At 57.5% G+C, this 53,311-nt stretch carries 43 protein-coding genes and 1 other annotated feature (1 of these 44 only partly in view); of the genes, 19 read left to right on the top strand and 24 right to left on the bottom strand.

Annotation, left to right across the window (positions count from 1 at the left end):
- Positions 1 to 13 precede the first annotated feature (13 nt).
- Together FFB58_RS09450 and FFB58_RS09445 are read left to right on the top strand one after the other, a co-directional pair.
- Positions 14 to 3,100, top strand: coding sequence for a beta-galactosidase (locus FFB58_RS09450; RefSeq protein WP_138369714.1), 3,087 nt, complete (start codon positions 14 to 16; stop codon positions 3,098 to 3,100).
- Between the two features lie 59 nt (positions 3,101 to 3,159).
- The gene (locus FFB58_RS09445; RefSeq protein ID WP_039032401.1) at positions 3,160 to 3,513 is read left to right on the top strand and encodes a DUF1428 family protein; all 354 of its coding nucleotides are present in this window, start codon (positions 3,160 to 3,162) and stop codon (positions 3,511 to 3,513) included.
- A gap of 32 nt (positions 3,514 to 3,545) precedes the next feature.
- On the opposite strand, the gene FFB58_RS09440 is transcribed toward FFB58_RS09445, so the two are convergent.
- Positions 3,546 to 5,114, bottom strand: coding sequence for an EAL domain-containing protein (locus FFB58_RS09440; protein WP_138369713.1), 1,569 nt, complete (start codon positions 5,112 to 5,114; stop codon positions 3,546 to 3,548).
- Positions 5,115 to 5,344: 230 nt separating this feature from the next.
- On the opposite strand from FFB58_RS09440, the gene ykgO reads away from it, so the two are divergent.
- Entirely contained in the window at positions 5,345 to 5,485 is a 141-nt protein-coding gene (gene ykgO, locus FFB58_RS09435; RefSeq protein WP_003859006.1) for a type B 50S ribosomal protein L36, read from the top strand.
- 56 nt (positions 5,486 to 5,541) lie between these two features.
- On the opposite strand, the gene FFB58_RS09430 is transcribed toward ykgO, so the two are convergent.
- The 5 genes from FFB58_RS09430 to acrA all read right to left on the bottom strand — a co-directional run bounded on the left by FFB58_RS09430 (position 5,542) and on the right by acrA (position 11,712).
- A complete protein-coding gene (locus FFB58_RS09430) occupies positions 5,542 to 6,006 on the bottom strand; it encodes a YlaC family protein (RefSeq protein ID WP_039032403.1) in 465 nt (154 codons plus the stop codon).
- 262 nt (positions 6,007 to 6,268) lie between these two features.
- The gene (locus FFB58_RS09425) at positions 6,269 to 6,487 is read right to left on the bottom strand and encodes an HHA domain-containing protein (protein ID WP_032616864.1); all 219 of its coding nucleotides are present in this window, start codon (positions 6,485 to 6,487) and stop codon (positions 6,269 to 6,271) included.
- 8 nt (positions 6,488 to 6,495) lie between these two features.
- The gene (gene tomB / locus FFB58_RS09420) at positions 6,496 to 6,888 is read right to left on the bottom strand and encodes an Hha toxicity modulator TomB (protein ID WP_039032404.1); all 393 of its coding nucleotides are present in this window, start codon (positions 6,886 to 6,888) and stop codon (positions 6,496 to 6,498) included.
- A 467-nt stretch (positions 6,889 to 7,355) separates the two neighbouring features.
- On the bottom strand, positions 7,356 to 10,496 hold the full coding sequence (gene acrB / locus FFB58_RS09415) for a multidrug efflux RND transporter permease subunit AcrB (protein WP_138369712.1): 3,141 nt from the start codon (positions 10,494 to 10,496) through the stop codon (positions 7,356 to 7,358).
- 22 nt (positions 10,497 to 10,518) lie between these two features.
- Entirely contained in the window at positions 10,519 to 11,712 is a 1,194-nt protein-coding gene (acrA, locus tag FFB58_RS09410; RefSeq protein WP_039032406.1) for a multidrug efflux RND transporter periplasmic adaptor subunit AcrA, read from the bottom strand.
- Positions 11,713 to 11,854: 142 nt separating this feature from the next.
- On the opposite strand from acrA, the gene acrR reads away from it, so the two are divergent.
- The gene (gene acrR, locus FFB58_RS09405; RefSeq protein ID WP_039032407.1) at positions 11,855 to 12,508 is read left to right on the top strand and encodes a multidrug efflux transporter transcriptional repressor AcrR; all 654 of its coding nucleotides are present in this window, start codon (positions 11,855 to 11,857) and stop codon (positions 12,506 to 12,508) included.
- A 110-nt stretch (positions 12,509 to 12,618) separates the two neighbouring features.
- Positions 12,619 to 15,966, top strand: a complete 3,348-nt coding sequence (mscK, locus tag FFB58_RS09400; RefSeq protein ID WP_138369711.1) for a mechanosensitive channel MscK — start codon at positions 12,619 to 12,621, stop codon at positions 15,964 to 15,966.
- Between the two features lie 63 nt (positions 15,967 to 16,029).
- Here mscK and rsmS read toward each other — a convergent pair whose 3' ends face one another.
- Positions 16,030 to 16,188 carry a pleiotropic regulatory protein RsmS gene (gene rsmS, locus FFB58_RS09395; protein ID WP_138369710.1) on the bottom strand — a complete coding sequence of 53 codons (159 nt, stop codon included), beginning with the start codon at positions 16,186 to 16,188 and terminating at the stop codon, positions 16,030 to 16,032.
- A gap of 12 nt (positions 16,189 to 16,200) precedes the next feature.
- On the bottom strand, positions 16,201 to 16,728 hold the full coding sequence (gene priC, locus FFB58_RS09390) for a primosomal replication protein N'' (RefSeq protein WP_138369709.1): 528 nt from the start codon (positions 16,726 to 16,728) through the stop codon (positions 16,201 to 16,203).
- Between the two features lie 50 nt (positions 16,729 to 16,778).
- On the opposite strand from priC, the gene FFB58_RS09385 reads away from it, so the two are divergent.
- From FFB58_RS09385 to FFB58_RS09345, 9 genes are all read left to right on the top strand, one after another.
- A complete protein-coding gene (locus FFB58_RS09385; protein ID WP_039032410.1) occupies positions 16,779 to 17,156 on the top strand; it encodes a DUF454 family protein in 378 nt (125 codons plus the stop codon).
- A 152-nt stretch (positions 17,157 to 17,308) separates the two neighbouring features.
- Positions 17,309 to 17,860 (top strand): adenine phosphoribosyltransferase, encoded by a 552-nt coding sequence (gene apt / locus FFB58_RS09380; protein ID WP_010428187.1) that lies wholly within the window; start codon positions 17,309 to 17,311, stop codon positions 17,858 to 17,860.
- An 89-nt stretch (positions 17,861 to 17,949) separates the two neighbouring features.
- Complete coding sequence (dnaX, locus tag FFB58_RS09375; RefSeq protein ID WP_138369708.1) at positions 17,950 to 19,881, top strand: DNA polymerase III subunit gamma/tau; 1,932 nt, start codon at positions 17,950 to 17,952, stop codon at positions 19,879 to 19,881.
- Positions 19,211 to 19,275 (top strand) — a sequence feature (DnaX frameshifting element). It overlaps the preceding gene by 65 nt.
- Positions 19,882 to 19,934: 53 nt before the next feature.
- Complete coding sequence (locus FFB58_RS09370) at positions 19,935 to 20,267, top strand: YbaB/EbfC family nucleoid-associated protein (protein WP_032616874.1); 333 nt, start codon at positions 19,935 to 19,937, stop codon at positions 20,265 to 20,267.
- On the top strand, positions 20,267 to 20,872 hold the full coding sequence (gene recR, locus FFB58_RS09365; protein ID WP_039032412.1) for a recombination mediator RecR: 606 nt from the start codon (positions 20,267 to 20,269) through the stop codon (positions 20,870 to 20,872). Before FFB58_RS09370 ends, recR begins: the two co-directional genes overlap by 1 nt.
- Positions 20,873 to 20,983: 111 nt before the next feature.
- Entirely contained in the window at positions 20,984 to 22,858 is a 1,875-nt protein-coding gene (htpG, locus tag FFB58_RS09360; protein ID WP_138369707.1) for a molecular chaperone HtpG, read from the top strand.
- 227 nt (positions 22,859 to 23,085) lie between these two features.
- Positions 23,086 to 23,730 carry an adenylate kinase gene (gene adk / locus FFB58_RS09355; RefSeq protein WP_039032414.1) on the top strand — a complete coding sequence of 215 codons (645 nt, stop codon included), beginning with the start codon at positions 23,086 to 23,088 and terminating at the stop codon, positions 23,728 to 23,730.
- Positions 23,731 to 23,855: 125 nt separating this feature from the next.
- Complete coding sequence (gene hemH, locus FFB58_RS09350) at positions 23,856 to 24,818, top strand: ferrochelatase (RefSeq protein ID WP_039032415.1); 963 nt, start codon at positions 23,856 to 23,858, stop codon at positions 24,816 to 24,818.
- 62 nt (positions 24,819 to 24,880) lie between these two features.
- Entirely contained in the window at positions 24,881 to 26,185 is a 1,305-nt protein-coding gene (locus FFB58_RS09345) for an inosine/guanosine kinase (RefSeq protein WP_039032416.1), read from the top strand.
- Between the two features lie 106 nt (positions 26,186 to 26,291).
- Here the strand turns inward: FFB58_RS09345 and ybaL are convergent, their stop codons facing one another.
- Together ybaL and FFB58_RS09335 are read right to left on the bottom strand one after the other, a co-directional pair.
- A complete protein-coding gene (gene ybaL / locus FFB58_RS09340) occupies positions 26,292 to 27,968 on the bottom strand; it encodes a YbaL family putative K(+) efflux transporter (protein WP_039032417.1) in 1,677 nt (558 codons plus the stop codon).
- 234 nt (positions 27,969 to 28,202) lie between these two features.
- Positions 28,203 to 29,408: an MFS transporter gene (locus FFB58_RS09335; RefSeq protein ID WP_039032418.1), complete on the bottom strand. Its 1,206-nt coding sequence runs from the start codon at positions 29,406 to 29,408 to the stop codon at positions 28,203 to 28,205.
- Positions 29,409 to 29,570: 162 nt separating this feature from the next.
- Between FFB58_RS09335 and ushA the strand changes: the two genes are divergently transcribed.
- Entirely contained in the window at positions 29,571 to 31,223 is a 1,653-nt protein-coding gene (gene ushA, locus FFB58_RS09330; protein WP_138369706.1) for a bifunctional UDP-sugar hydrolase/5'-nucleotidase UshA, read from the top strand.
- 148 nt (positions 31,224 to 31,371) lie between these two features.
- Here ushA and ybaK read toward each other — a convergent pair whose 3' ends face one another.
- The 3 genes from ybaK to copA all read right to left on the bottom strand — a co-directional run bounded on the left by ybaK (position 31,372) and on the right by copA (position 35,421).
- Positions 31,372 to 31,851 carry a Cys-tRNA(Pro)/Cys-tRNA(Cys) deacylase YbaK gene (gene ybaK / locus FFB58_RS09325; RefSeq protein WP_138369705.1) on the bottom strand — a complete coding sequence of 160 codons (480 nt, stop codon included), beginning with the start codon at positions 31,849 to 31,851 and terminating at the stop codon, positions 31,372 to 31,374.
- A gap of 200 nt (positions 31,852 to 32,051) precedes the next feature.
- On the bottom strand, positions 32,052 to 32,846 hold the full coding sequence (locus tag FFB58_RS09320) for a TraB/GumN family protein (protein ID WP_138369704.1): 795 nt from the start codon (positions 32,844 to 32,846) through the stop codon (positions 32,052 to 32,054).
- A 76-nt stretch (positions 32,847 to 32,922) separates the two neighbouring features.
- Positions 32,923 to 35,421: a copper-exporting P-type ATPase CopA gene (gene copA, locus FFB58_RS09315; RefSeq protein ID WP_138369703.1), complete on the bottom strand. Its 2,499-nt coding sequence runs from the start codon at positions 35,419 to 35,421 to the stop codon at positions 32,923 to 32,925.
- 107 nt (positions 35,422 to 35,528) lie between these two features.
- Between copA and cueR the strand changes: the two genes are divergently transcribed.
- Positions 35,529 to 35,939, top strand: coding sequence for a Cu(I)-responsive transcriptional regulator (cueR, locus tag FFB58_RS09310; protein WP_039032423.1), 411 nt, complete (start codon positions 35,529 to 35,531; stop codon positions 35,937 to 35,939).
- Here cueR and FFB58_RS09305 read toward each other — a convergent pair.
- The 9 genes from FFB58_RS09305 to tesA all read right to left on the bottom strand — a co-directional run bounded on the left by FFB58_RS09305 (position 35,936) and on the right by tesA (position 46,819).
- On the bottom strand, positions 35,936 to 36,652 hold the full coding sequence (locus FFB58_RS09305) for a DUF3142 domain-containing protein (protein ID WP_138369702.1): 717 nt from the start codon (positions 36,650 to 36,652) through the stop codon (positions 35,936 to 35,938). The genes cueR and FFB58_RS09305 overlap by 4 nt on opposite strands.
- Entirely contained in the window at positions 36,622 to 38,766 is a 2,145-nt protein-coding gene (locus tag FFB58_RS09300) for a hypothetical protein (protein WP_138369701.1), read from the bottom strand. Before FFB58_RS09300 ends, FFB58_RS09305 begins: the two co-directional genes overlap by 31 nt.
- Positions 38,767 to 38,782: 16 nt before the next feature.
- Complete coding sequence (locus FFB58_RS09295; protein ID WP_138369700.1) at positions 38,783 to 39,241, bottom strand: NfeD family protein; 459 nt, start codon at positions 39,239 to 39,241, stop codon at positions 38,783 to 38,785.
- A complete protein-coding gene (locus FFB58_RS09290) occupies positions 39,238 to 40,152 on the bottom strand; it encodes an SPFH domain-containing protein (protein WP_138369699.1) in 915 nt (304 codons plus the stop codon). Before FFB58_RS09290 ends, FFB58_RS09295 begins: the two co-directional genes overlap by 4 nt.
- Positions 40,153 to 40,329: 177 nt before the next feature.
- On the bottom strand, positions 40,330 to 41,184 hold the full coding sequence (locus FFB58_RS09285; RefSeq protein WP_138369698.1) for a hypothetical protein: 855 nt from the start codon (positions 41,182 to 41,184) through the stop codon (positions 40,330 to 40,332).
- A gap of 311 nt (positions 41,185 to 41,495) precedes the next feature.
- On the bottom strand, positions 41,496 to 43,886 hold the full coding sequence (locus tag FFB58_RS09280; RefSeq protein WP_138369697.1) for a hypothetical protein: 2,391 nt from the start codon (positions 43,884 to 43,886) through the stop codon (positions 41,496 to 41,498).
- A 598-nt stretch (positions 43,887 to 44,484) separates the two neighbouring features.
- Positions 44,485 to 45,339, bottom strand: a complete 855-nt coding sequence (locus tag FFB58_RS09275; RefSeq protein ID WP_138369696.1) for a co-chaperone YbbN — start codon at positions 45,337 to 45,339, stop codon at positions 44,485 to 44,487.
- A 57-nt stretch (positions 45,340 to 45,396) separates the two neighbouring features.
- A complete protein-coding gene (locus FFB58_RS09270) occupies positions 45,397 to 46,206 on the bottom strand; it encodes an SDR family oxidoreductase (protein WP_138369695.1) in 810 nt (269 codons plus the stop codon).
- A complete protein-coding gene (tesA, locus tag FFB58_RS09265; protein WP_171029951.1) occupies positions 46,196 to 46,819 on the bottom strand; it encodes a multifunctional acyl-CoA thioesterase I/protease I/lysophospholipase L1 in 624 nt (207 codons plus the stop codon). The genes FFB58_RS09270 and tesA overlap by 11 nt, the downstream gene beginning before the upstream one ends.
- On the opposite strand from tesA, the gene ybbA reads away from it, so the two are divergent.
- From ybbA to FFB58_RS09250, 3 genes are all read left to right on the top strand, one after another.
- Positions 46,790 to 47,476, top strand: coding sequence for a putative ABC transporter ATP-binding protein YbbA (gene ybbA / locus FFB58_RS09260; protein WP_039032596.1), 687 nt, complete (start codon positions 46,790 to 46,792; stop codon positions 47,474 to 47,476). The genes tesA and ybbA overlap by 30 nt on opposite strands.
- Positions 47,473 to 49,887, top strand: coding sequence for a putative ABC transporter permease subunit YbbP (gene ybbP / locus FFB58_RS09255; protein ID WP_138369693.1), 2,415 nt, complete (start codon positions 47,473 to 47,475; stop codon positions 49,885 to 49,887). Before ybbA ends, ybbP begins: the two co-directional genes overlap by 4 nt.
- Positions 49,888 to 50,069: 182 nt before the next feature.
- Positions 50,070 to 51,215 carry a porin gene (locus FFB58_RS09250; protein WP_039032589.1) on the top strand — a complete coding sequence of 382 codons (1,146 nt, stop codon included), beginning with the start codon at positions 50,070 to 50,072 and terminating at the stop codon, positions 51,213 to 51,215.
- Between the two features lie 95 nt (positions 51,216 to 51,310).
- Here FFB58_RS09250 and mnmH read toward each other — a convergent pair whose 3' ends face one another.
- Positions 51,311 to 52,381: a tRNA 2-selenouridine(34) synthase MnmH gene (gene mnmH / locus FFB58_RS09245; RefSeq protein ID WP_138369692.1), complete on the bottom strand. Its 1,071-nt coding sequence runs from the start codon at positions 52,379 to 52,381 to the stop codon at positions 51,311 to 51,313.
- 74 nt (positions 52,382 to 52,455) lie between these two features.
- Positions 52,456 to 53,311, bottom strand: the 3' portion of a protein-coding gene (purK, locus tag FFB58_RS09240) for a 5-(carboxyamino)imidazole ribonucleotide synthase (protein ID WP_039032587.1). It continues 212 nt past the right edge of the window; only the last 856 of its 1,068 coding nucleotides appear in the window; its start codon lies off the right edge, out of view; its stop codon occupies positions 52,456 to 52,458.

Raw genomic sequence — 53,311 nt, 5'->3', positions numbered from 1 at the left:
CAAAGAGGTAACCATGTCCCATCCTGCTCCGCTGACCCTCAGCACCCTGATCACTCGCCGCGACTGGGAAAACCCCGGCGTCACCCAATGGAATCGACTCCCTGCCCACGTGCCGTTGAGCAGCTGGCGCGACGAACACGCCGCGCGGGATGAGGGTAAGACGCCCAGCGTCCGCTCGCTTAACGGCGACTGGCAGTTCAGCTTTTTTACGGCTCCGGAGCAGGTTCCCGACAGCTGGACGCAACAGGATTGCGCGGATGCGGTGGTGATGCCCGTCCCCTCCAACTGGCAGATGCAGGGCTTTGATACCCCGATCTACACCAACGTCACCTATCCGATTGCGGTGAACCCGCCGTTTGTCCCGGCAGAGAACCCGACCGGTTGTTACTCGCTCACATTCGAGATGGAAGAGAGCTGGCTGGCGAGCGGCCAGACCCGGCTGGTCTTCGAGGGCGTCAACTCGGCCTTTTACCTGTGGTGCAACGGCCAGTGGGTGGGCTACTCCCAGGACAGCCGTCTGCCTGCGGAGTTTGATGTTTCTGCGTTCCTGCGCGCAGGCAGCAATCGCCTGGCGGTGATGGTGCTGCGCTGGTGCGACGGCAGCTATCTCGAAGATCAGGATATGTGGCGGATGAGCGGCATCTTCCGCGACGTCACTCTGCTGCACAAACCGGCTACCCATATCGCCGATTATCACGTCGAGACCGAACTGAATGCCGATTATGACCGTGCCCAGCTTAAGCTGGGGCTGACCCTCGGCGGGAGTGATTACGCCGATTGCGAGGTGAGCGTCAACCTGTGGCGGGAAGGGGAGCTTATCGCCAGCGCCGTCGGCCTGCCGGGCTCGGACATTGTCGACGAGCGGGGTCACTGGCAGGAGAGGGTCAATGTTTCACTGAAGGTGGAACAACCGGCGCTGTGGAGCGCGGAAATCCCCGCCCTGTACCGGCTGACCCTTGCGCTGCGCGACGCTCAGGGCCAGGTTCTGGACATTGAAGCCTGCGACGTCGGCTTCCGCCACGTTGAGATAGCCAACGGGCTGCTGAAGCTCAACGGCAAGCCGCTGCTGATCCGCGGGGTGAACCGTCACGAGCACCATCCCGAGCGCGGGCAAGTGATGGACGAAGCCACCATGCGCCGCGACATTGAGCTGATGAAGCAGCACAACTTTAACGCCGTACGCTGCTCGCACTATCCTAACCATCCGCTGTGGTACCGCCTGTGCGATCGCTACGGGCTTTACGTGGTGGATGAGGCCAATATTGAAACCCACGGTATGGTGCCGATGAGTCGACTGGCCGACGATCCGCGCTGGCTGCCCGCCATGAGCGAACGCGTCACCCGGATGGTGCAGCGCGACAGAAATCACCCGTCGATTATTATCTGGTCCCTGGGCAATGAGTCCGGTCATGGCGCGAACCACGACGCCCTTTACCGCTGGATCAAGACAACCGATCCAACCCGCCCGGTACAGTATGAAGGCGGCGGCGCCAATACCGCGGCGACCGACATTATCTGTCCGATGTACGCCCGCGTCGATCAGGATCAGCCTTTCCCGGCAGTACCAAAATGGTCACTTAAAAAGTGGATCGGCATGCCGGATGAATCCCGCCCGCTGATCCTCTGCGAATACGCCCACGCGATGGGCAACAGCTTCGGCGGGTTCGCGAAATACTGGGAGGCCTTCCGCAAACATCCTCGCCTGCAGGGCGGTTTCGTCTGGGACTGGGTTGACCAGGCGCTGACGAAATACGACGAGCAGGGCAATCCCTTCTGGGCTTACGGCGGCGATTTTGGCGATAAGCCTAACGACCGACAGTTTTGTCTCAACGGGCTGGTGTTCCCGGATCGCACCCCGCATCCGGCCCTGTACGAAGCCCAGCGCGCCCAGCAGTTCTTCACCTTTACCCTGCAAAGCCACTCTCCGCTGGTGGTGGAGGTGCAGAGCGATTATCTCTTCCGCACTACGGACAACGAGCAGCTGCGCTGGTCGGTGATGCGCGATGGCGAAGTGCTGGCCACCGATGTTGTCGCCCTGAACATTCCGGCCCAGGGCACACAACGCCTCGAGATTACCCTGCCACAGTGGGCAGCTGCGCCGGGCGATGTCTGGCTGAACGTGGAAGTGTTCCAGCCTGCGGCCACGCCGTGGTCCGGCGAAAACCATCTCTGCGCCTGGGATCAGTGGCCGCTGCCCGCGCCGTTATTCGTCGCAACGCCAAAAGCTGCCGGGGAAACACCGCTGCTGACCCGCGCGGATGACGCCCTGGTGGTAACGCATCAGCAGCAGCGCTGGCAGTTTGACCGCGCCAGCGGCGACCTGACCCAGTGGTGGCGCGAGGGAGAGCCAGCCCTGCTTTCACCGCTGACCGATAACTTCACCCGCGCCCCGCTGGATAACGATATCGGCGTCAGCGAAGCGACCCGCATCGATCCCAACGCCTGGGTGGAGCGCTGGAAGGCGGCGGGGATGTACAACCTGACGCCGCGTCTGCTGCAGTGCGACGGCGAGCAGCTGGAGCAGGCGGTGACTATCACCACGCTGCATGCCTGGGAGCATGGCAACCAGGTGCTGTTCCTGAGCCGTAAATACTGGCGTATCGACAGCCAGGGTGTGCTGCATGGCGATATTGAAGTCCAGGTGGCGAGCGATATACCCGAGCCTGCGCGTATTGGGCTCTGCTGTCAGCTGGCCCTGACGCCGCAGACTGTAAGCTGGCAGGGGCTCGGGCCGTATGAGAACTACCCGGATCGCAAGCTCGCCGCCCGTCAGGGGCGCTGGGAACTGCCGCTGGCTGAGCTGCATACGCCTTACATTTTCCCCACCGACAACGGCCTGCGCTGCGATACGCGTCAGCTGAACCTGGGACAGCATCAGCTGGATGGCGACTTCCACTTCTCGGTAAGCCGCTACAGCCAGACGCAGCTGCGTGAGACGTCGCACCACCACCTGTTACGGGAGGAGTCCGGCTGCTGGCTGAACCTTGATGCCTTCCATATGGGCGTCGGCGGGGATGATTCCTGGAGCCCAAGCGTCTCACCGGAATTTATTCTGCAGGGGAAAAAGGTGCGTTACGCCTTTAGCTGGCAACAGAACTAAACTTAATCGCTGATGCGGCCACAACGCGTGGCCGCACGTTCACTTCGGAGGTTTATCTGATGAAGTATGTCGATGGTTTTGTGGTTGCCGTTCCCGCGGGTAATAAGGAGGCTTATCGCGAGATGGCGGCGAAAGCCGCGCCTTTGTTTAAAGAGTTTGGCGCGCTTCGCATCGTAGAGTGTTGGGCAGATGACGTGCCTGACGGCAAATTAACCGACTTTCGCATGGCGGTGAAGGCGGAAGAGAACGAAGAAGTGGTCTTCAGCTGGATCGAATATCCTTCCAAAGCGGTTCGCGACGAGGCGAATCAGAAGATGATGAACGATCCCAGGATGAAAGAATTTGGCGAAGCCATGCCCTTTGACGGTAAACGGATGATTTATGGAGGCTTCTCGCCTCTGCTGGACGAATAAACCTGCCGCCCGGCGGCGCTCTCCGTCGGGCGCTAAGCGCGACTCTCCGGCTCGAGGTTATTTTCCGCCCACTGAATAAATGCCTCTTTCGGCAGCGCTTTGCTGTAAAACCACCCCTGACCGTACTGCACGCCGTGGCTCCGTAACCATGCCAGCTGGCCTTCGGTTTCAATTCCTTCTGCCACCATATCCAGGTTGAGCGATTTGGCCATCTCGATGATGTGCGAGGTGACGTTTTTGTACTCCAGCGCGTCGACAAAGGACTTGTCTATTTTCAGCGTATCGACGTCCAGATCCTGGAGATAGCTGAGGCTGGAATAGCCCGTTCCGAAATCATCGATATAGACCGAGTGGCCTGCACGCCTGAACGCGGCAATGGCCGGAGCGCTGACGGCGGGATCGGCGAACCCGCGCTCGGTGAGCTCCAGCGCAATCTGTGAGGGGGGAAGTTGCCACTGATTCAGCAGGCGGCTCAGCAGCGGAAGCACGTTACCGGAGATCAAATCCTCCGGGGCAAGGTTAATCGAAATATGGTGGCCCGGATGCTGGCGCAGCCACTCCCCCATCTCTTCAAAAACTTTTTCGATGATAAGCGTGGTCAGCTGATTCGTCAGGCCCGTCTGCTCGGCCAGGGAGACGAAAATATCCGGCGACAGGTAGCTGCCGTCCGGTTGCGGCCAGCGTGCAAGCGCTTCCGCACCGGTCAGCCTGCCGCTGTTTAACGCCACAATCGGCTGGAAATGAACCTTAAACTCCCGGGCATTAATGGCATCCAGTAAACGGTACCGGGGCGACTGCAGGCGGCGCAACACGCGCAGGATAAACCAGGCCGTCAGCAGACTGATCAGGACGCCAAAAGGCAGCCAGAAAATAAGCTGGTGGTGCCAGCTCTCTTTTAGAGGTTTGAGGGAGGACCAGGTGACGATGGAAAACCCCAGGTCGGACACGTTATGGACGTTGTACATCGCGCCGTCATGCTGAAAATGGGTGCTGCCGCTGCGCCGCATCTCATTGAATACCTGAATATCCAGGTTATTACTGCTGGCAAAGATCACATTGCGCAGGGTGCCGATCAGGGCCACGTCGATCGGCCAGGAGCCTAAGGGGATCACATCGATCAGCGAGGCCGGGTCAACCAGCACGATATAGTGGTCATTGCCAATTGCAGCCATATAGCGATCGACGGCGAGGTCGTTGTGCGAGGTGATCCAGGCCCGATAGCCATCAGGCGTTACCCGCATTGCAGGCGGAAAGGGGGCGGCATGGCTCTCCTGTTCCAGCGAGGAGCAGCGCGGCTTGAGATCCTCAATGTAGATGACCTCCTGAATATATCGCCAGGAAAAAGAGGTGCGGCGCATGGCCAACGTGTGTTCGTAGCTACAGGGGATCCCTTTAAACGACGCCATCTCAGTAAGCGCTGACTTTGCCTGGGTAATGACTTTGTCGGTTCGGATCTGCACCCGGGAAGAGTAGTTATTCAGATCGTCAACAAACCGCTGCTCCGCATTGCTATGCGCCAGCCATACGCTCAGACAAACAGGAACAAGCACTGAAATAATTAGCACGCAGGTAACCATGCTCACCAGCTGTCGGGTTGTCATGCTCCTGTTTCCTTTTTATAACGCCGGGCCCGGGGCGTGCAAAACGATGACGTTAAAACGAAAAGTACTGTTGAAGTGTAGCGTTATAGCATGCGGCTGGCATTGATTTCATTCTGCAATTTAGGGGGCCAGGAAAACTCCGGCGGCCTGGCTTCCGGCGTGGGTTGTTTTCCGCTCGCCACTCGGATATGCTTATTGTTATGTTATAACAATTCATATTTGAGGTAAGCATGCAGGTTCTGAATTCATTGCGCAGTGCCAAACAACGTCATCCCGATTGTCAAATCGTCAAACGTAAAGGGCGGCTGTATGTGATATGCAAATCCAATCCGCGCTTTAAGGCGGTGCAGGGGCGGAAGAAGAGACGTTAAGCGGGTAAGGTGCCTGCCGCTGAAAGGTAAACTGTCGGCGGCAGGTCTAAACGGGATCAGGCAGGTGTGCGGGAGAGGGTAAAGACGTCGTAGAAAGAGAGCTCGCCCTTGGTGGCGATCATCTTCTGCAGTTTCTCTTTTTGCTGTAACTCGACGTTGGGCGAGTGCAGAATGTTTTCGATCAGCTGTCCAGGCACAAAGCGTGTGTTGTACCACTCCCCGTTGTAGCAAACGCGAAAATCCAGTACATCAATATCTTCATAGCGATAGCGTGGATTAACGTCGAAGAAGAAGAAGGCGTTAAAGACGATGAACAACACCACCAGCAACCAGACGGAACCGATCAGGGTTTCTGATTGCAGCATCACCACCAGCGTCGCCAGCCACGCCGCATACATGGCGACAAACAGACCAGGATGTTTGCGAATAAAGCTGATGCTGAAACGCGGTTTATTGTCACGCTTTTCGCGAACATTGAGATCGTCAATGGTTTCGGTAAGCAGGCGTTGTATCTCGGTCATCTTCTGCCCTTTGTGAATTCAACTCAATACGAAGGATCCGTATATTTTAAGTGACCACAATGTTTGTGGAAAGTAACAGTTAGACTAAGAAAAATCATAACAGTTACCTGAAAAGGGCGGGTGAGATGAAGTGACCAGTCTGTTCTCTACAACGCAAAATTCCCTGGACGATAGCATGAGCCTAACCGGATGAAGAGCTGCCAGTAACGCAAATTTGAAGCGCCGGAGAGTCGCGCAACACCTCTGGCATCTGTAAACAGAATCAGCGTACAAACTTCCATACTGCGGTAGGAATTTTATCATACAGCTTATTCATCGTCAGTTCGGCCAGGCGATGGTCGGCCGCAGAATAGAATACTGCCAGTTCATTATCAGAAAGCTCGTATTTATTTTTTTCAATCACGCGCTCAAGGGTGTCAATTGACTGACAACGTCGCAGACGCATCAAATAATCAGTCTTGGTTAATGGTTTATCAGACATAAATTCACCTAATTGTTTGTAATAGTTTTAACCGGAGAAGCTAACGGATTAGCTCTGCTTGCCGTAACAAAACAACGAAAAAGCCGATTGCCCGATTTACGCCATTTTTGCAAATCCTGTGCGTTAATGCCGTAGCTGCTGAATAACATAAAAGTGTCATCCAGGTATTCGTCAATTTGCTCAATCAACTTATTATCTTCGTTATACTTAATTTTATAATTAAGGGCGAAGGTAGCAATATGTTCAATCAACTCGTTTAACTGCAAATTAATGGCAGAAGTAGGGTCATTTACCCAGCCATGATTGCTCTCGTCGAGATTTGTCAGGCAGTCATGGTACAGGGATTCACAAAGGAATTTCAACTGTGCAATATCTTGCCTTTTGGGCGAGTATTCGTCCATAGCGCATCCCCTTTTTGAGTGATTCTTTACTCACCGAACATCGCTGTCGGGAAGGGTACAACTGGCTTAGCGTCAACGGCTACTGTTATGCCTCTTGCTTTAACTATAATCTACTCTAATCAGGATTTCACCGCGCTATTACGAAAAATTACAATTACGCAGCGCTTTACCGTCTTTGACCTTCACTATGTTATATATTTTTTTCTCCTGACACCGAACTTTACTTATCACCACATGTGATTTCTCAAGCCCGTTTAAAATCAAAAAACACCAGGAATACTCTTAATACCTAAGAAGCAACGCATGAAATTGAGAATTTCTGTAAAAGAACCAGACTAAATATGATATGTGGTTTAAGCGTTACATTAAATATATAAACCCTCAATAAGCTAATTTTATGATTTTCAATTGCTAAAAAAAAGGCCGCATATGCGGCCTTTTTAACGGTTAAACCCGAATCTGTGTCATCACACCGGGTGATTGTGTTCCACATCATCGCTCTTACGGCTAAAACGACGACGTACAACCACGAAGAACACCGGAACGAAGAAGATCGCCAGGACGGTCGCGGTCACCATCCCACCCATTACGCCGGTACCTACGGCGTTCTGCGCACCGGAACCTGCACCCGAGCTAATAACCAGCGGCATAACGCCGAGGATAAAGGCGAGGGAGGTCATCAGAATCGGACGCAGACGCATACGGACTGCTTCCAGCGTTGCTTCAATCAGGCCTTTGCCTTCTTTATCCATCAGATCTTTGGCGAATTCGACGATTAATATCGCGTTCTTCGCCGACAAGCCAATGGTTGTCAGCAGGCCCACCTGGAAGTACACGTCATTACCCAGCCCGCGGAACGTCGCCGCCAGCAGGGCACCAATGACCCCCAGCGGTACAACCAGCATAACCGAGAACGGAATCGACCAGCTCTCGTACAGCGCCGCCAGACACAGGAACACCACAATCAGTGAGATGGCATACAGGGCAGGGGCCTGGTTACCGGACAGACGTTCCTGATAGGACATCCCCGTCCAGTCGTAGCCAATACCCGCAGGCAGTTTACCCGCCAGCTCTTCCATCAGGTTCATGGCTTCACCGGTACTTCTGCCCGGTGCCGCCTGGCCCAGGATCTCCATGGATGGCAGACCGTTGTAACGTTCCAGACGCGGTGAACCGTATTCCCAGCGAGAGGTAGAGAAGGCTGAGAACGGCACCATCTGCCCGTTGCTGCCGCGCACATACCAGTTATTGATATCGCTTGGCAACATACGGTATTGCGCTTCAGACATTACGTACACCTTCTTCACACGACCGCGGTCGATGAAGTCGTTGACGTAGCTCCCGCCCCAGGCTGCGCCCAGTGTGGTGTTGATGTCGCTGATAGACACGCCCAGCGCCTGTGCTTTTTCCTGATCGATATCCACTTTGAACTGCGGGGTATCTTCCAGGCCGTTTGGACGAACGCCAACCAGCAGGTCAGGGTGCTTGGCCACTTCGCCGAACAGCTGGTTACGCGCCTGAGTCAGTTTTTCATGGCCCAAACCACCCTGGTCGATAAGCTGGAAGTCAAAGCCGGTCGCCGTACCCAACTCAACAATCGCTGGCAGGTTAAAGGCGAAGACCATCGCATCTTTAATCTGCGAGAAGGTGCCCATGGCGCGACCGGTAATGGCTTCTACCTTATTCTCGTCACCCGGACGATCAGCCCAGTCTTTCAGAGAGACGAAGGCAATACCGGTGTTCTGACCACGACCTGCAAAGCCAAAGCCGTTAACCGCAAACACCGATTCAACGTTGGCTTTCTCTTTATTGAGGTAATAATCAGTGACTTCATCCAGCACTTTCTGGGTACGCTCTTGCGATGCACCCGCCGGGAGCTGGGCCATCGTCAGGAATACGCCCTGGTCTTCATCAGGCAGGAAGGAGCTTGGCAGACGAACGAACAGGTAGGCCATGCCGACCACGATGATGATATAGAGCAGCAGGTAACGACCGGTGCTGCGCAGGATATTGCCTATGCTGTCGGTGTAGTGGTGCGTGCTCTTATCGAACATGCGGTTAAACCAGCCGAAGAAGCCTTTTTTGTTTTCTCCGTGATCGCCTTTAGCCACCGGTTTCAGCATGGTGGCGCACAGCGCAGGGGTCAGGATCAGAGCGACCAGTACCGACAGGGCCATCGCGGAAACGATGGTGATCGAGAACTGGCGATAAATCGCACCGGTAGAACCACCGAAGAAGGCCATCGGGATAAATACCGCCGACAGAACCATAGCGATACCGACCAGCGCGCCCTGAATCTGACCCATGGATTTACGGGTCGCTTCTTTCGGCGGCAGTCCCTCTTCGGACATCACACGCTCGACGTTTTCGACCACCACGATGGCGTCATCCACGAGCAGGCCGATGGCCAGCACCATCCCGAACATCGTCAGGGTGTTTATCGAGAAGCCGAAGGCCGCCAGGATAGCAAAGGTCCCGAGCAGAACCACCGGTACTGCGATGGTTGGAATCAGCGTCGCACGGAAGTTTTGCAGGAACAGATACATCACCAGGAATACCAGGATGATCGCTTCTACCAGCGTTTTCACTACTTCGTGGATAGAGATTTTAACGAACGGCGTGGTGTCATACGGGTAAACGATCTTCAGGCCTGACGGGAAGAAAGGTTCCATTTTCTTCAGTTCAGCACGGATCGCGTTAGCAGTATCCAGGGCGTTAGCACCGGTCGCCAGTTTAATACCCAGACCGGATGCCGGCTGGCCGTTAAACTTGGCGATAACGTCGTAGTTCTCACCACCCAGTTCCACCTTCGCAACGTCGCGCAGGCGAACTTGTGAACCGTCCGGATTCACCTTAAGCAGAATCTTACTGAACTCATCTGCGGAGGTCAGTCGGGTCTGTGCGATGATAGAGGCGTTCAGCTGCTGGCCTTTCACCGGCGGCGTACCGCCTAACTGACCGGCTGCAACCTGGGCGTTCTGCGCTTTAATGGCGGTGATCACGTCCACAGGCGTCAGCTGGAAGTTGTTCAGCTTGTTCGGGTCCATCCAGATACGCATCGCGTACTGAGAACCGAACAGCTGTACGTCACCCACACCAGAAGTACGGCTGATGGCGTCCTTCATGTTGGCGCCCACGTAGTCGGAAATATCCTCCTGCGTCATGGTGCCGTTGGTGTTGATAACGCCGACAACCATCAGGAAGCTACTGGAGGATTTCTCCACACTCACACCCTGCTGCTGTACTTCCTGCGGCAGTAACGGCATCGCCAGCTGCAGTTTGTTCTGCACCTGTACCTGGGCGATGTCCGCATCCGTACCGGATTCGAAGGTCAGCGTGATCTGCACCGTACCGGTGGAGTCACTGTTGGAGGACATGTACATCAGGTTATCGATACCGTTCATGTTCTGTTCGATAACCTGCGTCACGGTGTCCTGCACCGTTTTCGCATCAGCCCCTGGGTAGGTTGCGGCGATTGAAATTGCTGGCGGCGCAATGGTTGGATATTGCGCGACAGGCAGCTTCAGGATCGCGAGTCCCCCGGCTAGCATGATGATTATGGCGATCACCCACGCGAAAATGGGGCGATCGATAAAGAAATTAGGCATGTCTTAACGGCTCCTGTTTAAGTTAAGACTTAGGTTGTTCTGACTGACCGCCTGCTGAGGCTTGTTGTTGATTGTCAGACGTGACCTCTTGCGCTTTTACCTTGGCGCCTGGGCGAACTTTTTGTAATCCGGTAATAATGACGCGATCGCCATCTTTCAGACCGTCGGTCACCAGCCATTTATCACCAATGGCCTGGGTTGCCGTGATCTGACGAACTTCGACTTTGTCTTCAGCGCCAATCACCATCGCACTGGCATCGCCGCGCGGTGTGCGGGTCACGCCCTGCTGTGGAACCAGCAGTGCGGTTGGGTTGGTCCCTTCTTCCAGGCTGGCGCGGACGAACATGCCCGGTAACAGCGTATGGTTCGGGTTCGGGAAAATTGCGCGCAGGGTGATGGAACCGGTGGTCTGATCGACCGTCACGTCAGAGAACTCAAGGCTGCCGGCCTCAGGGAACTTAATGCCGTCGCTGGTAACCAGTTCAACTTTCGCTTTGCCGTTTTCCTGCTTCAGCGTGCCGTTCTCCAGCTCCTGTTTCAGGCGCAGGAAATCATTGCTCGACTGGGTAACATCGACATAGATCGGGTCGAGCTGCTGCACGGTTGCCAGCGCGTTAGTCTGGCCGTTCTGCACCAGCGCACCTTCAGTCACGGACGATTTACCAATGCGGCCGCTGATAGGCGAGGTCACTTTGGTATAGGCCAGGTTAATGCGTGCGGTTTCAACTGCGGCTTTTGCCGCGATGACGGCAGCGTTAGCCTGCTGTGCGTCAGCCTGGGCGCTATCGTATTCCTGTTGGCTGATGTACTGAGTACCCAGCAGTTTCTGATAACGGCTGACCGTCAACTGGGCAATTTTTGCTGCAGCCTGCGCTTTGGCCAGATCGCCTTTCGCGCTTTCGTAGTTAGCCTGGTAGGTCGCGGGATCAATCTGATACAGAGAATCACCCGCTTTAACATCACCCCCTTCCGTAAAATTACGTTTCAGGATGATGCCACTCACCTGTGGACGCACTTCCGCAATGCGGTAAGCACTGGTACGGCCGGGTAATTCAGTTTTGATCTGGAGAGGTTCGGTTTTGAGCGTCACGACGCCAACTTCTGGCACCTGCTGAGCTCCTTGTTGAGCCTGTTTCTCGTCACATCCTGTAAGCGCTAAGCTGCCTGAGAGCATCAGAACGATCGCCAGAGGCGTTAACCCTCTGTTTTTGTTCATATGTAAACCTCGAGTTTCCGATTTCAAATTGATCAATGGATCACGCGTCCACAAACCCATTGCTGCGTTTATATTATCGTCGTGCTATGGTACATACATTCATAAATGTATGTAAATCTGACTCCTGTAAATTCACCTGCGCATGGCACGAAAAACCAAACAACAAGCACTTGCAACACGCCAACACATCCTTGATGTCGCTTTACGCTTGTTTTCGCAACAGGGGGTTTCATCTACCTCTCTGGCACAGATAGCTCAGGCGGCTGGGGTAACCCGGGGAGCGATTTACTGGCATTTCAAAAATAAGTCAGATTTATTTGGTGAAATTTGGGAGTTGTCAGAGTCCAGTATTGGGGATCTCGAGACTGAGTATCGGGCAAAATTCCCTGACGATCCACTCTCAGTTTTAAGAGAGATTCTGGTTTATATTCTTGAGGCGACAGTTATTGAAGAGCGACGCCGTCTTATGATGGAGATCATCTTCCATAAATGTGAATTCGTTGGGGAAATGGCGATCGTGCAACAGGCGCAGCGCAGCCTCTGCCTGGCCAGTTACGACCGTATTGAACAGACGCTGACTCACTGTATCAAAGCGAAAATGCTACCCGCCAATCTGCTGACCCGTCGCGCCGCTATTCTGATGCGCAGCTATATTTCCGGACTGATGGAAAACTGGCTCTTTGCGCCGCAGTCTTTTGATCTGCAACGTGAAGCCCGTGATTACGTCGCCATTCTGCTGGAAATGTACCAGCTCTGCCCTACGCTCCGCGCCCAGCCTGAGCCCCTGCAGGCCTGACTCCCAGGAATTATCCGGGAGCCAACAGTTCACGCTATTTTGCTTTCAACCGCCGTGATATTCTTCACGCCGGTCAATTGGGTCATTCATCACACAAATTACACACTACTATGTCGCACTACACACGCAAACAGCATCCTGTTTTTGCCTTTATTCTGGTTTTCTTTCTCGCCTTTCTGGCTTCGCCGGTTGCATTTGCGCGTGGTGATAACACCAGCGACATGCCAACCCGCGCCGATGTCCAGAGTCAGCTCGATGCCCTGAGCAAACAAAAAGAGCTTACTCCGCAGGATAAGCTGGTGCAGAAGGATCTGACGGAAACTCTGGAAACCATCGATAAGATCGAGCGGGTCAAGGCCGAAACCACACAATTACGTCAGAAGGTGGCGCAGGCGCCAGAAGCGATGCGCAAGGCGACAGAGAGCCTGAACGCGCTGGGCGATATCGATAATGATGACGAAACCCGCAAGACGCTGGCGACTCTGTCATTGCGCCAGCTGGAACTGCGCGTGTCGCAGCTGCTGGACGACTTACAAACTGCCCAGAGCGATCTCGCCACCTACAACAGCCAGCTGGTCTCCCTGCAAACTCAGCCGGAGCGCGTGCAGAATGCGATGTATACCGCGTCTCAGGAGCTGCAGCAGATCCGCAATCGCCTGAATGGCACCTCCGCGGGAGAGGCTGCGTTACGCCCCACCCAGCAGACGCTACTCCTGACGCAGCAGCTTTTGCTGAATGCCCAGATCGAGCAGCAGCGTAAGAGCCTGGAAGGCAACACCGTGCTGCAGGATACCCTGCAAAAACAGCGCGACTATGTCACCGCCAACATCAACCGTCTGGAGCACCAGCTGCAGCTGCTGCAGGAGGCGGTGAACAGCAAACGGCTGACCCTGACCGAGAAAACTGCCCAGGAAGCCGTTACCCCGGACGAAACCGCCCGTATCCAGGAAAATCCGCTGGTGAAGCAGGAGCTGGATATCAACCATCAGCTCAGCCAGCGTTTGATCAAAGCGACCGAAAACGGCAACTCGCTGGTTCAGCAGAATATCAAAGTGAAAAACTGGCTGGATCGCGCCCTGCAGTCGGAACGCAATATTAAAGAGCAGATTGCCGTCCTGAAAGGCAGCCTGCTGCTGTCGCGTATTCTTTATCAGCAACAGCAGACCTTGCCTTCCGCCGATGAGCTGGAAGACATGACCAACCGCATTGCGGATCTGCGTCTGGAGCAGTTTGAGGTCAACCAGCAGCGCGACGCCCTGTTCCAGAGCGATGCCTTCGTCGCCAAACTGGAAGAAGGGCACAGCAGCGACGTCAATGACGAAGTTCATGATGCCCTGCTGCAGGTGGTGGATATGCGCCGCGAGCTGCTGGATCAGATGAACAAACAGCTGGGCAATCAGCTGATGATGGCCATTAACCTGCAGATCAACCAGCAGCAGCTGGTGAGCGTCTCTAAAAGCCTGCAGGAGATCCTCACCCAGCAAATCTTCTGGGTAAACAGCAACAAACCGATGGACTGGGACTGGATCAAATCCTTCCCGGGCATGCTTAAAGATCAGATTAAGGCGATGAAAATCACCGTTAACTGGGAAAAAGCAGGCCCTGCGGTGGCCTTTGCTTTCCTGGCGGGCCTGCCGCTATTACTGATTGCCGGTTTAATTCGCTGGCGTCTCGGCTGGCTGAAAAAATACCAGGCGAAGCTGGCACAGGAAGTGGGGCAGCTGCGTAATGACAGCCAGCTTCACACCCCGAAAGCGATTCTTATCGATCTGATCCGCGCTCTGCCGGTCTGTCTGCTGATCCTCGCCGCCGGACTGATCCTGCTGACCATGCAGCTCAATATCAGCGATCTGCTGTGGGCTTTCAGCAAAAAGCTGGCCCTCTTCTGGCTGGTCTTTGGCCTGTGCTGGAAGGTGCTGGAGAAAGACGGCGTGGCGGTGAGTCACTTTAATATGCCTGCGCAGCTGACCAGCCACTGGCGCCGCCAGATTGTGCGCGTCAGTCTGGCGCTGTTGCCGCTGCACTTCTGGTCCGTGGTGGCGGAACTCTCCCCGCTGCATCTGATGGACGATGTGCTGGGGCAGTTTGTTATCCTGCTTAACCTGCTGCTGATCAGCGTACTGATGTGGCCGATGTGCCGTGACAGCTGGCGCGACAAAGAGTCGCACACCATCCGTCTGGTGACGGTCACCGTGCTCTCTATTATTCCCGTCGCGCTGATGGTGCTGACGGCAACCGGCTACTTCTATACCACCCTGCGTCTGTCAGGGCGCTGGATTGAAACCGTCTATCTGGTGATCTTCTGGAATCTGCTCTACCAGACCGTGCTGCGCGGGCTGAGCGTTGCAGCTCGTCGTATTGCCTATCGCCGTGCCCTGGCGCGTCGACAGAATATGGTGAAAGAGGGGGCCGAAGGCGCCGAGCCGCAGGAAGAGCCGACCATCGCCCTGGAGCAGGTAAACCAGCAGACGCTGCGTATCACCATGCTGGTGATGATTGCCCTGTTCGGCGTGATGTTCTGGGCGATCTGGTCTGATTTAATCACCGTCTTTGCCTATCTCGACAGCATTACGCTGTGGCACTACAACGGCACCGAAGCGGGTGCGGCGGTGGTGAAAAACGTCACCATGGGCAGCCTGCTGTTTGCGCTGGTCTCGTCGGTGGTGGCCTGGGCCTTGATCCGCAACTTGCCAGGCCTGCTGGAAGTGCTGGTGCTCTCGCGCCTGAACATGCGCCAGGGTGCCTCCTACGCCATTACCACCATCCTGAACTACGTGATTCTGGTGGCGGGTGCCATGACGGTCTTCGGGTCGCTCGGGGTGTCGTGGGATAAACTGCAGTGGCTGGCGGCGGCGCTGTCGGTCGGTCTTGGTTTTGGTTTGCAGGAGATCTTCGGTAACTTCGTCTCGGGTCTGATCATCCTGTTCGAACGTCCGGTGCGTATCGGCGATACCGTCACCATCGGCACCTTCTCGGGTACCGTCAGCAAGATCCGTATTCGTGCCACCACCATCACCGACTTCGATCGCAAAGAGGTGATCATCCCGAACAAAGCGTTCGTGACTGAGCGACTGATCAACTGGTCGCTCTCGGACACCATCACCCGCGTGGTGATCCGCCTCGGTGTGGCCTACGGCTCCGATCTGGACGCGGTGAAAAAAGTACTGCTGAAAGCGGCGATGGATCATCCGAAAGTGATGCACGATCCGGAGCCATCAGTATTCTTCACCACCTTCGGACCAAGCACTCTGGATCATGAACTGCGTCTGTACGTACGTGAACTGCGTGACCGCAGCTACACCGTAGATGAGCTGAACCGCACCATCGAACGCCTGTGCCGCGAGAACAACATCAATATTGCGTTCAACCAGCTTGAAGTGCATCTGCGCAATGAGAAGGGCGACGAGCATACTGAAGTGAAACGTGACATTAAGGGTGACGATCCGACTCCAGCGTAACGTTACCCCTCACCCTAACCCTCTCCCCAAAGGGGCGAGGGAATGGTTTGCTCCCTCTCCCTTTCAGGGAGAGGGCAGGGGTGAGGGTCTTTTTCCTTCGAAATCCCGCTTCACAATTTCCAGTGCTTTCAGCACCGTGTCGATCGGCAATTCATGATTCTCCAGCAACATAATCAGGTCGACGGCCAGCTTGACTTCATCGGGGGCGTTTTCCAGTGACACACACTACTCCTGTTAACGGGTCAGACGCGCGATAACGCGTTCAATATCATCCAGTGCCTTGCGGCAGCGTTCAAGCCGCCCCTCCAGCGCGGTAATTTCGCGCATCAGCATCTGCTGCTCTTCCAGCGTTTCGGCCTGGTTCAGCCGGGACTCGCGTTCATTTTTCATCTCGCATAGCCGACGTTCAAACTCCTGGTGCTCCAGGCGCTTGCGCTGCCATTTTGTGGTGCCCGCAGAGGCACCGTCCCAGACGCGTAGCGGCCAGGCGGCTATCTCCCGGTGCAGGGCGGCGATCTGTTCCGCCAGATGAGCGGCCAGCCAGGTGACCTGCTCAGCCTGCGCGTTATCCACGGCGTGACGCAGCTCGTCCAGATGGTGCTGGGCTTCATCGAGGTAATCTTTCATTACGGTGCTGCGGGTGCGGAACAGCTGCCGGTCAAAACGCGGCTTCAGGGTGGCGTGCTGCATCAACGGGGCGGCCTGCTCGCGCAGGGTCGTCAGTTGATTTTGCAACGTCTGTAAAAGCAAGGCTGTTTTCAATCCGCACTCCAGTGGTACAGTAGCCGTTCAGTTTGATAACGATTCGCATTATGCAGCGTACTATTCTAATCATCATTGGCTGGCTTGCGGTAGTGCTCGGCACGCTGGGCGTTGTTTTACCTCTTTTACCCACCACGCCCTTTATATTGCTGGCGGCGTGGTGCTTTGCCCGTTCTTCGCCGCGTTTTCACCACTGGCTGCTCTACCGCTCCTGGTTTGGCGGCTACCTGCGCCACTGGCAACAGCACCGTGCCATGCCGCCCGGCGCTAAGCCACGGGCCGTTGCGGTGATCCTCGTGACCTTCGCCTTTTCATTATGGATGGTAAAAATGATGTGGGTGCGGATCCTGCTGCTGGCAATCCTCACCTGCCTGCTGATTTTCATGTGGCGGATCCCCGTCGTTGATGAAAAGCAACAAAAGCAATAATCATGAGTATGGCTGTTGCAATTCTTGCGCGCAGCCAGTAAATTCGACCGTTTTCGAGCACGGGCAGAGCTGGTCAAAGGTTAAACAATTGTTACTTTGACCGACCATTCATCCGCTCCGTGAGTAACACCGTTTTCATCAGGCATCCATTTATGACCGCAACTGCGCAGCAGCTTGAATTTCTTAAAAACAGCATCAAAAGCATCCAGGATTATCCGAAGCCTGGCATTCTTTTCCGTGATGTCACCAGCTTGCTGGAAGACCCGAAAGCGTATGCTCTCAGCATTGAACTGCTGGTTGAGCGCTATAAAAACGCCGGGATCACCAAAGTTGTAGGCACCGAAGCCCGTGGCTTCCTGTTTGGCGCGCCGGTTGCGCTGGCAATGGGCGTGGGTTTTGTGCCGGTACGTAAACCGCGCAAACTGCCTCGCGAAACCATCGCTGAGAGCTACGAGCTGGAATACGGCACCGACCAGCTTGAAATCCACGTTGATGCGATCAAGCCTGGCGATAAAGTGCTGGTGGTTGACGATCTGCTGGCAACCGGCGGCACCATTGAAGCCACCGTGAAGCTGATCCGTCGTCTGGGTGGTGAAGTGACCGATGCGGCCTTCATCATCAACCTGTTCGATCTGGGCGGCGAACAGCGCCTCGAAAAACAGGGCATCACCAGCTACAGCCTCGTGCCTTTCCCGGGACATTAATCCTCCCGCCCGCAACCTCGCCCAACGGGTGAGGTTGTGTTAGCATTACCCCCCTGAATATCCACCTTCCAGCGTTGCAGAGCCTGCCCATGAGTTATCAGGTGTTAGCCCGAAAATGGCGACCCCAAACCTTTGCTGACGTTGTCGGCCAGGAACATGTGCTGACCGCCCTGGCGAACAGCTTATCGCTAGGACGTATCCATCACGCCTGGCTTTTTTCCGGTACCCGTGGCGTCGGTAAAACCTCTATTGCCCGTTTGCTGGCGAAAGGTCTTAACTGCGAAAGCGGCATCACCGCCACGCCGTGTGGCGTCTGCGATAACTGCCGTGAAATCGAGCAGGGGCGCTTTGTCGATCTGATTGAGATCGATGCCGCCTCGCGCACCAAAGTCGAAGATACCCGCGATCTGCTGGATAACGTCCAGTACGCTCCGGCGCGTGGCCGCTTCAAGGTCTATCTGATCGATGAAGTGCACATGCTCTCGCGCCACAGCTTTAACGCCCTGCTGAAAACGCTGGAAGAGCCGCCCGCACACGTTAAGTTCCTGCTGGCGACCACCGATCCGCAAAAGCTGCCGGTCACTATCTTATCCCGCTGCCTGCAGTTCCACCTGAAGGCGCTGGACGTTACGCAGATCCGCGATCGGCTCGAATACATTCTCAACGAAGAGCAGGTTGCGCATGAGCCGCGTGCGCTGCAGCTGCTGGCGCGTGCTGCCGATGGCAGCCTGCGCGATGCCCTCAGCCTCACCGATCAGGCGATTGCCAGCGGTGAAGGCAAGCTGACGACCCAGGCGGTGAGCACCATGCTCGGCACGCTGGATGACGATCAGGCCTTGTCGCTGATTGAAGCGGTGGTTGAGGCCAACGGCGAGCGGGTGATGGAGCTGGTGAACGCCTCTGCGTCACGCGGCGTCGAGTGGGAAGCCCTGCTGGTTGAAATGCTCAGCCTGCTGCACCGCATTGCGATGGTGCAACTCTCCCCGGCGGCGCTGGGCCCGGATATGGCGGCCATTGAACAGCGGATGCGCGAGCTGGCGCGTACCATTCCGCCAACGGACGTACAGCTCTACTATCAAACCCTATTAATTGGCCGTAAGGAACTGCCGTTCGCGCCCGACAGACGTATGGGGGTCGAGATGACCCTGCTGCGCGCGCTGGCGTTCCATCCGCGCATGCCGCTGCCAGAACCTGAGGTGCAGCCGCAGTCGTTCGCTCCGGTGGCGCCGACGGCAGTGCTCACGCCGCCGCAGGTGCCCACGCAGCAGAGTGCGCCACCGCCGCGACAGGACGTGCCGCTGTCGGATGCCACCAGTTCGGTGCTTGCTGCCCGTAGCCAGCTACAGCGTGCTCAGGGAGCAACCAAACCAAAAAAGAGTGAACCGGCAGCGCCTGCAAGAGCGCGGCCGGTAAATAACGCCGCGCTTGAACGTCTGGCTTCGGTCACGGATCGCGTCCAGTCGCGTTCGGCAACGGTCACCTCTGAGCCAAAGGCGCCGGTTAAGCAAGAGGCGTATCGCTGGAAAGCGACCACCGTCACCGAAGAGGTGAAGGTGGAGGTTGCCACGCCGAAGGCGCTGAAAAAGGCGCTGGAGCACGAGAAAACGCCGGAGCTCTCCGCCAAACTCGCCGAGGAGTCGCTTGAGCGCGATCCCTGGGCGGCAGAGGTCAGCAAACTCAAGCTGCCGAAACTGGTGGAGCAGGTCGCGCTCAACGCCTGGCGCGAGCAGGAGGGCAACCGTATCTGTCTGCATCTGCGTCCGGGCCAGCGTCACCTGAATTCGGCGAGCGCGCAGCAGGTGCTGACTGAGGCGCTCTCCACATTACAGGGTGCGCCGGTTGAATTGACCATCATTGAAGATGATAATCCGGCGGTGCGAACGCCGCTGGAGTGGCGTCAGGCCATTTATGAAGAGAAACTCGCGCAGGCGCGTGAGTCGATTATCGCGGATAATAACATTCAGACCCTGCAGCGTTACTTCGATGCAGACCTGGATGAAGAGAGTATTCGACCCATTTGATCGTGAGTCTGACTTACGGTTGTTATCTTTAACGTGAAAGAAGAGAGAAGCCTATGTTTGGTGGTAAAGGCGGTCTGGGTGGTCTGATGAAGCAGGCCCAGCAGATGCAGGAAAAAATGCAGAAGATGCAGGAAGAGATCGCGCAGATGGAAGTCACTGGCGAATCTGGCGCAGGTCTGGTCAAAGTGACCATCAACGGCGCACATAACTGCCGTCGCGTGGAGATCGACCCTAGCCTGCTCGAAGACGACAAAGATATGCTGGAAGATCTGGTCGCCGCTGCATTTAACGATGCTGCGCGCCGTATCGACGAAACTCAGAAAGAAAAAATGGCCTCTGTATCCTCCGGAATGCAGCTGCCACCGGGCTTTAAGATGCCGTTCTGATGCAAACCAGTCCGCTGCTTACGCAGTTAATGGAAGCGCTGCGCTGCCTGCCGGGCGTCGGCCCGAAGTCGGCGCAGCGTATGGCGTTTACCCTGCTGCAACGCGATCGCAGCGGCGGAATGCGCCTGGCGCAGGCTCTGACCCGCGCCATGTCGGAAATTGGTCACTGTGCCGATTGCCGCACCTTTACCGAGCAGGACGTGTGTAACATCTGCGCCAACCCGCGTCGTCAGGAAAACGGTCAGATTTGCGTGGTGGAGAGTCCTGCGGACATTTACGCCATCGAACAGACCGGGCAATTTTCTGGCCGCTACTTTGTGCTGATGGGCCACCTTTCACCGCTGGACGGTATTGGTCCGGATGATATCGGCCTGGACCGCCTGGAACAGCGCCTGAAATCGGAAACGATCTCTGAGGTGATCCTCGCCACCAACCCAACGGTGGAAGGGGAGGCGACAGCCAACTATATCGCCGAGCTGTGCGCGGAGTCGGGCGTCGACGCCAGCCGTATCGCCCACGGTGTCCCGGTCGGCGGCGAGCTGGAGATGGTGGACGGCACCACGCTGTCGCACTCTCTGGCAGGTCGTCACAAGATTATTTTCTGACCAAACGGAGGCTGCGGCCGTGGCCTCCGCTTGAAAACTTACCCGCTTATCCCCATCTCTCCCTCAACGCTTATAAACCCCATTAAATGGCATTGTTGAGGTCGACTTAGTATGAAAGGACAAGAAACCCGTGGTTTCCAGTCAGAAGTAAAACAACTTCTGCACCTGATGATCCATTCTCTTTATTCCAATAAAGAAATTTTCCTGCGCGAGCTTATCTCTAACGCCTCTGATGCGGCAGACAAGCTGCGTTTTCGTGCGCTCTCGAAGCCAGAGCTGTATGAAGGTGACGGCGAACTGCGCGTGCGCGTCTCCTTTGATAAAGAGAACCGCACTCTGACTATCGCGGATAACGGCATCGGCATGACCCGCGATGAAGCCATCGACCATCTTGGCACCATCGCCAAATCCGGCACCAAAGCCTTCCTGCAGTCGATGGGCTCCGACCAGGCGAAAGACAGCCAGCTGATTGGCCAGTTCGGCGTGGGCTTCTACTCCGCCTTCATCGTGGCGGATAAAGTCACCGTGCGTACCCGTGCGGCAGGCGAAAGCGCTGAAAGTGGCGTGTTCTGGGAATCACACGGCGAAGGTGAATACACCGTTGCCGACATCACCAAAGCCGATCGCGGGACCGAAATCACCCTGCACCTGCGCGAAGGGGAAGATGATTTCCTCAACGACTGGCGCGTACGCTCCATCATCAGCAAATATTCCGACCATATCGCGCTGCCGGTAGAGATCGAAAAACAGGAAGAGCAGGACGGCGAAACCGTTATCTCCTGGGAGAAGATCAACAAGGCGCAGGCGCTGTGGACGCGCAACAAGTCTGAAATCAAAGACGAAGAGTACACCGAGTTCTACAAGCACATCGCCCACGACTTTACCGATCCGCTGACCTGGAGCCACAACCGCGTGGAAGGTAAGCAGGAGTACACCAGCCTGCTGTACATCCCGGCGCAGGCCCCGTGGGATATGTGGAACCGCGATCACAAGCACGGCCTGAAGCTGTACGTGCAGCGCGTGTTCATCATGGACGAAGCCGAGCAGTTCATGCCGAACTACCTGCGCTTTGTGCGTGGCCTGATTGACTCAAACGATCTGCCGCTGAACGTCTCCCGTGAGATCCTTCAGGACAGCACCGTGACCCGCAATCTGCGCACCGCGCTGAGCAAGCGTGCGCTGCAGATGCTGGACAAGCTGGCGAAAGACGACGCGGAAAAATACCAGACCTTCTGGAAACAGTTCGGCCTGGTGCTGAAAGAGGGCCCGGCGGAAGACGCCTCCAACGTTGAAGCCATTGCTAAGCTGCTGCGTTTTGCCTCTACCCATACCGACTCTTCCGAACAGACCGTGTCGCTGGAAGAGTACATCTCCCGCATGAAAGAAGGGCAGGAGAAGATCTACTACATCACCGCCGACAGCTATGCCGCGGCGAAGAGCAGCCCGCACCTGGAGCTGCTGCGTAAGAAAGGCATCGAAGTGCTGCTGCTTTCCGATCGCATCGATGAGTGGATGATGAACTACCTGACCGAGTTCAGCGGCAAAGCGTTCCAGTCCGTTGCCAAAGCCGATGAGTCTATCGACAAGCTGGCGGATGAGGTGGACGAAACTGCGAAAGAGGCGGAGAAGGCGCTGGAGCCGTTCGTTGAGCGCGTGAAAACCCATCTGGGCGATCGCGTGAAAGAGGTGCGTTTCACCCACCGTCTGACCGATACCCCGGCCATCGTCACCACCGAAGCCGACGAGATGAGCACTCAAATGGCGAAGCTGTTCGCCGCTGCGGGCCAGAGCGTACCGGAAGTGAAGTACATCTTTGAACTGAACCCGGATCACGCCCTTGTGAAACGTGCGGCCGAGACCCAGGACGAAGCGGGCTTCGCCGAGTGGGTTGAACTGCTGCTGGATCAGTCCCTGCTGGCCGAACGCGGCACGCTGGAAGATCCAAACCAGTTCATCAAGCGCGTGAATGCGTTGCTGTTAGCTTAATACAATTACCCCTCACCCCAGCCCTCTCTCCAAAGGGGAGAGGGTGTTATAGTTCCCTCTCCCCTCTGGGGAGAGGGTCAGGGTGAGGGGAGCCGTTACCGCACCCTCTAATAAATTCCCCTCATTAACCGTTTCAGCCGCCCCGCCTTCCTTGAGCCATACCCGTTCTGATGGTATTGTTTAGCGCTTTTTGAAAAATTGAATCGACTTTTGAGGGGATTTTCGCAATGCGTATTATTCTGCTTGGCGCTCCGGGCGCGGGTAAAGGAACTCAGGCTCAGTTCATCATGGAGAAATACGGTATTCCGCAAATCTCTACCGGTGACATGCTGCGTGCCGCTGTTAAATCTGGCTCCGAGCTGGGTAAACAGGCGAAAGACATTATGGACGCCGGCAAGCTGGTGACCGACGAGCTGGTAATCGCTCTGGTTAAAGAACGCATTTCCCAGGAAGACTGCCGTAACGGTTTCCTGCTGGACGGCTTCCCGCGCACCATTCCTCAGGCTGATGCTATGAAAGAAGCGGGCATCAACGTGGACTACGTGCTGGAGTTCGACGTACCTGACGAGCTGATCGTTGACCGTATCATCGGTCGTCGCGTACACGCCGCTTCCGGCCGCGTTTACCACGTTAAGTTCAACCCACCGCAGGTGGAAGGTAAAGACGACGTGACCGGCGAAGAGCTGACCACCCGTAAAGACGATCAGGAAGAGACCGTGCGTAAGCGCCTGGTGGAATACCATCAGATGACCGCGCCGCTGATCGGCTACTACACCAAAGAAGCGCAGGCGGGTAACACCAAATACGCGAAAGTTGACGGCACGAAAGCCGTTGCTGATGTTCGTGCAGAGCTGGAAAAGATCCTCGGCTAATCGCGCGTCTCTCACCCGGGTCCTCCGGGTGAGAAAATTTCTCATTTCGTCTATCGCAGCAATGGGTTCCGTTTACGCGCTTTTCAGATACACTTATCAGCCAGTTAAATGGTTATGAGGCGTGAATGAGTCAGGCGAAAACCGGCATCCTGCTTGCCAATCTAGGTACCCCCGAAGCCCCAACACCCGCAGCGGTCAGCCGTTATCTGCGCCAGTTTCTGAGCGATACACGCGTTGTGGATACCCCGCGCCTGCTGTGGTGGCCGCTACTGCGCGGCGTGATTTTACCGATCCGTTCTCCGCGCGTGTCAAAGCTCTATCAGTCCGTCTGGATGGAAGAGGGCTCGCCGCTGATGGTCTACAGCCGTCGCCAGGAGAAAGCGCTGGCCGCCCGTCTGCCGGATATGCCGGTGGCGCTGGGCATGAGCTACGGTAAACCGTCCCTGAAAAGCGCCGTCGATGACCTGCTGGCGCAGGGCGTTGACCACATCAAAGTGCTGACGCTCTATCCGCAATACTCCTGCTCCACCGTGGCCGCGGTCTGGGATGAACTGGCCCGCATTCTGGCAACACGCCGCCGCATTCCAGGCGTGACCTTTATTCGCGACTACGCGGATAACGAGCTCTACATCAAGGCCCTCGCCAGCAGCGCCCGCGCGTCCTTTGAGAAACACGGCGAGCCGGATCTGCTGCTGCTCTCCTACCACGGTATTCCGCAGCGATTCGCCGACGAAGGGGATGATTACCCGCAACGCTGTCGCGACACCACCCGGGAACTGGTTTCCGCCCTCGGCCTGCCGCCGGAGAAGGTGATGATGACCTTCCAGTCGCGCTTTGGCCGCGAGCCGTGGCTTACCCCCTATACCGATGAAACCCTCAAAATGCTGGGCGAGAAGGGAGTGAAGCATATTCAGGTGATGTCGCCGGGCTTTGCGGCGGACTGCCTGGAAACCCTGGAAGAGATCGCGGTGCAAAACCGTGAGTTTTTCCTCGAAGCGGGCGGCACAAAGTATGAGTATATTCCGGCGCTTAACGACGACCCGGAGCATATCGATATGATGGTCTCTCTGCTGACCAACAGCCGCTGATCGCACTCTGCGCCGGGTTTGTGCTACCATTCCCGGCCCATCCGTCACTCATAGCCCAGAACATGAAATTTCCCGGTAAACGTAAATCTAAACACTACTTTCCCGTTAACGCCCGCGATCCGCTGCTGCAGCAAATTCAGCCGGAAAATGAGACCAGTGCCGCCTGGGTGGTAGGCATCGATCAGACGCTGGTGGATATTGAAGCTAAAGTGGACGATGCGTTTGTCGCGCGTTACGGCCTGAGCGCCGGGCACTCTCTGGTTATTGAAGACGATGTGGCGGAAGCGCTGTATCAGGAGCTGGTGAGGGAGAACCTCATCACCCATCAGTTTGCCGGTGGCACCATCGGCAACACCATGCACAACTACTCCGTGCTGGCGGACGACCGCTCCGTTCTGCTGGGCGTGATGTGCAGCAATATCGAAATTGGCAGCTACGCCTACCGCTATCTCTGCAATACCTCCAGCCGTACCGATCTGAATTACCTGCAGGGCGTGGATGGGGCAATTGGCCGCTGTTTCACGCTGATCGGGGAATCCGGCGAACGTACCTTTGCCATCAGCCCGGGGCACATGAACAAACTACGCGCCGAGAGCATTCCGGAAGAGGTGATTGCCGGGGCATCAGCGCTGGTGCTGACCTCCTACCTGGTGCGCTGCAAGCCGGGCGAGCCGATGCCGGAAGCGACCATGAAGGCCGTGGAGTATGCGAAGAAATACAACGTGCCGGTGGTCCTGACCCTGGGCACCAAATTTGTCATCGCCGACAACCCGGAGTGGTGGCAGGCGTTCCTGAAAGAGCACGTCTCGATTCTGGCGATGAACGAAGAAGAGGCCGAAGCCCTGACCGGGGAGAGCGATCCGCTGCTGGCCTCTGACAAGGCGCTGGACTGGGTCGACCTGGTGCTCTGCACCGCCGGACCGGTAGGCTTGTATATGGCCGGTTTCACCGAAGAAGAGGCGAAGCGTAAAACCCAGCATCCGCTGCTGCCGGGGGCGATTGCCGAGTTCAACCAGTTTGAGTTCAGCCGCGCCATGCGCCATAAAGACTGCGTCACTCCCCTGCGTATCTTCTCCCATATCGCCCCGTACATGGGCGGCCCGGAGAAGATCATGAACACCAACGGCGCAGGCGACGGCGCGCTGGCCGCCCTGCTGCACGATATCACCGCTAACGCCTTCCACCGCACCAACGTGCCGAACTCCAGCAAGCATAAATTCAACTGGCTGACCTACTCGTCGCTGGCGCAGGTATGTAAGTACGCGAACCGCGTAAGCTATCAGGTGCTGAACCAGCACTCACCGCGCTTAACGCGCGGCCTGCCGGAGCGGGAAGATAGCCTGGAAGAGTCGTACTGGGATCGGTAAAAGAAAACCCCTCACCCTAACCCTCTCCCCATAGGGGAGAGGGAACTCAAACACCCTCTCCCCTATGGGGAGAGGGCCGGGGTGAGGGGCCCAGGCCGCACAAGTTTTACCCCGTCACCGTCGCTTCAACCGGCGGTTTCTCCAGCAGCGACAGCATGGTATTGGCAATCTCGCGCTCGCCCATCACCACCTGATTCGCGCCGCGCTCCATAATGTAATCCACTTCGTCGTCGTAATGCGCCCGGGCGATAATCTCCAGGTGCGGGTATTTTTCACGAGCGGAGACCACGATCTCACCCGCCTCGTAACCGTTAGGGATAGTCAACAGCAGCCAGCGGGCGCAATCCAGATGCGCCAGGTTCATGATCTCTTCGTTAGCCGCGTTCCCCAGCACCGCGCGGATCCCGCGCTCGCGCAGCTCATCCACGCGGGTGCGGGAGGTTTCAATCACCACCAGCGGAATGCCCTGGGCCATCAGCTTCTCGCCCAGCAGGCTCCCGACGCGGCCAAAACCGACCAGCAGGGCGTGGTTGCAGATATCCACCGGGATCTGCTTCTCTTCTTCGATCGCCTCTTCCAGGGTCTGCTCTTCGAGGGTTTCGGTTTTATCGAGGTATTTTTCCAGCAGCGCGAACAGCACCGGGTTCAGCATAATGGAGAGGATTGCCCCTGCCAGCACCAGGTTTTGCCCGGCCTGCGGCAGCAGATCCAGCGCCATGCCCAGTCCGGCGAGGATAAAGGCAAACTCACCAATCTGCGCAAGGCTGGCGGCGATGGTCAGCGCGGTACGCGGCGAGTGACCAAACATGCGCACCAGGAAGAAAGCCGCCACCGACTTACCAAAAATAATGATCGCCAGGGTGCCCAGCACCGCCAGCGGCTGCTCAATCAGCACCAGCGGATTGAACAGCATCCCGACCGAGACAAAGAACAGCACCGCAAAGGCATCGCGCAGGGGCAGGGTATCGTGGGCGGCACGGTGGCTCAGTTCCGATTCGTTCAGCACCATCCCGGCAAAGAAGGCGCCCAGCGCGAAGGAGACGTCGAACAGCTCCACGGCGCCAAAGGCAATCCCCAGCGCCAGCGCCAGTACCGCGAGGGTAAACAGCTCGCGCGAGCCGGTCGCCGCGCTGCGGGAGAGGATCCACGGCACCAGGCGGCGGCCCACCAGCATCATAATGGCGATAAAGGCCACCACTTTGCCGATGGTGATACTCATATCCAGCGCCAGGGAGGCGAACCCGACGTTCTCTTTTTCGAGCATTCCGGCGACAGCAGGCAGCAACACCAGGGTTAAGACCATCACCAGATCTTCAACAATCAGCCAGCCAATGGCGATCTGCCCCCGCTGGCTGTCAATCAGCTGTCTCTCTTCAAGCGCGCGCAGCAGTACCACGGTACTGGCGGTGGAAAGACACAGGCCGAACACGATGCCGGTCATTAGCGGCCAGCCCAGCATCGCTGAAAGCGCCATACCCAGCAACGTCGCCACGGCTATCTGGGCGATCGCGCCAGGAATGGCGATCGACTTTACCGCCATCAAATCCTTCAGGGAGAAATGCAAACCCACACCGAACATCAGCAGGATCACCCCAAGCTCCGCCAGCTCGGGGGCAAGTTTCGTATCAGCAACAAAACCAGGGGTAAACGGACCAGCTAACACGCCCGCCACTAAATAGCCCACCAGAGGGGAAATACGCAGTTTGTTGGCAATCATGCCGAGTATAAAAGCGAGTACAAGTCCACCAACAATGGTGGTGATAAGCGGTGTGGCGTGGTGCATTCCGTCTCCTTTCGTTGCTGTATGACTCCATTTTTGGTTCGTAAACCAAAAAGCCGTGTAATAGTTTATGACAAAATTAATGATTACGTTTATGAATAATTATTGAATTTTAATGAAAACAGCAATAAGGGTTAAACGGACGTACATCCGGACGATTTATCAGAGGTGTGGTGAAGAAAGGCTGATGGCAGAAGGGAAGGGCGCGGCCAAAGCTGTAGTTTGGCCGCAGATAAATCAGGATTTATGCCGGTTATCAGGCAGGAATATAGTCAACATCCCAAGAAGTGGCAGGAAAGCGCAGATTTTGTAGACCAGGAAGATGCTGGTATGGTCTGCAATCAGCCCTAATACCGCCGCGCCAAGGCCGCCCATCCCGAAGGCAAAACCAAAAAACAGCCCGGAAACCATGCCGATACGCCCCGGAAGCAGCTCCTGAGCGTACACCAGAATGGCAGAAAAGGCGGATGCGAGGATAAAACCAATGATCACGGTTAAAACGCCCGTCCACCACAGGGTTGCGTAGGGTAAAATAAGCGTGAAGGGCGCAACACCGAGGATAGAGCCCCAAATCACATATTTACGTCCGATTTTGTCCCCCAGCGGCCCACCAATAAAGGTCCCGGCTGCGACGGCAAACAGGAACGCGAACAGATGAAACTGGGCGTTTTGTACCGATAGTCCGAATTTTTCCATCAGATAAAAGGTGTAATAGCTGCTGATACTCGCCATATAGAAGTATTTGGAGAAAATCAGCATCAGCAGGATGCTGACGGCCAGAATCACCTTGTTGCGTGGCAGGGGATTTATCACCGGCGCTTTTGGTTTGCCTTTATTGACCCGGTGCTGAGCCGCATACCAGCGGCTGATTTGCGCCAGCACCACAATCGCTAACAGCGCGGCCAGCACAAACCAGGCCACGTTGCCTTTGCCGTACGGGGCGATAATCACCGCCGCCAGCAGCGGACCGAGGGAGCTGCCGAAGTTGCCGCCCACCTGGAACAGCGACTGTGCCAGACCGTGACGGCCACCGGAGGCCATTCGCGCCACGCGGGACGACTCCGGATGGAAGACCGACGAGCCGGTGCCCACCAGGGCGGCTGCCACCAGCACCCCTTCAAAGCTGCCCGCCATCGCCAGCAGGATCAGGCCGCTCAGGGTAAAGCACATGCCAATCGGCAGCGACCATGGCATCGGATATTTATCCGTCCAGTAGCCCACCACCGGTTGCAGCAGCGACGACGCCAGCTGGAAGGTGAGGGTGATCATGCCGATCTGCACGAAGGTGAGAGAGAACTCGGACTGCAGTAACGGGTAGATCGCCAGAATAAGCGACTGGATCATATCGTTAAGCAGATGCGAAAGACTGATTGCGCCGAGAATACCGAATGAGGTGCGGGCCTTAGCCGCCGACACCGGAGGAGTAGATTCGCTGATTGCCATAAATACCACGTCGATTGTTATTGGAAGTGCAGGGAGTAATTATTATCCGACTAACATACCTGTCCCTGACATTTGAGGAAAGTCGCAATTCTGAAAACATATTTGTCTATTCTGATGACTCATTGTAATTTTTGCGTTTGTCTAAGATCAGGGAGTGAAGAAATGAAGTTAATGAAGCGAGGCGTCGCGCTGGCAATAATAGCGGCGTGCGGTCTGCTCAGCCTGCCAGCCCAGGCCTGGGAAAAAGATAAAACCTATAACATCACCATCCTGCATACTAACGATCATCACGGCCACTTCTGGCGCAGCGAATACGGTGAATATGGCCTCTCGGCGCAGAAAACGCTGGTGGACGGGATCCGTAAAGAGGTGGCGGCAAAAGGCGGCAGCGTGCTGCTGCTCTCCGGTGGCGATATTAATACCGGCGTGCCGGAATCCGATCTACAGGACGCGGAACCCGATTTTCGCGGCATGAATCTCATTGGCTACGATGCGATGGCCGTGGGTAACCATGAGTTTGATAATCCCATCGACGTATTACGCCAGCAGGAGAAGTGGGCTAAATTCCCGTTCCTATCCGCCAATATTTACCAGAAAAGCACCGGCGAGCGCTTATTTAAGCCCTGGGCCATTTTCAAACGCCAGGATATTAAAATTGCGGTGGTGGGGCTGACCACCGATGACACGGCGAAAATCGGCAACCCGGAATATTTTACCGACATCGAATTCCGTAAACCGGCTGATGAAGCGAAGCTGGTGATCCAGGAGCTGCAGCAGAACGAAAAACCGGACGTGATTATCGCCACCACCCACATGGGGCACTACGATAACGGCGAGCACGGCTCGAACGCCCCGGGTGATGTTGAGATGGCGCGTAGCCTGCCGGCGGGCTCGCTGGCGATGATTGTGGGCGGTCACTCCCAGGATCCGGTCTGTATGGCCTCGGAAAATAAAAAGCAGGTGGATTACGTGCCAGGCACGCCGTGCGCGCCGGACAAGCAGAACGGGATCTGGATTGTGCAGGCCCACGAGTGGGGCAAATATGTGGGCCGCGCGGACTTCGAATTCCGCAACGGCGAGATGAAGCTGGTGCACTACCAGCTGATCCCGGTCAACCTGAAGAAGAAGGTCACTTACGATAACGGCCAGAGCGAGCGCGTGCTCTATACCCCGGAAATTGCGGAAAACCCACAGATGCTCTCCCTGCTGACGCCGTTCCAGAATAAAGGTAAGGCGCAGCTGGACGTGAAGATTGGCACGCTCAACGGCCGACTGGAAGGCGATCGCAGCAAGGTGCGCTTCGTGCAGACCAACATGGGGCATCTGATCCTGGCCGCGCAGATGGCGCGCACCGGTGCCGATTTTGCGGTGATGAGCGGCGGCGGGATCCGCGACTCCATCGAAGGCGGGGACATCACCTATAAAGATGTGCTGAAGGTGCAGCCGTTCGGCAACGTGCTGGTGTATGTCGATATGAGCGGCAAAGAGGTGACAGACTATCTGACGGCGGTGGCGCAGATGAAACCGGACTCCGGAGCCTATCCACAGTTTGCCAACGTGAGCTTTGTGGCGAAGGGCGGGGTGCTGAGCGACCTGAAGATCAAGGGCGAACCGGTCGATCCGGCCAAAACCTACCGTATGGCGACGTTAAGCTTTAACGCCACCGGCGGCGATGGTTATCCGCATATCGATAATAAACCGGGCTATGTGAATACCGGCTTTATCGACGCCGAGGTGCTCAAGCAGTATATCCAGCAGAATTCACCGCTGGATGTGAATGCCTATGAACCGCAGGGTGAGGTGAGCTGGCAGTAACCGCCGTAAGTGTCGGGTGGCGGCTTCAGGACCGTGCGGCCTGCTGCCCTCACCCCGTCCCTCTCCCACCGGGAGAGGGCGCAAACACTAAAAACGGTAACGGTTGTTACCGTTTTGCTTTTACCTCGAAGCGCCACCGGGCAATGCCTTAATCCCGGCGCGCAATATCCGCAAACTGCGCATCCAGCATTTTCGCCAGATCGCCCGCCGCCAGCTCAATGTCCAGCCCGCGCTTGCCGCCGGAAATGTAGATTGTGTCAAACCCCTGTGAGGGCGCATCAATCAGCGTCGGCAGGCGCTTCTTTTGCCCCAGCGGGCTGATCCCACCCACCAGGTACCCCGTGGTGCGTTGCGCAACCATCGGGTCCGCCATATCCACTTTTTTCGCGCCCAGCGCTTTGGCGACTTTCTTCAGATCCAGCTGGCTGGCAACCGGCGTCACCGCCACGGCGAGGTGTTTCATGTCGCCATTCACCGCGACCAGCAATGTTTTATAAACCTGATCCGCATTCAGACCCAGTTTACGCACCACTTCATCACCAAAATTGGTTTCAGCCGGATCGTGGTCGTAGCTGTGGATCCGAAACGCAATCTTGTTTTTTTCGAGTAATTTAACGGCGGGAGTCATAGCAATCCTTCTTAGCCCGGACAATAAACGCCTTAAGAATACGCCTCAAAAGAGGCTAAAAAATAGCACCATCTTGCGCATATAGTGTTGGCAGTGATGGTCACTTTGAGCGACAATCTTCTGAACCGGAGGTCTCCTCCGGCATAATAACAATGATGAAATTCCTCTTTGACGGGCCAATAGAAATATTGGCCACTTTTTTATCTCAGCAACGACGGCAAATTCCCCTCGCCGTACAGATGCAATGCCCCAACCGCCACCACATACCGTCCGGCAGGCAGCGCGTGCAGCTTTTCGCACCACGCCTGATTGCGCTCGTGCATCAGCACGTCATACAGCGATTCGCTGAACGTGGCCGGAAGCGCCAGCCGGTCAACGGCAGGAGGCGAATCCAGCCACCAGCTCACCATGGTTTGCAGCAGCCGGGCATTGGTGTGCCAGTGGGTTAGCGTATCTTCCAGCAGCAGCAAACCGTCGTTTGGCATCTGGCGCAGCAGCGCAATCTGGCTGGCGGCCCCCTCCAGTTCGATAACCGGCAACTGCTGCGCGCGTGCGGCATTCAGCAATTGATAGTCGATGCCGTAATCGCCCCGTAATCCCAGCCGCTGCGCCTGGGTGGCCTGCAACACCATCGCGATCTGCCATAGCGGCTGGCTCTCGAGCATCGAGACAGGTAAGCCAAGCTCGTCGGCAACCCGTTGCAGTTCAGCCAGTTGCGTAGCGCTGAGACGCTCCTCCAGCGGAGGCGGGATCGCAAGCCCGGCGAAAGGTGACTCATCCCCGGAGATATCCGCTTCGACGATCAGCGCGTCGGCCTGACGCAGTCGGCTAATCAGCCCCTCGGGCAACGGAGACATATCTCGCGTCCCCATATGGATGCTGCCAACCAGATGCAGATGCTGTCCGCCGGGAAGGGTGATATCGAGTCCAGGCCAGCGATAGCGGCGGGGGAAAAGGGCGCGAAACGATGCTTTCAGACGTTGAAACAGACCCATACGCGCTCCCTGAATGAAAAATTCATGCTAGCGCGTGGGGCAGGGCGGTGCAAGACGTCCTTGTCCTGCAACCGCCTCAGGCTTTAGGTTTAAAGCGCAACAGGCGGTTAGCGTTGCTCACCACGGTAATAGAGGAGAGGGCCATGGCGGCACCCGCCACTACCGGGTTCAGCAGCGTGCCGGTCAGCGGCCATAAGATCCCGGCGGCGATAGGAATACCGAAGGCGTTATAGATAAAGGCCCCCAGCAGGTTTTGCTTCATGTTGCGCAACGTCGCTTTAGAAATGGCAAGCGCGTCGGCCACCCCGGTCAGGCTGTGGCGCATCAGGGTGATGGCTGCCGTTTCGATGGCGACATCGCTCCCGCCGCCCATGGCGATGCCCACATCCGCCTGCGCCAGCGCCGGGGCGTCGTTGATGCCGTCGCCAATCATCGCCACGCGGCGTCCCTGGCCCTGCAGTTTGATAATCGCATCCGCTTTGCCATCCGGCAGCACGCCGGCGATCACCTCATCGATACCCGCTTCCCGGGCGATAGCCTGGGCGGTGGTGGCGTTATCGCCGGTGAGCATCACCAGACGATAGCCTTCCCGGTGCAGGCGTTGCAGCGCGGCCACGCTGTCAGCGCGTAATGGATCGCGAATGGCAAACAGCGCCGCGGCCTGTCCGTCTACCGCCAGCAGCACCGGGGTTGCCCCCTGTGAAGCCCAGGTTTGCAGCTGCTCGTCCAGCGCACGGGTATCAATGCCGTTTTCTGCGAGCAGCGCCTGGTTACCCAGCAGCAGGGTGCGATTATCCACCTCACCGCTGACCCCAAGCCCGCGCAGGGTGCGGAAGTTATTCATCTGCGGTAATGCGTTGCCCGCTTTCTCCAGAATCGCCCGGGCCAGCGGATGGCTGGAGCCCTGCTCCAGTGCGCCCGCCAGGCTCAGGGCCTCGGCTTCGCTCATCCCCCCCAGGGTATGGACGGCAACCACCTGGGGTTTACCCTCGGTGAGGGTCCCGGTTTTATCAAACACCAGGGTGTCTAAGGTGCTGGCGCGCTGCAGGGCGTCGGCATCACGTACCAGCACGCCCGATTCTGCGGCACGCCCGACGCCGGAGATAATCGACATCGGCGTCGCCAGTCCCAGGGCACAAGGACAGGCGATGATCAGCACCGTGGTGGCGATCACCAGGGTATAGACAATCTGCGGCGCGGGGCCGAAGAAGTACCAGATAGCGGCGCTGAACAGGGCGATACCCACCACCACCGGCACGAAGATGGCAGAGATTTTATCGGCCAGCTTGCCGATCTCCGGCTTGCTGCTCTGGGCCTGGCGCACCATACGAATAATGCGCGACAGCGTAGTGTGGCTGCCGACGGCACTGGCGCGGAACAGCACGCTGCCATCCTGCACGACGGTACCGGCATGAACACTCTCCCCGTCGCCTTTCTGCTGCGGCACCGGCTCGCCGGTGAGCATCGCTTCGTCGAACCAGGCTTCGCCCTGGGTGATCTCTCCGTCCACCGGCACGCGATCTCCGGTGGTCAGGCGCAGGATCATGCCTTCCTGAACCTCTGCCAGCGGCACGCTCTGTTCGCCGTTTTCGGTCACAACCCGGGCGGTAGGCGGCGTTAAGTCGAGCAATCTTTCCAGCGCTTTCGACGAGCGCTGACGGGCCCGGGCTTCCAGCATATGGCCTAAGTTAATCAGGCCGATAATCATCGCGCTGGCTTCATAATAAAGATGGCGCGCTTCCATCGGGAACCACTGCGGCCAGACGTTGACGCTCATTGAGTAGAGCCACGCCGCGCCGGTACCAAGCGCCACCAGCGTGTCCATGGTGGCGGTGCGGTTTTTCAGGCTTTTCCAGGCGCTGGTATAAAAGTGGCCGCCCGCGAAGATCATCACCCCAAGGGTGAGCACGCCAATCGCCAGCCACAGCGTGCGGTTGTCGTCGGTGACCATCATATTGTCGCTGAGCATTCCCCAGACCATCACCGGGATGCCTACCAGCAGGGCGACAATCGCCTGCCAGCGAAAACGTTTCATGGTGGCGATGGCGGTCTCCTGCTGGCGCGCCCGGCGTTCGAGGTCATCCTCAATCGCCTCGGCGCCGTAGCCTGCTTTTTCGACCGCCTGCACTAAATCAGCGGCGGAGGCGCTGCCCATGACCAGCGCAGTGCGCTCCGCCAGATTGACCCGTGCCTGTGCCACACCCGGAACCGCCTGCAGGGCATCCTGGACGCGGGTGACGCAGCTGGCGCAGCTCATGCCATTGATCAACAGCTGCTGGCTGTCATCGCTATCGTGAGCTGCCGGAAGCTCAGAGGGGGCCGCTGTCAGTGCTTCCGACGGAGTTGTTGACGCTGTCAGCGGATCAGCCTTTGGGTGGCTTAACGCCGCACCGTAACCGGCCTGTTTGATGGTGTCGATCAGGGCATCGGCGCTTGCGCTGCCGGTGACGACCGCGTGCTCGATGGTCACATCTGCACTCTCAACGTCCGGGCGTTGCTCCAGACTCTCTTTAACGCGTTTGACACAGTGGCCGCAGGAGAGGCCATCCAGGGTCAGGTCGATGGTTTGAGACATAGGTAAACTCCTTCTAAATCTCCAGCCAGATATTGACCGGAGAGACACTTTCATCTAACTGTTATGAAGGTTAAACCTTCCATCAAGGGGAAGGTCAAGGGGGAAACGTGAATATCAGTGATGTTGCCAAAAAAACTGGCTTAACCAGCAAAGCAATTCGTTTTTACGAAGAGAAAGGGCTGGTGACGCCGCCGCTGCGCAGTGAGAACGGCTACCGGAGCTATACCCAGAAGCACCTCGATGAACTGACGCTGCTGCGCCAGGCGCGACAGGTGGGGTTTAATCTGGAGGAGTGCGGCGACCTGGTGAACCTGTTCAACGATCCCGCGCGTCACAGCGCCGACGTTAAAAGCCGGACGCTGGAGAAGGTGGCGGAGATTGAACGGCATATTGTGGAGCTACAGGCGATGCGCGATCAATTGCTGGCGCTGGCGGAGAGCTGTCCGGGGGATGACGGCGCCGACTGTCCGATCATTGATAATCTGTCCGGCTGCTGTCATCGCAAGGCGAAGGCTTAACCCCGGGCCGGATTGAGCATAAACACCACCGTACCGCGATACCACGGGGATTGTTGCAGCTGCGCTTCGGCCTGCCGATCCCGCTGGCCGTTCTGGACCAGCCCGAGCTTGAACGGAATGCGCAGGCGGGCGAGCGCGGGCAGATAGGCCTGATAGTTAGCAACCGTATGGCGGCCCTGATAGCTCTGGATCACCAGTTCATCCACCGCCAGCGCGTTCAGCGTGGCGACATCCCCGGTTTTTGCCCAGTCCAGCAGCCCGGTGACCCCCAGCGAAAATTCGGCTGGCAGCTGCTGGCGCAACGCCTGCAAAAAGCGGGCGTAGTCCGCCAGCTGGTGGGTGGCCGCATCAAAATCGACCTGCAAACCCACCACCTGATTACCTGCCGCCTGCCAGCGCTGCATCAGGCGGACAATTCGCGGGAGGATCTCAGGCGGTACGTCAAGAGTGGTAAAGCGCACGGTCAGCCAGATTGAGGGAAAGGTCAGGCGGCTGACGGGCAGTCCGAGGCGCTGGAACACCACCTCATTCGGGCGGGCCAGCACCTCTCCCTGATGCAGATAGACCGTTTGCGCCTCCTTCAGCGCATCGCTGGCCTTCACCCCCGACCAGAGCCAGAAGGCCGGGTGCTCGTGGGCGGTAACGATCTCCTGCGCCTGCGCCTGTCCGGCCAGCAGCGCGGCTACCAGTAGTATTTGAGTTTTTGTGCCCACGGGCTGCCCGGATACTGCGTTTTTAACTGCGTGAACCAGCCTTTGCGCTGGGCTTTGTCCACCTCTGCTCCACCACATTCGTTATAGCCGGACGGGGCATAGCACATGATGGCCCGATAGAGCGCGTAGCTTTTATCTTCATGCTCCGCCTTTGGCGAGGTGATGACCTGCTGATAGTAACCTTGCCTGTCAAACTGGCCGTAAGGTTCCTTGCGGTGGATCGCCGCGCCAAGCAGGCCGTTGCCCGCGCTGTCTTTCCACAGATCGACATGGGTACTGGTTGTGCGAAAGAACTCGCCCAGACAGTTCAGGGCATGGGCATCATTGGCGTTCTGGCTGAGTACCTGCACCGTTTTATCCAGACTTCGACAGACGTAACCGGCTCCGGCGGTATCGCCGTTCCAGTCGAAAACGCTCAGGTTAACATCGTCAAACGCTTTGCCCACGACCGGAGGCGTGATGGCGCTGGCGAGCTTTCTGTCAGTTAACCAGTCGCCGAAGCGGTTTTCGGTTAAATCACGCACCAACAGCGTGTGCAGCGCAATGGTGCGCTCCTCGTTGTTCGGCCCCTGGCTGGCCTGCTGGCGTAACCGCTCAGGCGAGGCCACCGCTTTAAGCACCTGTGAGCGAAGCCGCAGGTTGGTAACGGCGCTGTCCGGAGCAAAAATCGCCTCTGCATTGCCGCTATACACCAGCGTGGCGGCCAGTCTGGCCTGCACATACTGCTGCTGTTCGACATCCTTGCTCTGCTTTAGCAACATCAGCCAGAAATCACCTGCCGCCGGCCACTGCTTTTGCGCCATCAGCGCGTCGCCGTACAGCACCTGCTCGCTGAAGGCGAGAATGTCGTGCGCCGGGAGTTTTTCCGCTGGCTTAACGGCCTGCAAAATGGCGGCATCGTTGTTTGTCGCCCGCCACAGGTTCAACTGCAGATTACGCCACAGCGCCAGCTTGCCGCTTTTTTCAAACACCGGTTTGCTGCTGTCGAGCGCCTGCTGCGTCAGGGTCGGTTTCTCGTCGCTGTTCAGGCGAAGGGCGCGCAGCATTTCGGTATAGCTGACCAGCGGCGCGTCGGGGAATGCCTCCTGCACGGCGCTTACATAGAACTGCATGCCAAAGACATTATCGTATTCGATCACCAGCCCGCGCAGCGCCCCGGCGTCACTGGCCTGCTGGAACCGCTGCTCATACAGCCCTGCCAGCTGCGGCCAGGCCTGCAGATACCAGTTGATGCGACGCAGCATGCCGCGTGCGGAATCGGCATAACGCCCTTCCGGCCAGCGCTGCAGATAAGCCTGGGCAGCTTTCTGCGCCTGTTCGGCGGCAGGGCGATCGATACGATCGAGAGTGAAATCGCCGTACTCCCCCGTGCTGTTCTGGCTGCTTTTGTTCAGCGCCGTGCGCATCAGCATATAATGCGCGGTTTCCGCCAGCCACGGGCGATTGCTGTCGATCAATGCGCTAAATGCGCGATCCGCCCCGGCGTAATCCCCGGCATAAAAAAGGGCTGCCCCTGACAGATAGGTTTTGTACTGCACGGCTGTCGATTGTGCCGGAAGAGTCTCCAGAGATGCCGCCAGCTGCTCGTCGGTCGCGCCGGAATAGAGCCCTGAACGCGCCCGGGCCAGGGCATGGCGCTGTTCGGCCGTGAGCGTTTCATCGGCCAGCAGGGCGGCAAAAAACTGGCTCACGCTGTCGGCACTGTTCGAGACGAAGCGGTTTTCCAGCTCACCGTCGTTGCGGATCTCAACGGGGTCAAGCTGCAGAGCGGCGAGCTGTTTGCTGAGCGAACTCTCTTCAACCGGTGCTTCCCGTGCGGCGGTGGCAGGTGTCGTTGCGGCATCCCACTCCGGATGATAAGCAAAATAGAAGTCTCGGGAGCGGGTGATATCCGCAGGCGTGGCCTGCACGGGCAGGGCAAAGGATTTTGCTTCGCTCAGCAGGCGCAGTAGGTTGTCGCGGGAATCATTGCCGGGTGTCAGCACCGGGTCGCCTTTCAGCAGGCAATGGTCATCGCTCCATTTACAGTCTTCAATATCAAACGAGGCGTATGCCGGTACGGCACTTGCCAGTAATGCGCTAACGCTCATTGCCAGCGTTGTCTTCCTGACCATTCTGTTAATCCTGTTCTTATCGGGAGAGGGCGCGGATGCGAAGGGTGATCCCCTCGACGGCCACCACTTCAACTTTTGTACCGGCGGCAAAGTCGGCATCGGCAATCACCGGCCATGAGCTGTCGCCGACGCGCATATGGCCGCGTCCGTTCACCAGGGCGGTATCCAGCGTAAACTGCATCCCCACCAGCTGTTGTCCACGCTGGTTGAGCCGGGCATCGGCGGGTTTCTGGGCGCGCACCTGGCGTGAGAGCCAGCGCCACCAGAGCCAGGCGGCAATCAGGGTGAGTACCGCGAAAAGCACCCCCTGCCAGGCCCAGTCGAAGGGTAAGATCCACACCAGCAGGCCGGTGATAACGGCCGCCACGCCGCTCCACAGCAGATAGCCGTTGCCGCCAAGCATCTCTGCCGCCAGCAGCAGGCCGCCGAGACTCAGCCAGAAGACGTGCGGATGTGCAGCAATTAACGCGATCATAATTTGCGCTCGTTGCCGCTGTTTTTAATCAGCTCCGCGATCCCGCCGATCGAGCCCATCAGGCTGCTGGCATCCAGCGGCATCATCACCACCTTGCTGTTCTCCGCCGAGCCGATGGCCTGCAGCGCTTCGGTGTACTTCTGTGCCACAAAGTAGTTCACCGCCTGGATATCCCCGGCAGCGATGGCCTCCGAAACCATTTTGGTGGCGCGGGCTTCTGCTTCTGCCGAACGTTCACGGGCTTCGGCCTGCAGGAAGGCAGACTGGCGTTCGCCTTCGGCTTTAAGGATCTGCGACTGTTTTTCCCCTTCGGCTTTGAGGATCTCCGCCTGGCGCACCCCTTCGGCCTCCAGAATGTAGGCGCGCTTGGTTCGCTCAGCCTTCATCTGGGCGTTCATCGAGGTGATCAACTCTGCTGGCGGGCGCACATCACGGATCTCAATACGCGTGACTTTAATGCCCCACGGGTTGGTGGCTTCGTCGACGATGTGCAGCAGGCGGGTATTGATGCTGTCGCGCTGGGAGAGCATTTCGTCCAGCTCCATCGAGCCGAGCACGGTTCGGATATTGGTCATCGTGAGGTTGATGATGGCTAACTCAAGGTTGCTCACCTCGTAGGCGGCTTTCGGGGCGTCAATCACCTGAATAAAGCACACCGCGTCGATGGTCACGTTGGCGTTATCCCGGGAGATGACCTCCTGCGACGGGATATCGAGCACCTGTTCCATCATATTGATCTTGCGGCCAATGCGGTCCATAAACGGCACGACCAGGCTTAACCCCGGCTGCAGCGTATTGGTATAACGACCAAAACGCTCAACCGTCCACTGGTAGCCCTGCGGAACAATTTTGACGCCAGCGGCGACGATCACCAGCGCCACGAAGATGAGAATAGGGATGACGATGAACATGTAAAACCTCCTGTTTTGTATTCCATGTTGCGATAACAATTGTTCGTTTGTTGCCCATTAGTATATCGGCAAACAGGGGGAAATTCGCCTTGAATCAACGAGCCGGGCAGGGTCCAGACATAAAAAAGCCCCGCTAAAAATAGCAGGGCGACGGGGTTTTTAGTCGGCAGCGGCAGGTCAGGCGTCGGGATGGGGGTAAGCGAAGTCAGAGATGTACTGCTCGCCCGCTTCGTTGATTGCCCGTGACAGCCCGGCATAGTATTTTTCCAGGCCAATGGCTTCAATCTGCTGCAGCTGTTCGCGCACCGGGGCGCAGAACAGACCGGCATTACCGGCTTCGACGCGCTTATTGTTAGGCGGCAGATCGCCGGTGATCGCTTTGAACCAGGTGCGGATCCCCTGTTTGAGGTTATTTGGCGCTTTTGACAGGTTATCGATACCGGTCAGCACCTGCAGGGTCGGGAACTGATCCTCTGCCACGGCGCTTTTCAGGCGGTCAAAGAACTGGCTGAACAGCTCAAAGGAGCCCAGTTCGATGATTTTCGGCTTCGTTGTTTTACCGTTTTTATTGCCGATTTTGCTCGCGGCAGGAGTCGTGGACGGCACGATACCTGTCTTATGCAAGTCTAATCCGAACAGCAGATTGCAGTGGGCACGACGCTCTTTCAGCGGGTAAGACATCAGCACTTCAATAAACTTCGTCGCCATCACATCCGACAGCTTATGGTTGATCAGCCACTGCGAGCGGGAAAAGTCTGCCGGGGAGACAAACCATTCCGGAACCTCGTCGTAGCGCTTCGACTTACCTTTCCCATCAAATTCAATGAAGTGCGTGCCGTTGTCGAAAGCGAATTTGCAATTTTTAAAGCTGCCAATAGTGGTATTAACGATCAACGCTTTTTTTACGAAATCAACGACTTCAGGGCCAATAACAAAGCTGGTCTCTGCCGAGGAGTGGATGACTTGCATTAATGTTTCTACATTAGGAACACCCGGCTTAAGGGAGGTGAACTCATAAAAGATATGTGTCATGCCGCATACTTCCTATAGTTAAAAGCGAGCCATTTTTATCGCGAAAAAGTTTAACATCTCCCGCAAGATGAGGCTATTAGCACCGCGTGCGGGAGTTTTGCGCCGATCACAAATGGAAAATAAAGGTTACTACAGGCAAGTAAAGCGTACAAAAGTGCGGACATCCGCAAGACTGTTTTGAAAGTGATAAGCCTTTTTATCTGTTTAACAGCGTTAAACATTAGCAAGACTTAAGTAAAGTTCGGGTAATGCAATGAAAAAGGCCGCCATAAAGGCGGCCATAAGTGCTGATTTAACCCTGCAAGATGCGATTAAAAATCGCCAGAGATACCTGCGCCTGCCATCCAGCCGTTATCGAAGGAGCTTGATGCCTGCACATTCACGGCAACGTGCGGGGTAATGCCTTTTTGTAGACCGGCAGCGAGCGCTGCGCCATCCCCATTTGCCGTCCCCGTCGACAGAGCCCATGAATCATCGGAGTGATAATGCAGGCTCGACATTGCCGCTGCGTTATTCAGACCGCGTTTGAGATCGTTGCGGGTCTCATCGATCTCTTTCGCATTACGTTCAATGGCTTTGCTGTTGTTCGTAATGTGTTGACTGTTGCTGTCGATGCGTTGGCTGTTGCCCGAGATACGCTGACTGTTGTTGTCGATACGCACGCTGTTACCCGAGATGCGCTGGCTGTTGCTGTCGATGCGTTGGCTGTTACCCGAGATGCGCTGGCTGTTGCTGTCGATGCGTACGCTGTTGCCCGAGATGCGCTGACCGTTGCTGTCGATCCGCTGGCTGTTGCTCGCAATCCGCTGGCCATTGTTGTTCACCTGGTTACGGGTCGTTTGATCCACGTAGTAACTGTTGACCTGGCTGATGGAGTAAGTGTTACCCGCGGCCTGGCTGGTGCTGGTCGTCGTCTTCTTCGGCGGCACGTTATAGACCGGTGCTGGCGGCGCGGTGACAACCTGGGTGGTGGTGGTGACCGGCGCGTTCGGTTTCGGCGGCACATTATAGACCGGGGCTGGCGGGGCGGTGACAACCAGTGTGGTTGTGGTCACCGGTGCGTTCGGTTTCGGCGGCACGTTGTAGACCGGGGCTGGCGGGGCGGTGATAACCTGGGTGGTCGTGGTCACCGGCGCGTTCGGTTTCGGCGGCACGTTGTAGACCGGGGCTGGCGGGGCGGTAATAACCTGGGTGGTCGTGGTCACCGGGGCGTTCGGTTTCGGCGGCACGTTGTAGACCGGGGCTGGCGGCGCGGTGATAACCTGGGTGGTGGTGGTCACCGGTGCGTTCGGGTTCGGCGGCACGTTATAGACCGGGGCTGGCGGGGCGGTGACAACCTGGGTGGTCGTGGTCACCGGGGCGTTCGGTTTTGGCGGCACGTTGTAGACCGGGGCTGGAGGCGCGGTGATAACCTGGGTGGTGGTGGTGACCGGCGCGTTCGGTTTCGGCGGCACATTATAGACCGGGGCTGGCGGGGCGGTGACAACCAGTGTGGTTGTGGTCACCGGTGCGTTCGGTTTCGGCGGCACGTTGTAGACCGGGGCTGGCGGTGCAGTGACAACCTGGGTGGTCACCGTTGTCTGCGGTGTAGGCGGCACGCTCTGGTTCGGCGCAGGCGGCGCGACAATTGTCGGTACGTTGCTGGTCACCGTTGTCTGCGGTTTAGGCGGCACGCTCTGGTTCGGCGCAGGCGGTGCGACAATTGTCGGTACGGAGCTGATCACCGGGGTCTTCGGTGCTGGCGGCACGCTCTGGTTCGGCGCAGGCGGTGCGACAATTGTCGGTACGGAGCCGGTCACCGGGGTCTGCGGTTTAGGCGGTACGCTCTGTTTCGGCGCAGGTGGCGCAACGAGAGTCGGGACGGAGCTGGTAACCGTTGTCTGCGGTTTAGGCGGCACGCTCTGCTTCGGCGCAGGCGGTGCGACAATTGTCGGTACGGAGCCGGTCACCGTTGTCTTCGGTGTAGGCGGCACGCTCTGGTTCGGCGCAGGCGGCGCGACAATTGTCGGTACGTTGCTGGTCACCGTTGTCTGCGGTTTAGGCGGCACGCTCTGCTTCGGCGCAGGCGGCGCGACAATTGTCGGTACGGAGCTGGTCACCGTTGTCTTCGGTGTAGGCGGCACGCTCTGGTTCGGCGCAGGCGGCGCGACAATTGTCGGTACGTTGCTGGTCACCGGGGTCTGCGGTTTAGGCGGCACGCTCTGCTTCGGCGCAGGTGGCGCGACGAGAGTGGGCGCGGTGCTGGTCACCGTTGTCTGCGGTTTAGGCGGCACGCTCTGGTTCGGCGCAGGAGGTGCAACGACAGTCGGAATATTCGATGTCAGCGATGCTGGCTTAACAGGAATAGCCACAGGCGCAATCGATCCATCCTTAAACGCGTTGCGGGCGGCCTGCAGCTGGGTCTGGGCAAGTTTAAGATCGTTACGGCGTTGGTCGATCAACTTGAACGCATCCAGATGCTTCTGGGCGGCTGCGGCGGCTTGAGGCGAGGTCGCACCATACTGATTGATGGTATTCATCATTTCTATGTTGCTGACATGCTCAGCTCTGAGCGCGGCGGCATAATTTTTATGCACCAGATGCTCAAAATCAGCTGCACCTTTCAGGTTCGCTGCGGCCTGGTCCGCAGTTATCGCATAAGCGCCCGGAGCCATGAGGCACAACGACACTGCCGATGCGATCAGTTTAATGGTGGTTTTCATCTCTACGTATCCTGAGGTCAATCGTTTGATCGTGTTGTTAATTGCAGAGTGACAGAGAGTTTCACGGCTCTGGCTCTGAGAGTGTTTGCAGGATTATTAATTGTCTTTTTGTTGTCTTTTTTGTAACTAAACACTGTTGTGTGTGTCTTATTTTTGAGGATTCTAACCAATAAATAGTTATTGGCAAGTCAGTTTGTGAGTGTTTTTAAATGTCTACATTTAGTCATGCTTCAAACGAAAGAGATGAGGTTTTCGCTTAGAGATTATTGTTGCTAAAAGTGTGTGGTTAGTCTTTTTTAGGAGAGTTTGTAAGCAATTTTACGTTTTGTTACCTATTAACGCCTCGAAAGGCGGGGTATTTTTAATTTTTTGTTTTGAGTTTGTTATGTGTTTTATTGACTAATTGCAGACTTTTGAGTGGCTTTGATTTGTGTTTTTTCGATGAGAGGTAAAGGTCAGTTCAACAGGAAATAAAAACAGTTAATCTGTCCATAGACTGAAAATAGTTCATCGTCAGGAGAGAGGCGGAAATGATAAGGAGAGGTTAAATCGGAGAAGAGCCCGGCAGGCAAATTGCTGCCGGACAGACAGAGCAGGATCAGTACAGCAGAGCGTAAAGCTTACGGCGATAGGAGGAGGCCAGGGAGTCACCCGTGCCGAGTGCCGCCAGAATGTCCTGGAACGTTTTACGCGCCTGGCCGTCAGCGGCAGCCAGATCGGTTTTCAGGTGGCTGAACAGCAGTTCCAGCGCTTCTTCGTTGCGCCCCACCTGATGCAGCTGCAGTGCCAGCTGGCTGGCCAGCGCTGCGTCGGCAGGGCTATTGGCCACCTGCTGTTGCAGTTGCTGAATTTCCGGCGTATCCGCGGCTTTCTTCAGCAGTTCAATCTGCGCCATCAGCCCCTGGTAGCGGGTATCCTGATCCTGAAGTGGGATAGTTTTCAGCACCACTTCGGCGTCTTCAGAACGTTTTAAGACAATCAGCGTTTCCGCCAGCAGCAGGCCAGTTTCGCTGTTCTGACCGGAAAGCTGCCACGCCTCTTTCAGCAGCGGCAGGGCGTCGTCATGTTTGCCTTCGGCCATCAGGGCCGCCGCCTGCTGCGCTTTCAGCTCATCTTCGCGCGGCAGCACTTTATCCAGCAGGGCGCGGATCGCCTCTTCCGGCTGTGGGCCCTGGAAGCCATCCACCGGCTGACCGTTCTGGAACAGATAGACCGTTGGAATGGCGCGCAGGCCAAACTGCGAGGCAATCATCTGCTCGGCGTCGCAGTCGAGCTTCGCCAGAATAAACTGACCGTTGTACTGGGCGGCCAGCTTCTCAAGGACCGGGGTCAGTTCCAGACAGTGCTGACTCCGCTCAGACCAGAAGTAGAACAGCACCGGTTTGGTCATCGACTGTTCAAGGGTCTGGTGCAGGTTTTCTTCGGTAATGTTGACAATATTCTGTACGGACATGCGGCATTCTCGATTATGAGTTTCTGTTTACATGGGGGCGTGACGCGTGGCTTCAACTCAGCCCTGTAAAATTTTGTCCATCATCCGGCCCGGCAGCAGGCGCTTCAGCAGGCCGACGGCGTGGGTCACCAGCGTGACCGGATAACGCATTTTAGGGTTTTTGCTCTCAAAAGCATGGCGCACTTTGGCGACCACCGCCTCCGGCCCCAGCGTAAAACGTGCGGCAATGCCGGGATTTTCCACCGGCTTGTCGGCCTGGGTTTGATTGACGTTGTCGGTAAAGCGGGTGCGGATAGGGCCCGGTTCAATCAGGCTCACCTTAATGCCGCTATGGCGCAGCTCCATGCGCAGCGCATCCGACCAGGCTTCCAGCGCATATTTGCTGGCGGCGTAAGCCCCGCGACCGGGCGTGGAGATGAGCCCCATCACCGAGGAGGTCATCACAATCCGGCCCTCGCCGTGCGGCAACATGGCGGGCAGCAGGCGCATGGTAAGCTGATGGACGCCAAAAAAATTGGCCGAAAACTGCTGTTCAAGCTGCTGGCGCGTAATAGTCTGCAGCGGGCCGTAAACGCCAAATCCGGCGTTGTTGAACAGCCCATACAGGCGATTACCGGTCAGGGCGATCACTTCATCGGCGGCGCGTTCAATGCTTTCTGCACAATCCAGATCCAACAGCACGCCGGCAAAACCCATGTTGTTCATCCGTTCAACGTCTTCGGGTTTGCGGCAGGCGGCCAGCACCCAGAATCCCTGACGCTTCAGTTCAAGGGCGCTTTCAAAGCCAATTCCGCTGGAACATCCTGTTATTAAGACCGATTTTTGCATAACTTTACCTGTCAGGATCTCCGCTGAATTACGAGTCATGTTTAACTAAAGGAGCCAGCCGGGTTGCCATCCAGTCTGCGATAAACGGCTGGGCGTCCCGATTGGGGTGAATACCGTCGTCCTGCATCCACTGCGGTTTCAGGTAGACCTCTTCCATAAAAAAGGGCAGCAGCGGAACATCGAACTCTTTGGCGAGCTTCGGATATATCGCGCTGAAGGCTTCATTATACCGACGACCATAGTTAGCAGGCAGGCGAATTTGCATCAGTAACGGCTGGGCGTTGGCGGTGCGGATATCCTGCAAAATTTTGCGCAGGGTTTGCTCCGTCTGCTGCGGCTGGAAACCGCGCAGGCCGTCATTGCCGCCAAGCTCCACCAGCACCCAGCGCGGCTGATGCTGTTTCAACAGGGCAGGCAGACGGGAAAGTCCCTGCTGGGAGGTGTCGCCGCTGATGCTGCCGTTGACGACCGTCGTTTTGCTCTGCCATTTATCGTTCAGCAGCGCAGGCCAGGCGGCACTGGCCGCCATCCGGTAGCCAGCGCTCAGACTGTCACCCAGAATTAATAGCGTGTCCGCCGCCGCGGCGCGAAATGAGAACAGAATCAAAAACAGGAAGGGCAAATGCCAGCGGAAAACATTGTTGAAGTTCATCATCTTAAGAAGTCCGTGGGTCAGGGGGAGCACGAGCTTTCCATCCTTACCGGAGTTGAACTCATTGTCAAACGCGGGCAGAGCATCGCCCTGATTGGTGAATCGGGTTCGGGCAAATCCACGCTGCTGGCGATCCTCGCCGGTCTGGATGACGGCAGCAGCGGTGAGGTCAACCTGGTCGGCCAGCCCCTGCATGCGTTGGATGAAGAGGCGCGCGCCGCCCTGCGGGCAAAGCACATTGGTTTTGTTTTTCAGTCGTTTATGCTGATCCCGACCCTTAACGCGCTGGAGAACGTTGAGCTGCCGGGGCTGCTGCGCGGCGAGAATACCGCCCACAGCCGGGAGAGTGCCAGGGCGCTGCTGGAACAGCTGGGGCTGGGTAAACGCCTCGATCACCTTCCGGCGCAGCTCTCCGGCGGCGAGCAGCAGCGCGTGGCGCTGGCCCGTGCGTTCAATGGCCGCCCGGATGTGCTGTTTGCCGACGAACCCACCGGTAACCTCGATCGCCAGACCGGGGACAAAATTGCCGATCTGCTGTTCTCGCTTAACCGCGAGCACGGCACCACGCTGATCCTCGTCACCCACGATCCGCAACTGGCTGCCCGCTGCGATCGCCGCCTGCGCCTGGTGAATGGCGAATTGCAGGAGGAAGCATGATTACCCGCTGGTTCTGGCGCGAATGGCGCTCCCCCTCGCTGCTGATCGTCTGGCTGGCGTTAAGCCTGGCGGTGGCCTGCGTGCTGGCGCTCGGCAGCGTCAGCGATCGCATGGAAAAGGGGCTCAGCCAGCAAAGCCGTGAGTTTATGGCCGGGGACCGCACGCTGCGCAGCTCCCGCGAGGTGCCCCAGGCGTGGCTTGAGGAGGCAAGAAAAGCGGGGCTGAAGGTCAGCGAGCAGTTGAGCTTCCAGACCATGACCTTTGCCGCCGATACACCGCAGCTGGCAAGCGTAAAGGCCGTCGATGATATTTACCCGATGTACGGCGAGCTACAAACCAACCCGCCGGGCCTCAAGCCCGCGCCGGGGACTGTGTTGCTGGCCTCGCGCCTGATGGCGCTGCTGAATCTGAAAACCGGCGACAGCATTGACGTCGGGGATGCCACACTGAAAATCGCCGGAGAGGTGATTCAGGAGCCGGATTCCGGCTTCAACCCCTTCCAGATGGCGCCGCGCCTGCTGATGAACACCGCAGATGTCGCCAAAACCGCGGCGGTACAGCCCGGGAGCCGCGTCACCTGGCGCATTAAGTTTGGCGGCACGCCCGCCCAGTTGAGCACCTATGAAAAGTGGCTACTGCCGCAGCTGAAGGCGGAGCACCGCTGGTCCGGAATGGAGCAGGAGGATGGCGCGCTCGGCAAGTCGCTGGAGCGTTCCCAGCAGTTCCTGCTGCTGTCGGCGCTGTTAACGCTGCTGCTGGCGGTCGCGGCGGTGGCGGTGGCCATGGGCCACTACTGCCGCAGTCGCTACGACCTGGTGGCGATCCTCAAAACCCTCGGCGCGGGCAGGGCACAGCTGCGCAAACTGATCGTCGGCCAGTGGTTGATGGTGCTTACCCTTTCAGCTGTCACCGGCGGGGCGATGGGGCTGCTGTTTGAGAAGGTGCTGATGGTGCTGCTCAAACCGGTGCTGCCCGCCGCGCTGCCGCCAGCCAGCCTGTGGCCGTGGCTGTGGGCGATCGGGGCCATGACCGTCATCTCGCTGCTGGTGGGGCTGCGGCCTTATCGCCTGCTGCTGGCGACGCAGCCGCTTCGCGTCCTGCGTCGCGACGTGGTGGCCAGCGTCTGGCCGCTGAAATATTACATTCCGGCGATTGTGGTGCTGGTGGTGGTGCTCCTCGCCTGGCTGATGGGCGGCAGCATGCTGCTGTGGGCGGTGCTGGCCGGGGCCGTGGTGCTGGCGCTGCTCTGCGGCGTGCTGGGCTGGATGCTGCTCAGCGTGCTTAAGGGGCTGACGGTAAAATCCCTGCCGGTGCGTCTGGCGGTGAATCGCCTGCTGCGCCAGCCGTGGTCAACCCTCAGCCAGCTGTCGGCCTTCTCGCTGTCGTTTATGCTGCTGGCTTTGCTGCTGGTGCTGCGCGGCGACCTGCTGGATCGCTGGCAACAGCAGCTCCCGCCCGAAAGCCCGAACTACTTTCTGATTAACATCGCCCCGGAGCAGGTGACGCCGCTGAAGACGTTCCTCTCGGAGCATCAGATTATCCCCGAGTCCTACTATCCCATCGTGCGGGCGCGTCTGACCCAGATTAACGGCCAGTCTACCGAGGGTAATAAAGATGAATCCCTTAACCGCGAGCTGAACCTGACCTGGCAGGATAAACGCCCGGATCATAACCCCATCACCGCCGGAACCTGGCCGCCAGGCGCGGGGGAAGTGTCAATGGAGGAGGGGCTGGCAAAACGCCTGAACGTCGCCCTGGGAGATACGGTGACCTTTACCGGCGATACCCAGGACTTCAGCGCTAAAGTCACCAGCCTGCGCAAGGTTGACTGGGAGAGCCTGCGGCCAAACTTCTTCTTCATCTTCCCTTCCGGGGCGCTGGACGGGCAGCCCCAGAGCTGGCTGACCAGCTTCCGCTGGGAGAACGGCAACGGCATGCTCACCCAGCTTAACCGCGAGTTCCCGACCATCAGCCTGCTGGATATCGGCGCGATCCTGAAACAGGTCGGGCAGGTGCTGGAGCAGGTGAGCCGGGCGCTGGAGGTGATGGTGGTGCTGGTGACGATTTGCGGAGTGCTGCTTTTGCTGGCGCAGGTGCAGGTCGGGATGCGTCAGCGCCATCAGGAGCTGGTGGTTTATCGCACCCTGGGCGCAGGTAAAAAACTGCTGCGCACCACGCTCTGGAGCGAGTTCGCCCTGCTGGGACTGGTGGCTGGCCTGGTGGCGGCCATCGGAGCCGAAACCGCGCTGGCGGTGCTGCAAACCCGGGTGTTCGACTTCCCGTGGGAGCCTGACTGGCGACTGTGGGTGATCCTGCCGCTCAGCGGCGCGGTGATGCTCTCGCTGTGCGGCGGCTGGCTGGGGGCCCGGCTACTTAAGGGCAAAGCCCTGTTCCGCCAGTTCTCCGGTTAATCCCTTTCCGTAATCATCACGCACCGGTTTTTATATCGGTGCGTGATGTCTTGGCAGCATAAAAAGATAAAACACTGAGTGTTAGTGGCACAAATCATTAAAAACCGGACAACACGGACAGATAAATCCTGGTTAATATTCACCTGCTAAATAAATGGCAGTGTGTCTATCAAGGAAAAACAGTGACAATAAATAAAAAAGCGCTGGCAGTCGCTATTGGCGCTGCAGTGGCATTGACGTCTTTTGCATCCCAGGCCGAAATCACCGTTCTGAAACAAGATCCGCAGGCGGGCAACCCGCTGAGCCGCCTGAACTTTACCGTTGGCGGCAGTATTCGTCCCCAGTTCCAGAATATGACCGGCGACGACGGCAAAAACAGCTACAAGCGTAACGGCTTTGACGGCGGCACCCGCTTCCGTTTCGCGGCAGATTACTACCTGTTTGATGACATCAGCTGGGTGAGCTACTACGAGCTGGGTGTGAACATTCCGGCCCAGTTCAACTGGGATAACCACCATGCAGACGGCGCGCGTGATACCTCCCGTCGTATGCTCTACACCGGCCTGAAAAGCGATACCTGGGGTACCCTGACCTTCGGTCAGCAGAACAGCGTTTACTACGATGTGGTTGGTGCGAAAACCGATATCTGGGACTACGACATGATCGGCCAGGCGCCGGGTAACGGCATCAACGGCGACTACGACGGCTCTTACCGTTCACGCCAGATGCTGAAGTACAAGAAAACCCTCGGCGATGCGGACATCTACGCCTCTTACCTGTTCGAAGACAGCGAATACCTGCCGGGCAACGGCCTGCGCTACAAGCGTAAAGGCGGCGGTTCACTGGGTCTGGATTATCGCCTGACCACCGACCTGACCTGGGGCGCGGCGTGGAACTACACCCGTGCGGACATGCGTAATCCGGATAACGGCGACAGCAAAACCTGGGATCAGAATATCCTTGGTACCGCGCTGAGCTGGACCCCGGACAACTGGACCTTCTCCGCAGGCGGCGGCTGGTATCAGAACTTCATGACCAGCAAAAAAGTGTCGGTAAACGACTACTTCGCGGGTGACGCGTGGGGTATTGAGTACTTTGCGGGTTATAAATTCCCGATTGGTCAGTATGCTGTGAAATCCATCCAGCCTTACTTCATGGGCGATCGCATCGAGACCATGAATGGCCGCAACTACCAGCGCATCGACAACGGCGTGGGTATCAGCTTCCAGCTGGATTACGGTTTCCGCGTGGATTACGAGCACGTGTTCACCTCCAGCACCGACGATCTGGGTGATATGAACCTGGTGCGTTTGCGTTACGACTTCTAAAACTGACCCTCACCCTAACCCTCTCCCTGAAAGGGAGAGGGAACAGTCGGGCAGAATCTGTAGGCCGGATAAGCGTTAGCGCATCCGGCTTTTTTTCAGCGGCTCAGCCAATCCGCAACGTCTGCATACGTCCCGCGATAAACAATCTTTTCCGCTTTTTTCTCCAGCTGATAACGGTACATCGGGTCGTAATAGTCATTCAGCAGCGGCGCAAGCCAGCTGAAATGCGCTTCGGTGCTGCCGGTACGCTGCTGATCGTCCAGAGCGCTATCCAGCAGGGCGGTAAATTCGGCATAACGCTGCAACCCCAGACGGCGGCGGATGGCAAACAGTCCGTGGTGCAGATAGTCGCGATACTCCAGCCAGCCCGCTTCTTCTCCCCGCGCCTCGCGAAAGGCCTGCCACATCTGCGCGAAATACTCTTCCCGAAGGCGCTCAAGACGCACTTCAAACGGATCCTCGACCACCACAATCGGCGACTGCGTCATGCGATCGCGCAGGCATTCCGGCAGGTGGTTGGAGCCGATCATCCGGCCTTCGTCTTCCAGTACCCAGCGCGTGGCGTCTTTTTTTAACAGCTCAACCGCCAGATGGTTTTCAAAACTCGCCTGGGAGAGCTGCGGGGCCAGCGTGCGGCCAAAGGAGGAGCCGCGATGGTGCGCCAGTCCTTCGAGATCCACGCCCTGAGGATGCGCCTTCACCAGCAGCGTTTTACCGCTCCCGGTGCAGCCGCCAATCAGCACGCTGGATTTTTGCGCCTGCTCGACGGTCGCCTGCATTGCCGCCTGACGCAGCGCTTTATAGCCGCCCCGAATCAGCGGGTAGTCCACGCCTGCCTCTTTCAGCCACGCCTGCACGATATGCGAGCGCTGCCCGCCCCGGGCGCAGCAGATGTAGCCCTGCGGCCGGGCAAGGCAGGCGGCGCGCCACGCTTCCAGACGCTGTTCGCGCGTCTCGCCACTCACCAGACGGTGGCCGAGCGCGAGCGCGGCTTCCGGCCCCTGGCGCTTATAGCAGGTGCCCACGGCGGCGCGTTCGTCGTCGTTCATTAAAGGCAGGTTGATTGCCGCAGGCATGGCGCCCTGAGCAAATTCCACGGGCGCACGCACGTCAATCAATGGCGTGTCGGCGGTAAGAATGGCGCGGTAGTCCGTCCCATCGTTCATAAGGATCCCTCAAAACAGCGATGGGCAGGATTTTACGCCGGGGAAGGGGAAGGTCAACTCCCCGGCGGTGAGGCTTAGCTGAGTGCGGACTGCGCCCAGGCAATACCGCTGGCGTACTCTGGCGGCAGCAGCGGCACGATAGCGTCCAGCGCGGCGCTCAGGCGCGCGGTGTCGGTATCGTTCAGGTTCAGGTGGCCGACCTTACGACCCGGGCGCACCTCTTTGTCGTACCAGTGCAGATGCACCAGCGGCAGGTTCAGCCAGTCGTAGTTCAGATCGGTGCCGATCAGGTTGATCATCACCGACGGGCTGTTCACCACCGGCTTCGGCAGCGGCAGCCCGGTGATGGCGCGCAGATGCAGCTCAAACTGGCTGATGGACGCCCCGTTTTGCGTCCAGTGACCGCTGTTGTGCACGCGCGGTGCCAGCTCGTTGATCAGCAGACCTTCCGGCGTGACGAAACACTCCATCGCCATCACACCCACGTAGCCCAGCTCCTGCATGATGGCAGAGAGCATGCTTTCAGCCTGCGCCTGCTGGGCTGCGTCCGCCTGCGGGAAGACTACGCTGGTGCGCAGAATGCCGTCCTGATGCAGGTTGTGGGTCAGGGGATAGAAAACCGTGCTGCCGTCGTGGGCGCGGGCACCGACCAGCGACACTTCGCCGCTGAAATTGATGCCCTGCTCAACGATGCACTCGCCGTAGCACTCGTCCGGCAGCTGGTCGGTTTCACCGGCGCGCAGACGCCACTGGCCGCGGCCGTCGTAGCCGCCCACGCGACGCTTGACGATCGCCAGCTCGCCCAGCGTGTCAAACACGCCCGGCCACTGGCCTTTTTCGGTCAGCAGCTGCCACGGCGCGGTGGCGAGATGCAGATCGTCAAACAGCTGTTTTTGCGTCAGGCGGTCGGCGATGATCGGAAAGACGTCG

Source organism: Enterobacter sp. MF024 (assembly GCF_005843915.1).
GTDB lineage: Bacteria > Pseudomonadota > Gammaproteobacteria > Enterobacterales > Enterobacteriaceae > Enterobacter > Enterobacter barmai.
This window is presented reverse-complemented; position numbering and strand designations above follow the sequence as displayed.

Excerpts from the sequence above, each read along its gene's own strand:
- FFB58_RS09280 (WP_138369697.1), bottom strand. The coding sequence starts at position 43,886 with ATGAAAACCACCATTAAACTGATCGCATCGGCAGTGTCGTTGTGCCTC.
- FFB58_RS09290 (WP_138369699.1), bottom strand. The coding sequence starts at position 40,152 with ATGTTCATCGTCATCCCTATTCTCATCTTCGTGGCGCTGGTGATCGTC.
- tesA (WP_171029951.1), bottom strand. The coding sequence starts at position 46,819 with ATGAACTTCAACAATGTTTTCCGCTGGCATTTGCCCTTCCTGTTTTTG.
- FFB58_RS09440 (WP_138369713.1), bottom strand. The coding sequence starts at position 5,114 with ATGACAACCCGACAGCTGGTGAGCATGGTTACCTGCGTGCTAATTATT.
- ykgO (WP_003859006.1), top strand. The coding sequence starts at position 5,345 with ATGCAGGTTCTGAATTCATTGCGCAGTGCCAAACAACGTCATCCCGAT.
- acrA (WP_039032406.1), bottom strand. The coding sequence starts at position 11,712 with ATGAACAAAAACAGAGGGTTAACGCCTCTGGCGATCGTTCTGATGCTC.
- FFB58_RS09335 (WP_039032418.1), bottom strand. The coding sequence starts at position 29,408 with ATGGCAATCAGCGAATCTACTCCTCCGGTGTCGGCGGCTAAGGCCCGC.
- FFB58_RS09275 (WP_138369696.1), bottom strand. The coding sequence starts at position 45,339 with ATGTCCGTACAGAATATTGTCAACATTACCGAAGAAAACCTGCACCAG.
- FFB58_RS09450 (WP_138369714.1), top strand. The coding sequence starts at position 14 with ATGTCCCATCCTGCTCCGCTGACCCTCAGCACCCTGATCACTCGCCGC.
- FFB58_RS09320 (WP_138369704.1), bottom strand. The coding sequence starts at position 32,846 with ATGGGTCTGTTTCAACGTCTGAAAGCATCGTTTCGCGCCCTTTTCCCC.
- FFB58_RS09300 (WP_138369701.1), bottom strand. The coding sequence starts at position 38,766 with ATGGTCAGGAAGACAACGCTGGCAATGAGCGTTAGCGCATTACTGGCA.
- ybaL (WP_039032417.1), bottom strand. The coding sequence starts at position 27,968 with ATGCACCACGCCACACCGCTTATCACCACCATTGTTGGTGGACTTGTA.
- mnmH (WP_138369692.1), bottom strand. The coding sequence starts at position 52,381 with ATGAACGATGGGACGGACTACCGCGCCATTCTTACCGCCGACACGCCA.
- ybbA (WP_039032596.1), top strand. The coding sequence starts at position 46,790 with ATGCCAGCGGAAAACATTGTTGAAGTTCATCATCTTAAGAAGTCCGTG.
- recR (WP_039032412.1), top strand. The coding sequence starts at position 20,267 with ATGCAAACCAGTCCGCTGCTTACGCAGTTAATGGAAGCGCTGCGCTGC.
- htpG (WP_138369707.1), top strand. The coding sequence starts at position 20,984 with ATGAAAGGACAAGAAACCCGTGGTTTCCAGTCAGAAGTAAAACAACTT.
- FFB58_RS09295 (WP_138369700.1), bottom strand. The coding sequence starts at position 39,241 with ATGATCGCGTTAATTGCTGCACATCCGCACGTCTTCTGGCTGAGTCTC.
- mscK (WP_138369711.1), top strand. The coding sequence starts at position 12,619 with ATGTCGCACTACACACGCAAACAGCATCCTGTTTTTGCCTTTATTCTG.
- FFB58_RS09445 (WP_039032401.1), top strand. The coding sequence starts at position 3,160 with ATGAAGTATGTCGATGGTTTTGTGGTTGCCGTTCCCGCGGGTAATAAG.
- acrR (WP_039032407.1), top strand. The coding sequence starts at position 11,855 with ATGGCACGAAAAACCAAACAACAAGCACTTGCAACACGCCAACACATC.
- tomB (WP_039032404.1), bottom strand. The coding sequence starts at position 6,888 with ATGGACGAATACTCGCCCAAAAGGCAAGATATTGCACAGTTGAAATTC.
- FFB58_RS09425 (WP_032616864.1), bottom strand. The coding sequence starts at position 6,487 with ATGTCTGATAAACCATTAACCAAGACTGATTATTTGATGCGTCTGCGA.
- FFB58_RS09430 (WP_039032403.1), bottom strand. The coding sequence starts at position 6,006 with ATGACCGAGATACAACGCCTGCTTACCGAAACCATTGACGATCTCAAT.
- dnaX (WP_138369708.1), top strand. The coding sequence starts at position 17,950 with ATGAGTTATCAGGTGTTAGCCCGAAAATGGCGACCCCAAACCTTTGCT.
- ybbP (WP_138369693.1), top strand. The coding sequence starts at position 47,473 with ATGATTACCCGCTGGTTCTGGCGCGAATGGCGCTCCCCCTCGCTGCTG.
- ushA (WP_138369706.1), top strand. The coding sequence starts at position 29,571 with ATGAAGTTAATGAAGCGAGGCGTCGCGCTGGCAATAATAGCGGCGTGC.
- FFB58_RS09285 (WP_138369698.1), bottom strand. The coding sequence starts at position 41,184 with ATGACACATATCTTTTATGAGTTCACCTCCCTTAAGCCGGGTGTTCCT.
- FFB58_RS09270 (WP_138369695.1), bottom strand. The coding sequence starts at position 46,206 with ATGACTCGTAATTCAGCGGAGATCCTGACAGGTAAAGTTATGCAAAAA.
- FFB58_RS09370 (WP_032616874.1), top strand. The coding sequence starts at position 19,935 with ATGTTTGGTGGTAAAGGCGGTCTGGGTGGTCTGATGAAGCAGGCCCAG.
- acrB (WP_138369712.1), bottom strand. The coding sequence starts at position 10,496 with ATGCCTAATTTCTTTATCGATCGCCCCATTTTCGCGTGGGTGATCGCC.
- adk (WP_039032414.1), top strand. The coding sequence starts at position 23,086 with ATGCGTATTATTCTGCTTGGCGCTCCGGGCGCGGGTAAAGGAACTCAG.
- ybaK (WP_138369705.1), bottom strand. The coding sequence starts at position 31,851 with ATGACTCCCGCCGTTAAATTACTCGAAAAAAACAAGATTGCGTTTCGG.
- hemH (WP_039032415.1), top strand. The coding sequence starts at position 23,856 with ATGAGTCAGGCGAAAACCGGCATCCTGCTTGCCAATCTAGGTACCCCC.
- FFB58_RS09385 (WP_039032410.1), top strand. The coding sequence starts at position 16,779 with ATGCAGCGTACTATTCTAATCATCATTGGCTGGCTTGCGGTAGTGCTC.
- FFB58_RS09345 (WP_039032416.1), top strand. The coding sequence starts at position 24,881 with ATGAAATTTCCCGGTAAACGTAAATCTAAACACTACTTTCCCGTTAAC.
- apt (WP_010428187.1), top strand. The coding sequence starts at position 17,309 with ATGACCGCAACTGCGCAGCAGCTTGAATTTCTTAAAAACAGCATCAAA.
- copA (WP_138369703.1), bottom strand. The coding sequence starts at position 35,421 with ATGTCTCAAACCATCGACCTGACCCTGGATGGCCTCTCCTGCGGCCAC.